The sequence below is a fragment of the Taishania pollutisoli genome (assembly GCF_014518315.1).
GTDB classification, from domain to species: Bacteria; Bacteroidota; Bacteroidia; order Flavobacteriales_D; family Crocinitomicaceae; genus Taishania; species Taishania pollutisoli.
Genome location: NZ_JACVEL010000013.1, coordinates 1 through 57,671, shown reverse-complemented (window position 1 = coordinate 57,671; position 57,671 = coordinate 1). Strand labels below are relative to the sequence as shown.

At 41.4% G+C, this 57,671-nt stretch carries 44 protein-coding genes (1 of these 44 running past the window's edge); 32 read left to right on the top strand and 12 right to left on the bottom strand.

Annotated elements, in window-relative coordinates; translation table 11 throughout:
• Window positions 1-1,182, top strand: partial view of a cystathionine gamma-synthase family protein gene (locus H9Y05_RS14550; protein ID WP_216714702.1) — the 3' portion only. The gene continues 75 nt to the left of window position 1, outside the view; 1,182 of the gene's 1,257 nt are visible here — the last part of the coding sequence; its start codon lies off the left edge, out of view; the stop codon is at window positions 1,180-1,182.
• A 15-nt stretch (window positions 1,183-1,197) separates the two neighbouring features.
• Here the strand turns inward: H9Y05_RS14550 and H9Y05_RS14545 are convergent, their stop codons facing one another.
• The gene (locus H9Y05_RS14545; protein WP_216714701.1) at window positions 1,198-2,178 is read right to left on the bottom strand and encodes a glycosyltransferase family 9 protein; all 981 of its coding nucleotides are present in this window, start codon (window positions 2,176-2,178) and stop codon (window positions 1,198-1,200) included.
• Window positions 2,179-2,396: 218 nt separating this feature from the next.
• Here H9Y05_RS14545 and H9Y05_RS14540 point away from each other — a divergent pair, with 218 nt between their 5' ends.
• The 10 genes from H9Y05_RS14540 to murD all read left to right on the top strand — a co-directional run bounded on the left by H9Y05_RS14540 (window position 2,397) and on the right by murD (window position 14,817).
• Complete coding sequence (locus tag H9Y05_RS14540) at window positions 2,397-3,371, top strand: hypothetical protein (protein WP_216714700.1); 975 nt, start codon at window positions 2,397-2,399, stop codon at window positions 3,369-3,371.
• Between the two features lie 43 nt (window positions 3,372-3,414).
• On the top strand, window positions 3,415-5,571 hold the full coding sequence (locus tag H9Y05_RS14535; RefSeq protein WP_216714699.1) for a 3-coathanger stack domain-containing protein: 2,157 nt from the start codon (window positions 3,415-3,417) through the stop codon (window positions 5,569-5,571).
• Window positions 5,572-6,235: 664 nt separating this feature from the next.
• Complete coding sequence (gene mraZ, locus H9Y05_RS14530) at window positions 6,236-6,697, top strand: division/cell wall cluster transcriptional repressor MraZ (RefSeq protein WP_163489974.1); 462 nt, start codon at window positions 6,236-6,238, stop codon at window positions 6,695-6,697.
• Window positions 6,681-7,613: a 16S rRNA (cytosine(1402)-N(4))-methyltransferase RsmH gene (gene rsmH, locus H9Y05_RS14525; protein ID WP_216714698.1), complete on the top strand. Its 933-nt coding sequence runs from the start codon at window positions 6,681-6,683 to the stop codon at window positions 7,611-7,613. Before mraZ ends, rsmH begins: the two co-directional genes overlap by 17 nt.
• Window positions 7,614-7,680: 67 nt before the next feature.
• Window positions 7,681-8,028: a hypothetical protein gene (locus H9Y05_RS14520; RefSeq protein ID WP_163489976.1), complete on the top strand. Its 348-nt coding sequence runs from the start codon at window positions 7,681-7,683 to the stop codon at window positions 8,026-8,028.
• A gap of 12 nt (window positions 8,029-8,040) precedes the next feature.
• Window positions 8,041-8,460, top strand: a complete 420-nt coding sequence (locus H9Y05_RS14515; protein ID WP_163489977.1) for an FtsL-like putative cell division protein — start codon at window positions 8,041-8,043, stop codon at window positions 8,458-8,460.
• Between the two features lie 78 nt (window positions 8,461-8,538).
• Entirely contained in the window at window positions 8,539-10,680 is a 2,142-nt protein-coding gene (locus H9Y05_RS14510) for a penicillin-binding protein (protein WP_216714697.1), read from the top strand.
• On the top strand, window positions 10,680-12,140 hold the full coding sequence (locus H9Y05_RS14505) for a UDP-N-acetylmuramoyl-L-alanyl-D-glutamate--2,6-diaminopimelate ligase (protein ID WP_216714696.1): 1,461 nt from the start codon (window positions 10,680-10,682) through the stop codon (window positions 12,138-12,140). The genes H9Y05_RS14510 and H9Y05_RS14505 overlap by 1 nt, the downstream gene beginning before the upstream one ends.
• A gap of 78 nt (window positions 12,141-12,218) precedes the next feature.
• Complete coding sequence (gene mraY / locus H9Y05_RS14500) at window positions 12,219-13,463, top strand: phospho-N-acetylmuramoyl-pentapeptide-transferase (protein WP_216714695.1); 1,245 nt, start codon at window positions 12,219-12,221, stop codon at window positions 13,461-13,463.
• A gap of 1 nt (window position 13,464) precedes the next feature.
• Window positions 13,465-14,817, top strand: a complete 1,353-nt coding sequence (murD, locus tag H9Y05_RS14495) for a UDP-N-acetylmuramoyl-L-alanine--D-glutamate ligase (protein ID WP_216714694.1) — start codon at window positions 13,465-13,467, stop codon at window positions 14,815-14,817.
• A 264-nt stretch (window positions 14,818-15,081) separates the two neighbouring features.
• Here murD and H9Y05_RS14490 read toward each other — a convergent pair whose 3' ends face one another.
• The 5 genes from H9Y05_RS14490 to H9Y05_RS14470 all read right to left on the bottom strand — a co-directional run bounded on the left by H9Y05_RS14490 (window position 15,082) and on the right by H9Y05_RS14470 (window position 19,053).
• On the bottom strand, window positions 15,082-15,870 hold the full coding sequence (locus tag H9Y05_RS14490) for a YoaK family protein (RefSeq protein ID WP_163489981.1): 789 nt from the start codon (window positions 15,868-15,870) through the stop codon (window positions 15,082-15,084).
• Between the two features lie 48 nt (window positions 15,871-15,918).
• Window positions 15,919-16,320, bottom strand: a complete 402-nt coding sequence (locus H9Y05_RS14485) for a hypothetical protein (RefSeq protein WP_216714693.1) — start codon at window positions 16,318-16,320, stop codon at window positions 15,919-15,921.
• A gap of 71 nt (window positions 16,321-16,391) precedes the next feature.
• Complete coding sequence (locus H9Y05_RS14480) at window positions 16,392-16,889, bottom strand: hypothetical protein (protein ID WP_163489983.1); 498 nt, start codon at window positions 16,887-16,889, stop codon at window positions 16,392-16,394.
• Between the two features lie 108 nt (window positions 16,890-16,997).
• A complete protein-coding gene (locus H9Y05_RS14475; RefSeq protein WP_163489984.1) occupies window positions 16,998-18,353 on the bottom strand; it encodes a sensor histidine kinase in 1,356 nt (451 codons plus the stop codon).
• A 1-nt stretch (window position 18,354) separates the two neighbouring features.
• Window positions 18,355-19,053 (bottom strand): response regulator transcription factor, encoded by a 699-nt coding sequence (locus H9Y05_RS14470; RefSeq protein WP_163489985.1) that lies wholly within the window; start codon window positions 19,051-19,053, stop codon window positions 18,355-18,357.
• A gap of 214 nt (window positions 19,054-19,267) precedes the next feature.
• Between H9Y05_RS14470 and H9Y05_RS14465 the strand changes: the two genes are divergently transcribed.
• The 11 genes from H9Y05_RS14465 to H9Y05_RS14415 all read left to right on the top strand — a co-directional run bounded on the left by H9Y05_RS14465 (window position 19,268) and on the right by H9Y05_RS14415 (window position 30,695).
• A complete protein-coding gene (locus tag H9Y05_RS14465) occupies window positions 19,268-21,082 on the top strand; it encodes a lysophospholipid acyltransferase family protein (protein ID WP_216714711.1) in 1,815 nt (604 codons plus the stop codon).
• A gap of 132 nt (window positions 21,083-21,214) precedes the next feature.
• Window positions 21,215-21,670, top strand: coding sequence for a hypothetical protein (locus H9Y05_RS14460; protein WP_216714692.1), 456 nt, complete (start codon window positions 21,215-21,217; stop codon window positions 21,668-21,670).
• Window positions 21,671-21,675: 5 nt separating this feature from the next.
• Complete coding sequence (locus H9Y05_RS14455) at window positions 21,676-22,932, top strand: FtsW/RodA/SpoVE family cell cycle protein (RefSeq protein WP_216714691.1); 1,257 nt, start codon at window positions 21,676-21,678, stop codon at window positions 22,930-22,932.
• Window positions 22,929-24,020, top strand: a complete 1,092-nt coding sequence (gene murG, locus H9Y05_RS14450; RefSeq protein ID WP_216714690.1) for an undecaprenyldiphospho-muramoylpentapeptide beta-N-acetylglucosaminyltransferase — start codon at window positions 22,929-22,931, stop codon at window positions 24,018-24,020. The genes H9Y05_RS14455 and murG overlap by 4 nt, the downstream gene beginning before the upstream one ends.
• An 8-nt stretch (window positions 24,021-24,028) precedes the next feature.
• Window positions 24,029-24,502: a hypothetical protein gene (locus H9Y05_RS14445; RefSeq protein ID WP_163489989.1), complete on the top strand. Its 474-nt coding sequence runs from the start codon at window positions 24,029-24,031 to the stop codon at window positions 24,500-24,502.
• Window positions 24,499-24,942, top strand: coding sequence for a hypothetical protein (locus H9Y05_RS14440; RefSeq protein WP_216714689.1), 444 nt, complete (start codon window positions 24,499-24,501; stop codon window positions 24,940-24,942). The genes H9Y05_RS14445 and H9Y05_RS14440 overlap by 4 nt, the downstream gene beginning before the upstream one ends.
• Window positions 24,943-24,973: 31 nt before the next feature.
• A complete protein-coding gene (gene murC / locus H9Y05_RS14435) occupies window positions 24,974-26,359 on the top strand; it encodes a UDP-N-acetylmuramate--L-alanine ligase (RefSeq protein WP_317170309.1) in 1,386 nt (461 codons plus the stop codon).
• Entirely contained in the window at window positions 26,352-27,149 is a 798-nt protein-coding gene (locus H9Y05_RS14430; RefSeq protein WP_163489992.1) for a cell division protein FtsQ/DivIB, read from the top strand. The genes murC and H9Y05_RS14430 overlap by 8 nt, the downstream gene beginning before the upstream one ends.
• A gap of 8 nt (window positions 27,150-27,157) precedes the next feature.
• Window positions 27,158-28,456 carry a cell division protein FtsA gene (gene ftsA, locus H9Y05_RS14425; RefSeq protein ID WP_216714688.1) on the top strand — a complete coding sequence of 433 codons (1,299 nt, stop codon included), beginning with the start codon at window positions 27,158-27,160 and terminating at the stop codon, window positions 28,454-28,456.
• 58 nt (window positions 28,457-28,514) lie between these two features.
• Window positions 28,515-30,182, top strand: coding sequence for a cell division protein FtsZ (ftsZ, locus tag H9Y05_RS14420; RefSeq protein ID WP_163489994.1), 1,668 nt, complete (start codon window positions 28,515-28,517; stop codon window positions 30,180-30,182).
• Window positions 30,183-30,197: 15 nt separating this feature from the next.
• Window positions 30,198-30,695 (top strand): GatB/YqeY domain-containing protein, encoded by a 498-nt coding sequence (locus H9Y05_RS14415; protein WP_235992221.1) that lies wholly within the window; start codon window positions 30,198-30,200, stop codon window positions 30,693-30,695.
• Between the two features lie 538 nt (window positions 30,696-31,233).
• Here H9Y05_RS14415 and H9Y05_RS14410 read toward each other — a convergent pair.
• The 6 genes from H9Y05_RS14410 to H9Y05_RS14385 form a co-directional block, all read right to left on the bottom strand.
• Window positions 31,234-31,872, bottom strand: a complete 639-nt coding sequence (locus tag H9Y05_RS14410; protein ID WP_163489995.1) for an OmpA family protein — start codon at window positions 31,870-31,872, stop codon at window positions 31,234-31,236.
• A gap of 64 nt (window positions 31,873-31,936) precedes the next feature.
• Window positions 31,937-32,854 carry a hypothetical protein gene (locus H9Y05_RS14405; protein WP_163489996.1) on the bottom strand — a complete coding sequence of 306 codons (918 nt, stop codon included), beginning with the start codon at window positions 32,852-32,854 and terminating at the stop codon, window positions 31,937-31,939.
• A gap of 16 nt (window positions 32,855-32,870) precedes the next feature.
• Window positions 32,871-33,734 carry a ChaN family lipoprotein gene (locus tag H9Y05_RS14400; protein ID WP_163489997.1) on the bottom strand — a complete coding sequence of 288 codons (864 nt, stop codon included), beginning with the start codon at window positions 33,732-33,734 and terminating at the stop codon, window positions 32,871-32,873.
• A gap of 258 nt (window positions 33,735-33,992) precedes the next feature.
• Complete coding sequence (locus tag H9Y05_RS14395) at window positions 33,993-34,502, bottom strand: DUF2867 domain-containing protein (RefSeq protein ID WP_216714687.1); 510 nt, start codon at window positions 34,500-34,502, stop codon at window positions 33,993-33,995.
• A gap of 6 nt (window positions 34,503-34,508) precedes the next feature.
• Window positions 34,509-35,078, bottom strand: coding sequence for a DUF4256 domain-containing protein (locus H9Y05_RS14390; protein ID WP_216714686.1), 570 nt, complete (start codon window positions 35,076-35,078; stop codon window positions 34,509-34,511).
• Window positions 35,079-35,091: 13 nt separating this feature from the next.
• A complete protein-coding gene (locus tag H9Y05_RS14385) occupies window positions 35,092-35,625 on the bottom strand; it encodes a YcxB family protein (protein WP_163490000.1) in 534 nt (177 codons plus the stop codon).
• Window positions 35,626-35,823: 198 nt separating this feature from the next.
• Here H9Y05_RS14385 and H9Y05_RS14380 point away from each other — a divergent pair, with 198 nt between their 5' ends.
• From H9Y05_RS14380 to H9Y05_RS14335, 10 genes are all read left to right on the top strand, one after another.
• Window positions 35,824-37,014 (top strand): M20 metallopeptidase family protein, encoded by a 1,191-nt coding sequence (locus H9Y05_RS14380; RefSeq protein ID WP_235992220.1) that lies wholly within the window; start codon window positions 35,824-35,826, stop codon window positions 37,012-37,014.
• Window positions 37,015-37,018: 4 nt separating this feature from the next.
• Window positions 37,019-37,585 (top strand): DUF4230 domain-containing protein, encoded by a 567-nt coding sequence (locus H9Y05_RS14375; RefSeq protein ID WP_216714685.1) that lies wholly within the window; start codon window positions 37,019-37,021, stop codon window positions 37,583-37,585.
• Complete coding sequence (locus H9Y05_RS14370) at window positions 37,572-38,225, top strand: DUF4230 domain-containing protein (RefSeq protein ID WP_163490003.1); 654 nt, start codon at window positions 37,572-37,574, stop codon at window positions 38,223-38,225. Before H9Y05_RS14375 ends, H9Y05_RS14370 begins: the two co-directional genes overlap by 14 nt.
• Complete coding sequence (locus H9Y05_RS14365; RefSeq protein ID WP_216714684.1) at window positions 38,222-38,632, top strand: hypothetical protein; 411 nt, start codon at window positions 38,222-38,224, stop codon at window positions 38,630-38,632. Before H9Y05_RS14370 ends, H9Y05_RS14365 begins: the two co-directional genes overlap by 4 nt.
• A 225-nt stretch (window positions 38,633-38,857) precedes the next feature.
• Window positions 38,858-39,268 carry a hypothetical protein gene (locus H9Y05_RS14360; protein WP_163490005.1) on the top strand — a complete coding sequence of 137 codons (411 nt, stop codon included), beginning with the start codon at window positions 38,858-38,860 and terminating at the stop codon, window positions 39,266-39,268.
• Window positions 39,269-39,277: 9 nt separating this feature from the next.
• Window positions 39,278-41,092, top strand: coding sequence for a DNRLRE domain-containing protein (locus tag H9Y05_RS14355; protein WP_163490006.1), 1,815 nt, complete (start codon window positions 39,278-39,280; stop codon window positions 41,090-41,092).
• Between the two features lie 49 nt (window positions 41,093-41,141).
• Complete coding sequence (locus H9Y05_RS14350; RefSeq protein ID WP_163490007.1) at window positions 41,142-47,498, top strand: hypothetical protein; 6,357 nt, start codon at window positions 41,142-41,144, stop codon at window positions 47,496-47,498.
• A 29-nt stretch (window positions 47,499-47,527) separates the two neighbouring features.
• Window positions 47,528-56,173: a LamG-like jellyroll fold domain-containing protein gene (locus tag H9Y05_RS14345; RefSeq protein ID WP_216714683.1), complete on the top strand. Its 8,646-nt coding sequence runs from the start codon at window positions 47,528-47,530 to the stop codon at window positions 56,171-56,173.
• Window positions 56,173-56,532, top strand: a complete 360-nt coding sequence (locus H9Y05_RS14340) for a hypothetical protein (RefSeq protein WP_216714682.1) — start codon at window positions 56,173-56,175, stop codon at window positions 56,530-56,532. The genes H9Y05_RS14345 and H9Y05_RS14340 overlap by 1 nt, the downstream gene beginning before the upstream one ends.
• Window positions 56,533-57,318: 786 nt before the next feature.
• A partial coding sequence (locus H9Y05_RS14335; protein WP_216714681.1) for a PKD domain-containing protein occupies window positions 57,319-57,671 on the top strand: 353 nt, incomplete at its 3' end.

The following is a 57,671-nucleotide window of genomic DNA, read 5'->3' as shown; positions in this document are numbered from 1 at the left end:
TTAAAATGTCCGATTTTCCAAACGTCCACATTCGTGTTCAATTCGGCAATGGAAGGCAAGCGTTTCTTTGAAGTGGCTTACGGATTGAGTGAGGCGAGACAGGGAGAAGAGTTGGGGTTGATCTACAGCCGGTTGAATAATCCCGACCTGGAAATTTTAGAAAACCGCTTGTGTTTGTGGGATAAAGCAGAAGATTGTGCCATTTTTGAAAGTGGAATGTCTGCCATTGCAACAGCAATGATGGAATTCATGCAGCCGGGTGATTTATTGCTGTATTCCCGCCCTGTTTATGGAGGAACAGATCACTTTATCAACAACTTTTTGAAGAAGCTCAACATCGAATCAGTCGGGTTTAGTCCGGAGGATTCCAGGGAAGAGATCATTGAAAAAATCAATCAATCGGGGAGGGCAGACCGGTTGGCAATGATCCATATTGAAACACCAGCCAACCCAACGAATGCGCTGATCGATATTGAAATGTGTGCTGAAATCAAACGCACATTTTCTACTGCTGATAAAGAAGTGATTCTTTCCGTTGACAATACCTACATGGGGCCGATCTGGCAACATCCGTTGAAACACGGAGCTGATTTGGTATTGTATTCCGCGACGAAATACATCGGTGGTCATTCGGATGTGATTGCCGGAGCATGTTTGGGGAGCAAGGCACACATTGCGCGTGTAAAAGGGCTGCGTACATTCATGGGGAATATGGCGGCACCATTCACCGGGTGGATGCTGATGCGAAGCCTCGAAACATTGAAGGTGCGAATGGAACAACAGGCGCGAAATGCGGTTGAAGTAGCCCGCTACCTGAGAAATCACCCGAAAGTGGAAAAAGTATATTTCCTTGGTTTTATCGGAGAAACAGGAACCGAACGGGAAAAAGAAATTTACAGAAAACAATACCTTTCCAGCGGAGCAATGATTGCTTTTGACGTAAAAGGAGGGGAAAAAGAAGCATTCGCGTTCCTGGACAACCTGCAGTTGATCAAACTGGCGGTAAGCCTGGGAGGAACGGAAAGCCTGGCAGAACATCCGTACTCAATGACACATGCAGATGTTCCGCAGGACATTAAAAACGCCATGTCCATAACCGAAAAATTAATCCGGGTTTCAGTTGGAGTGGAATACTACGAAGATATTATCTCCGATATGCGACAGGCATTGGATAAATTATAACAATTACTATACGGCTTATGAAAGATGCGGGGAAATGGTGGCTAAATCAATTTCCCCGCATTTAAAATGTCCTTGCGGGCATGCCCTGTGTCCGTGTAAGCCACACGGGCGACAATCCAGTCCCTGAACTTCAAGAATTACACGATCTTCAGACAACGGACCGAAACCAAATTCAGGTACAGTTGAACAAAAGAATGCAGTTACAGGAGCATTCATTGCGGAAGCAATGTGCAACGGCCCCGAATCATTGACAAAATTGCGGATAGCATCTCTCATCAGTGCTGCAGAATCGAGGAGGCTTAACTGACCTGCCAGATTCACCACATTGTATTGCTGTGATGCTTCTTTGATGCGTTCGCATAATGCATGGTCTCCGGGCGCACCAATCAGGTAAATCGTGTGTGTTGCCCCCAGTCGATGAATCAATTCAATCCATTTGTGTTCGGGCAATTGTTTGGTAAACCAGACCGAAGCGGGTGCAAGGCAGTAATACTGGTTTGATTTGAAAGGACGGGTCTTTTTCCATGCACTGTCAGAAGGGTGTAACTCAGGGCGGACAAGTGATCGTGCGCCGAATTCTTTTAATAATTGAAGGTTGCGGGCTACTTCGTGTGTTCCGTTCCCGATTTCATGCTCAAACCGTTTGGTAAAGGCAAATGAAAAGGGATTTTTCCGGAACCCGTATTTCTTTTTGGCTCCCGACAGCAGCGTTAAAATTCCTGAACTTCCAAACCGGTGGAAATTAAAAACAATGTCGTAATGGCGTGTGCTGAAGATCTTTCTCAACCGAAAAATTTCTTTGAACTTTCCATTTGCTTTGTCAAAGACAATTACCTGGTTGATCTTCGGATTGTTTTCCAGCAGTGATTCATTTCCTTTCTTCACTACCACATCTATTTCTGAATCGGAAAATAAACGCTTTGCTTCCGCAATAGCTGCGGTTGCCAGGATCACATCCCCTAAAAATGCGGTTTGAATAAACAGAATGCGTTTCACCAATGATTGTATCTGCCACAAATATACAGGAAATAAAATTCGGGCGGAATTTCTCCTGAAAAACAAAAACAGGAAGCAGTATGTGTTTTCACGGCTATACAGAAAACTGGTGCACTTATATAGTTAAACGAATTACATATACAAACCAGCTTGTACATGAAAGTAGATGACACGACTTTTGAATGAAAAATGAATTACTATTTAAAATTACAACCTTTATGCGATTTCAGTTAACGTTTGGTTTGCTGTTGCTATGTGCGACAGAAGCCACTTCTCAAACCCTTTATGTACCAGGATCTACTTCAGGTATTGGAGTATCATCTAATGCCAATGTCGGAATTGGTGTATCTTCTCCCGCTGAAAAATTACATATCAACGGAGCCGTCCGTGGAAATGCCGGCGGAGGTGCATTGCGAATCAATTCCGGAAACGGATACATAGATGTCGGTGCTCAAAATACTCTGTGGGGACACATCTATACGGACAGACCTGGTTTTGTATTTAACAAGCCGGTACAAGTAATCGGAGGTGTCTTTGCAGGATTTGGGTCTTCTGATTTATCACTTCAGACAGGAGGAGTAAACAGAATTACAATTAGTGGAAGTACCGGTGTGATCACTACCTTCAGTGATGTCGTAACTGAAGGTGCGATTAAAGTAAAAAAAGGAAATAACCGTTGGATTTCATTAGGGGATGGAAGTACCGTCAGTAACTTCAGAATAAGTGCCAATGAAGACATTGGTAATGTATATGCAGATTTTAGAAGTAATCTTTATTTTAGAAATTGGGATAATGTAAGTTGGTCACCACTCGTTATTGAATCAAGTGGAAATGTTGGAATCGGATTTTATACAGGCTACACTTCTGGTAAGCAGCATACACAAGGGTACCGACTGGCAGTAAACGGAGGAATATTGTGTGAAGAAGTGAAAGTAATCGTAGATGTACCGAACAGTGATTTTGTATTTGAAGAAGATTACGAATTGATGTCACTCGATGCGGTAGAAAACTATGTAAAAACACACAAGCACCTTCCGGAAGTTCCAAGTGCACAGGAATTTAAAGAGAACGGATACACCATTGGTCAGATGGATGATCTCTTATTGCGTAAAGTAGAGCAATTGACACTGTATGTGATTGAGCAGAACAAAAAAATAGCTGCTCTTGAACAGCAGTTGAGAGAAAAAGAATAGATGTAAAACGAGATTTGGTTTTCACTTTTTAATTTTTACGATTATGATACAACATACATATAGAAAAATACTCGCTTTGTTCCTGCTTTGTTTATATCTGGGAGTAGAAGCCCATGCCCAACTGAATATTCCACCGGATTATTATTACCAACAAAAATATTGGATGACCAGAAAACGTCTCAAAGAGAATTTTTTGCATGTGGGAAATGAACCCGGAGATATGATTCCGGCAGGAGAATATAATAAATATCACCCGGAAGCCCGTTATCTGTATCATGGCGATGGGCTTATAAAGCTAGGCTGGTATATGGCGGTGCTGGCAACAGAATATCACTTGTTGGTTGCCAATAATCAGCCAACAGAAGGAACATTGGAAGAGATTTATTATGCCTTACAAACGGTAGATCGATTAGATGCAGTAAGTGGTCCCATGTTTTCCTGGTACAATTACCCCAATGGTTATTTGCCGAAGGATATTAAACGTTGGGAGGATACGGAGACCAGTAATGATCCTTATACGCTAGGTTATCAACAAATCACAGAGCTATTGTATGACCCGGTCAACAAAAAATACTTACCTGCCAGTAATACGTTGGATGGTTTTCTGGTGCGGGATGATGTCCCATGCGAATATTTCAGTAAATTGAAAGATGTTGATTGCATTCGTAGTTCTTCAGGTTGTTACTCAACATTATATGACGATCCGGCCGGCTGGACACGTAGAGAGTATTATGGTGCAGAAGAAAGTCAGGATCAATTGGTTTTCTTATTTATGGGCCTTAAATGCATTCATCATTTTATCCCGGCCTCTGTTACCTACAATGGTTTAAATCTTAACAATCGTGCGCAAACACAATTGAGCAGGATTCTCGGATATGCCGCATCCGGCTCAAATGGGACTCAACTTCCCTATACCATTGCCAACCCTCATTTGAGTGGGGCCCCGAAAGTGGCCAGAGGGGCCGATATGAGTATATATGCCTATCCATTTGCTGTGTTGGGAAACACAGTCGTACACGGTAAAAATTTCCATGGAGATCCTATTGTCCAACCAATCCACAATACAGCCGCCCCTACATTTTTCACCTTACCGGAAGGGGGAGCTTATCAGGCATTTAATGCCAGCTTTTTTCTGGTTTCAAATTTCACTGCACCCAATAAAAACTATCAGGATAATGACACAAAAGAAGCTGCATTGGTTGCAATCAGTAATATGTACGCCCGAACCTTAACAGGGAAAAACAATTCGTTGTTAGAACTTTCGACCTTATGCCATAACTCTAATGTACGCTGGCCTATATACACACTTTTAAATAATGCTCTTTTTCCGGATAATTCAGCGTTTAATACCTTTCTTGTAGGACAAAAAGACGATGTTGAAAGCATGTTGAACTCATACCCCTGTGAAGGAAGCTATAATTATGGAGTATCAAATTATGCAGTCAATTGGAATGGGTGGAATCGTTTTTTTGTCTATGCTAATCATGTGAATAGTCCTGATATGAATGATGCTTTCGATAAATTTCATGGTCACAGAGCAGGGCTGGATTATATGCTACTTTACAATTTGTATAAAATCAACTTTATGCAGGATGGAAATCAGGTTTCCTATCAGTCTATTGAGAATTTGAATATTCCGCAAGGAAGTTACTATCCTTTTTTGGGATTGGGAAGCGTAGCGAACCCGTTAAGGCAGTTTGCGGAAAAAATCGAGTCTTCAGCGGTTTTAAATAACGTAAGTGGAAATACCACTACCGCAAATGTAAGCTACCATGCATTGAGTGAAATAAACCTTAAACCCGATTTTCATGTGAAGCCAGGTGCATTATTTCATGCAAAAATGACGACAGGTAGTGAATGTGATCAATACGGATATAAAAGTACAGTAATTTCATTAGAAGATGAAGTGCAGACGGGTTCGACGTCAATAGAAACAGTAGAAATAGATGAGGATTTACAGATTTTCCCGAATCCGTCAAAAGAACAAGTGTATCTAAAACTGAATCAATCGGTTGAAAATGCCACACTGCAAGTGTATTCATATACCGGACAGTTAATGGAGACACATCTCAATATCACAATCCGAAAAGGCGAAAATTATGCTTTTGAAATAGGTCATCTGTCACCGGGAACGTATACTTGCCGGCTGATACTAACAAACTCACAAATTTCCTATTATGGAAAACTTGCGAAAATGTAATTGAGGTATACCAGACTGCTTCTGAAAACAAACCCCGGGAATTTGTTTATTAATTCCCGGGGTTTTATTGCTATTTTTCTCATTAAATAGCGCTTATTAGATCTCTTTAGTCACAGAATAATCGGTTGTTTGAAGGAGTGGCTGATAAACACCTGCGGGAAGTTTGGAACAATTGATCCGGATAAAATCAGTGGCTGAATAGTTGCGGGAAATCTACCACTCCCAGGGATACAATTACCTCTATGAACTCTGGTTGGAGGAAGTCAAAAATGGTGTTGGGAAGCGATTGTTCATTTAGTGAAATTACTTCTTGTTGCGGGTATGAATTTGTTCAACGTTTCATACAAGCATTCAAACGGAAATTTGGTGTGCCTTCTGTGATATTTCGAAATAAAACCAGGGTGTTACAGTGGTGTAATGAAATAATTATCCGGCAAGCGGTCCTATAAATGGCCGCTTTTTTTGTGTGTAAAAAGAAATCGTTTTTCAACAATTACCACTTTTTACCACTAATTTAAAAACTTACTAAATCCTTTATTTTTCAATATTTTTTTGATAATTCAATGAAACTTTTATTCCATTGTTACGTTAATAGTTATCAACAATTACTATTTTGGTGGTAAAAAGTGGTAAATAGTCATTATTTTTACCCATTATTTGCATCATGGCAGGATTAGTAGGAGAATATGAAGTGAAGTTGGACGCCAAAGGGCGTTTCTTGTTTCCGGCAGGTTTACGGAAGCAGCTTCCTCCTGTATCCCCAAATGATTTCATGCTGAACAAAGGATTTGAAGACTGTCTTACGTTGTATCCGCTCGTGGAGTGGGAGAGAATCAGTGAGAAGCTGTCGAAAATGAACTTGTTTAAGCCGAAAAACCGAATGTTTTACCGTTTGTTTCACCAGGGAGCAAAACAAGTTTCTCTGGACAATGCTGGAAGGGTGTTAATTCCTTCAACGCATGTGGAACGGGTGGGAATCAAACAGGACGTTATGCTCATTGCATACAATGACCGCATTGAAATCTGGGATAAAGCTAAATACTTCGCTCTTATTGAAGAGAACATGGTGGACTTCGCTGATTTGGCGGATGAAGTAATGGGAGATTTAAATGACGGAATCGAATAAAATATACCATGTCCCGGTAATGCTTGCCGAATGTTTGGAGGGGTTGAATATCAATCCTGACGGAGTGTACGTTGATGTGACATTTGGCGGTGGAGGACATTCCCGTGCTATTTTTGAGCAATTGAGTCCCAAAGGAAAATTGGTCGTGTTTGACCAGGATCCGGATGCGAAAAACAATGCATGGGAAGCCCCTAATTTTCATTTCGTAGCGGCTAATTTCGCATTTCTTCAAAATCATTTACGCCTGTTAGGAATCAAAGAGGTGGATGGTATTCTTGCTGATCTGGGGGTTTCGTCTCACCAGTTTGACGAGGAAGACCGTGGTTTTTCCATTCGTGGAAATGCACCGTTGGATATGCGGATGAACCAAAATGGGGAGTTGACGGCAGAGAGGATTGTAAACGAATACGAAGAAGGGGAGTTGATTCGTATTTTTCGCAATTACGGCGAATTGAAAAACGCCCGTAACGTTGCGCAGACAATTGTCTCCAAAAGAGAGTCAAATTCTATCAAGACGACACAGGATTTGATGACAGCCCTTGAGAAGTGTGCGCCGAAATTCAAAGACCATAAGTTTTTTGCACAGGTATTCCAGGCGATTCGTATTGAGGTGAACCAGGAAATGGATGTGCTGGAACGTTTTTTAACACAAACGGCAAATGTATTGAAGCCAGGAGGAAGACTGGTGGTGATGTCTTATCATTCTTTGGAAGACCGGTTGGTGAAAAATTACATGAAACGCGGAAACCTGGAAGGAGAGATTGAAAAGGATTTCTTCGGAAATGTGCTTAAACCGTTTGATGAGGTCGTGCGCCACCCGATTGTTCCGACGGAAGAAGAGTGTGAACGAAACTCACGTGCACGAAGTGCAAAGTTGAGAATCGCACTTCGGAAAGAGCAGCACGTAAAAAAGTGAGCGGCCTCGTGTGGCTGAACGAAAGGAAAGCGACAAAAGACAGAAGAAACAACTAAAAACAAGAACAATGAAAAACGTACAACTATTAGTGCTTACAGCCATTGCAATGATAGCAATCGGTTTTTCAGATGTGAAAGCTCAGAATACGGAACCGAACACGGTTATTATACAGGTGTTTGGGGAGATGAAAAACACAGATGTAGCCTTCTCACTGCTGGTGACTCCTCCGGATGGAAGCAATACCTACGAGGTGCCGATGGAAACACGGACCTTGAAAAACAGGAAAGAAGTAGCAATCGCGAATACGAAAATCGTTCAGTTGGAAATCAATAAATGGAAAAAAGAAGGGTTTGTGATTGACGGAATTTCAACCATCGGCGGACCGGACTTTTTATACGTTGTGCTGTCAAAGTAGTTATTGCGGGAAATGGACAATGAATTTGTAAAAAAGCCGGAACCGGAAGTGGTGAAAGAAAAACCACGGAAAGCCACGAAGAAAAAGGCAACAGCCGAACGTGGAAAAACCTCCCGTGCTCTGACGCAAATTCTGAACGGGGATTTTTTAACAAAAGAATTTGTACTGAACAACCTCAATTTTATCTTCTTTCTGATCTTCCTCTTGTTGCTGATTGTGGGAAAAGGATATTACGGAAAGCAGTTGTCAAAAGATGTGGAGACGACGCAAAAAGAACTGGATGAAGTGATGGCGGAATATGTGGAAGCAAAAGCAAAACTGGAAGAAGATACACGCCGCCAGGTGCTGGTGGAAAAATTAGAAAGCAGAGGGTTGAAGGAAACGGTAAACCCGACAAAAGTGATACGAATTAAAGAGAAAAAACAAAGATAGATAGGAATTTTTCCTATCGATAAAGATAAAGTAAGTAAAACAAAAAAACAAAGTCCCGGGACGACCGATAAAACAAGGGTGGAATTCATTTCTACCCGTAAAAAGAAAAAAGTGAAAGACAACAAATCCATATATCTGCGTGCTTACCTGATTTATTTCAGTTTTGTCATCATCATGATTGTTGTCGTGGTTAAAACCATTATGCTTCAGTTTGAAGGACGTTCGGAGGTGTTCACTACCAATGACGGCGTACAGGAAAAAATGCCGACGCGGACCGTAAAGCGCATTCCGAGAAGAGGAGAAATTCTGGATGCGAATTACAACCCGATGATTACTTCGGTTTCGTTCTACGACATTCACATGGATCCTACCGTGATTGATCAAAAACTGTTTGATGAAGGAATCAATGAGTTGTCACAAGGATTGTCGGAAATGTACCCGACGCGTTCTGCAAGTGAATGGGAACGTTACATCCGCTCTGCACGGTCATCAAAAAAGAGGTACCTGCTGATCAAGCGAAAAGCAACCATCGAAGAGAAAAAAGAACTGGCCAACCTGCCGATTTTCAATAAAGGACGGCTGAAAGGTGGTTTGATTGACTCGGAAGAAACCATTGTCCGTAAACGTCCGCACGGGGAATTACTCAAAAGAACACTGGGATATTACCGCGCACCGGATCGAAAAGCGGGAGAATTACGGGTAGGAATTGAAGGGGCATTCAACGATTACCTGGCAGGAGAATACGGAGAAGAGATTGAGCAGAAATATGGTAACGGATGGAAGAAAACCGGTCAGATCATCCGTGAATCGGTTGAAGGGGCAAATGTAGTAACGTCCATAGACCTGGAAATTCAGGAAGTGGCGCACACGGAATTGGAACGACAGCTGCGCAACCAGGATGCCAAGCATGGATCTGTGATTGTGATGGATGTAAAAACCGGTTTTGTGAAAGCAATTGCTTCTCTGACAAAAGCATCGGATGGTAATTATTACGAAACATTCAACCATGCAATCGGAACAAAAGAAGTACCGGGCTCTACGTTCAAACTTGCTTCATTGATGGCATTGCTCGAAGATGGAAAAGTGAACATCACGGATGAGGTGAATGCGTCCGGAGAATACCATTTCTACAACAATGTGATGACAGACCACGACGGAGGGTATGGGAAAATTACGATCAAGCAGGCATTTGAAAAATCGTCGAATGTGTTTACCAAGATCGTACACAATGCTTACAAAGGAAACAAGGAATCGTTTGTCAACCGGCTGAGAAGCTTCGGATTGGCAGATTCATTGGGATTGGATATCAAAGGAGAAGTAAAACCGACCATGTATTATCCGAGCCACCCCAACTGGTCTGGGATTTCCCTTCCGTGGATGGCAGTTGGGTATGAAGTGCAGCAAACGCCATTGCAGACACTGGCGTTTTACAATGCCGTTGCAAACAACGGGAAATTTGTGAAGCCGCAATTTGTGCAGGAAATCCGGCGCGGACAGGAAGTGATTAAGAAGTTTGAACCGATTGTATTGCGTGAACGCATTTGCAAGGAATCAACAATCCGAACCTTGAAATCGTGTTTGGAAGGAGTAATGATCAACGGAACGGGGCGGGCGTTGAAATCTTCCTATTTCTCTATTGCCGGGAAAACAGGTACAGCGCGGATTCTGAATGCAGACAATACGTACGGAGACAAAGGAAGTTATAAATACCAGGCGTCGTTTGTCGGTTATTTCCCGGCAGATGAACCGATGTATTCCTGTATCGTGGTTATTTCAGAACCGAAATCAGACATCTACGGTGCGCGGGTATCCGGAACGGTATTCTCCGCGATTGCCAATAAAGTGTATGCTTCAACCTTGAAGTACCACGAAGCAATCAACGAAAAGAAACAACGCTTGGAAGAAGCGCCTGTTTCAAAAGACGGAAACCGAACAGATTTGGAAAAAGTACTCCGAACATTTAAAGTGCCGCATACAATCCACAATGACGGTGAATGGCTGAGCACGACGAAGCAGGAAAAAAGCATCGATCTGGAACCGCGCTACATCGGTGATAAAACGGTGCCGAATGTGGTGGGAATGAGTGCGAAAGATGCCGTGTTCCTCATCGAAAAAACAGGAATGCGGGCGAAAGTAATCGGATACGGAGCAGTGGTAACACAATCCATTCCCGCAGGAACAAAAGTGAGTAACAATACAGTGGTGTTAACCTTAAAATAATGGAAAAAGTAGTCAGAGATATCGTTTACGGCATTTCCTTGCAAAAGGTCATTGGTTCCACAGAGGTGACTGTTGAAGCATTGACACTTGACTCCCGGAATGCGGGAGCGGGAAGCCTGTTTTTTGCCGTTGCAGGAACCCGTTTCGACGGACATGATTTCATCGCGAAGGTCATCGAACAGGGATGTAGGGTCATCATTGCAGAAAAAGAAGTGGCTGTTCCGGAAGGTGTTACATTGATTGTGACGGAAAATTCCCACAAAGCAACAGGAATCGTTGCAAGCAATTTTTACGGAGAACCTTCCCGCCAGTTGAAATTGGTTGGAATTACCGGAACAAACGGAAAAACCACGACTACCACGTTATTGTACAACCTGTTCATGCAATTGGGATACAAAACAGGACTGTTATCTACTGTAGTAAATAAAATCGGAGCGGAAACCATTCCGTCGACACATACAACACCGGACCCGATCGCATTGAATGCACTGCTGGCGCAAATGGTAGATGCAAATTGCGAGTACTGTTTCATGGAAGTGAGTTCACACGCGATCCACCAATACCGCATTGCGGGACTGGAGTTCGCAGGAGGCGTGTTTACCAATATTACACACGATCACCTGGACTATCACAACACATTCAAAGAGTACCTGGATGTGAAAAAACGCTTCTTCGATGAATTGCCGGTGACGGCTTTCGCATTGACGAATATAGACGATAAAAACGGGCGTGTAATGATACAAAATACGCGAGCGAAGGTGGTGACTTATGCGATGAAATCTCCCGCGGATTATAAAGTGAAAGTGTTGGAAAATCAATTTTCCGGACTGGTGCTGAATATCAATGGAAAAGAAGTATGGTCGCGACTGGTAGGTGACTTCAACGCGTACAACTTGTTGACAGCTTATGCCGTGAGCATCTTGTTGGGGGAAGAAGAGGAAGAAGTGTTACGTGTGTTAAGCTCGTTGGAATCGGTGGAAGGCCGCTTCCAATATTTTATATCCGAAAGTGGAGTAGTAGCGATCATTGATTATGCACACACACCGGACGCGTTGGAAAATGTACTGAAGACCATTGCGAATATCCGTACAAAGAACGAAACACTTTACACGATTGTAGGTTGCGGCGGAGACCGTGACAAAGCAAAACGTCCGGAAATGGCGCGCATTGCATGTGAATTGAGCGACAAGGTGATCCTGACATCGGATAATCCGCGTTCGGAAGATCCAAACCAAATCATTGAAGAAATGAATGCAGGAGTTCCGGGATACCACTTCAAGAAAACCATTTCGGTGGTAGACAGAAAACAGGCTATAAAAACAGCAATTTCCATGGCAGAAAAAGGAGATATCATCCTGATTGCCGGGAAAGGACATGAAAAATACCAGGAGATCAACGGAATTAAATACGACTTTGACGACCGGCAGATCGCACTGGAATTGTTTGAACAAATGATGTGAAATTAAATACTGAATGATGAATACTGAATTTTGTACCATTCAAAATTCAAAATCCAAAATTCATAATTATAAAAAAGTATGTTGTACTATTTATTTAATTATTTAGACGAGTTGAACTTCCCGGGAGCAGGGTTGTTTGATTACATTTCATTCAGAGCAGCGATGGCGTTGATCACATCGTTGATCGTTTCTGTGTTCTTCGGAAAGCGTATCATTAACCTGTTGCGCAAACAGCAAATCGGAGAAACGGTACGCGACCTGGGATTGCAGGGACAGATGGAAAAATCAGGAACGCCGACAATGGGTGGAATTATCATCCTGAGTGCGATTTTCATCCCGACGCTTTTGTTTGCGAAGCTGGACAACATTTATGTGATCACAATGCTTGTGGCGACAATCTGGCTGGGAACAATCGGATTCCTGGATGACTATATCAAAGTGTTCAGAAAGAACAAAGAAGGATTAGCCGGACGCTTTAAAATTGTCGGACAGGTCGGAGTCGGAATCATCATCGGTTGCATGCTATACTTTTCCGATGACGTGAAAGTGCACAAAAAAGTAACGGCAGATTACGAGATTCAGGATGATGAGCGTGTTGTTTCGCACATGCACTCAGATACAGACGATGGAACAATGTGGATTGAAGCGGATCACATGACGACAACCATTCCGTTCATCAAAGGAAATGAATTCAACTACAACTGGCTGTTGGGTGAAAACGGAAGTTCTCCGTACGGGTGGCTGATCTTCATCCCGATTGTGATTTTCATTGTAACAGCTGTTTCCAACGGAGCAAATATGACCGACGGATTGGATGGTTTGGCGACAGGAACATCGGCAATTATCGGTATTGCGCTGGCGGTACTGGCCTATGTGAGCTCCCACGTCAAATTTGCCGACTACCTCAATGTGATGTACATTCCGCATGCGGAAGAAATGGTAATTTTCATTTCCGCATTTGTCGGAGCGTGTATCGGCTTTTTGTGGTACAATTCCTACCCGGCACAGGTTTTCATGGGAGATACGGGAAGCTTGGCGTTGGGTGGTATTATTGCTGTTTTTGCGATTGCCATCCGAAAAGAATTGTTGATCCCGGTATTGTGTGGAGTATTCTTAATTGAAAACCTGTCCGTGATGCTGCAGGTCGGTTATTTCAAATACACCAAACGGAAATTCGGAGAGGGCAGGCGGATCTTTAAAATGGCACCGCTGCACCACCATTACCAGAAATTGGGACTGCACGAAGCAAAGATTGTATCGCGTTTCTGGATTGTAGCCGTATTGCTGGCAGTTGTTTCCATCGTAACCCTGAAATTGAGATAAATTGAAACCGCACGGAACAAAAAATATCGTTGTACTGGGCGCCGGAGAATCCGGAGTCGGAGCGGCTATTCTTGCCAAAAAACAAGGATGGAACGTCTTTGTATCCGATTTCGGAAAAATTAAAAACTCGTTCAAACAGGAGTTAGACGAAAACGGATTGGAGTGGGAAGAAGGGAAACATACGGAAGCACGCATCCTGGCTGCTGCAATTGTTGTGAAATCTCCCGGAATTCCGGACAAAGCACCAATCGTAAAGCAATTGCACGAAAAGAACATTCCGGTGATCTCCGAAATTGAGTTTGCAGGGTATTACAACACCGCAAAAACGATTTGCATCACGGGAAGCAACGGGAAAACCACAACTACCATGCTGACGTATCACATTCTCAAAAAAGCGGGGATCCATGTCGGCCTGGCGGGAAATGTGGGACAAAGCTTTGCGAAACAGGTAGCGGAAGAAACCTTCGACTGGTATGTACTGGAGTTGAGTTCCTTTCAGTTGGATGGGATGTTTGATTTCAAAGCCGATATTGCTGTTCTGACCAACATTACACCGGATCACCTGGATCGCTACGAGTACCAATTGCAAAACTATGTGGACAGCAAGTTCCGCATTTTGCAAAACATGACGGCAAACGACTGGTTCATTTACAACGCGGATGACAAAATCATCGAGGCGGAACTGGCAAAACGAACGATTGCTGCACAACTTGCGCCCTTCTCTCTGACCAAAGAACTTGCGCAGGGAGGCTATGTAAACAACGAACAACAAATAACAATAACAACAAATAAAGAACAATTCACTATGTCAATTCATGAATTAGCCCTGAAAGGGAAGCACAACACACAAAACTCATTGGCTTCCGGAATCGCATCTCGTCTACTGGAGATTCGAAAAGAAACTGTACGCGAAAGTCTTACAGACTTCGTGAATGTTGAACACCGATTGGAATTCGTTGCTAAAGTGCACGGAATCGAATTCATCAACGACTCAAAAGCTACGAATGTCAATTCTACCTGGTTTGCGCTGGAAAGCATGGACAAACCGACGGTATGGATCGTGGGAGGAGTTGACAAAGGAAATGATTACTCGGAGTTGACCGAATTGGTGCGCGACCGTGTAAAAGCGATCATTTGCCTGGGAGTGGACAACTCAAAGATCATTGAAGCATTCACAGGAGTAGTGGATACGATTGTAGAAGCACGTTCGGCAATGGAAGCAGTGGCGTATGGTTACCGCCTGGCGAAAAAAGACGAAACGGTATTGTTGTCACCTGCCTGCGCTTCGTTCGACCTGTTTGAAAACTACGAAGAACGCGGAAATTTATTCAAAGAAGCGGTAAGAGCACTTTGATCAATCACCTGAATTGACGTTAGATAATTTTGTAGGTGTAATCCTGCATGAATAAAATCGGCTGCCCTTGTAAATTGAGAAAGGGCAGCCAATGACTACCACCCCGATAACTGAGCGTCAGAAGAATGTCGGATGTTATCAAAATAAGTACCTTAAATAAAAGACAGAAACCAAAAATCCCCCATCATTCCGATGAGGGATATCCCTTTGTTAACGCAGATTTAGAAGAAAAGATAAGGTGGGTTAGTACGTTAACAACGCGATCTAATTATTCTTGATCAACTGCGGTTCTTTTTCTTTCGTACTTCGGTTTGCATCCCGCTCCTGGCGTTGCCTGCGAATCAAAAACTTGAAGTAGCGGATTTTGGAGAAGTCATACAAAAGTACAACCACCAGTACCAGGCAGGCCACATAAAAGATTTTGAACCGGATAATGCCGAAAAAATAACTTGCTACAATCGCTCCCGTCACATACGAAATGAAAATGGAGAAAATCAACTTGGCTTTGTCGGTAATGGCACGGTTGTTCCGGAAATGTTTTTTCGTGAGCATGGAAAACAAGATTCCCAGGTCGGTCGTTGCCCCCGTAAGGTGAGTGGTTTTGACGGAGAAATTCGAAATACTTGCCGTCAGACCATTCTGAAGCCCCATTGCAAAGAGCATGATGGCCACCATGATTTCTGTTTCACGGAGGGTCTCTTCGTAGAAAAAATCACCGTAAACCCCAACTGCAACCAAACAGACAATTTCCAGTACAATGGGAAGTGAATGTGCGATGTATGTATTTTTATTGTTGAGGGAAATCACGATCAGGTTGGAAACAAAACCTCCGAAGAAGAACAGGAAAATCCACGAAAGAACAATCAATACCTGGTAAAAATTCCCCTTTACGATTTCAGCTGCAAGAATCGCATAATAACCGGTTACGTTCGAGGTAAAGGAAAAAAAGATAATGAGTGAGGATACGTTGATCATTCCCGCAACGAAAGCGGTGAGTACCCCCAGTTTTAAATTGTCATTGAGTGACCTGTGTTGACTATATTTTCTAAGCATGTCGAAAAACTAAAATGTGTGTTGTGGTGTCGATCTGTTGACAGTGTATTAATGTGTACATTTCTTAAAAGTCATGCTGGCAAGTCCTTTTACCTGTATGTCCAGTTCAAAATTCAGAGACAGCGTGTCCTTGTCGATGTATGTTACTTTGTAATGTTCCAGCGGAACCTTGTTTTCATCTTTAATCACCAGCATGTCCCCCTTTCCTTTCAATCGCCAGTAAAGTACCCGCGTTTCATTGGAAGGAGAAGAAATGTGTAACTCCCCGTTCGGACGAAATGTCCAGGTTTCATTTTGATGTAACAATAAATCCTTTCCCAGGTGTTCTTTCAGTGCAACAGACAACGAATCGGTACATGCATCTTTTTTCTGCTTTGGTGTAGCCACACGCTCGTATTTCCAGGAATGCTCACTCCAGTCACCGATGATCAGATCTTCGGGACTGTTCATGTTAATTCTGATGAATGAATACCCGATGATACTAACCGCTAACAAAATAAATATGTACCTCAGTCGCATGATTATGATATTTTAATGGTGTTTAAGAACAATTCTGAGAAGTTCTCCATGCTTTCCTCGTGCTTTTCCTGGAATTGTACATGGGAAACATCGTCACAACAGTCGTTGATATACGGAGTGATGTCAAAGCTCCGCTTCGTTGCTTTTTTCTGGTTGATTCCTGCCGGAATGTATACTTTGTCGATCTGGTTGTTCGTGACGTACGATTTAAACGCCCGTTTGTTCAACCCGTGAAACAAATCAATTTTGATATGAGTCAACTGTGAAGCGTATTTATTTTTCAATAATTCACAGCCTTCAAAAAAGACAGGAGGAACAATTTCTTTTAAAATATCCTTCCTGGAATTGAAGAGCAAATCTGTGATACTGTCATTTAAAAAATAACCATGCAGTAAGGTAACCGCCACAGTATCTTCGTCATTCATATCATGGATCACTTTCTTGATTGTATTCAGTGAATCCATTTGAAAATCTGTTGGAATTAAAACATGTTTATGCATCGCAATACGTTTTTTGTTTACGATACAAAAATGAAACAACGGGATTAGAAGGAACTAAGAATGGAATTAGAATTCACTTAAAAAGAGATTAGAATTTGATTAGAAAAACTATTCCTTCGTGCAAATAGGTAAATTAATCTGAACAATTGTTCCTTGATTTTCAGCTGATTTCACAAGAATTTCACCTTTGTGGAGATCAATGATGTTCTTGGTGAGCGGCAACCCGATTCCGAATCCTTCATAGCTTGTTGTGTTCGACGCGCGGAAAAACGGGTCGTAAATGAATTTCAGTTCCTGCGTCGGAATCCCGATTCCCGAATCGTTGATCAGCAGGTATACGGATTTGTCGGATGCACCGATAGAAACAGTTACTTCCTGGTAATTGGAATACTTACTGGCATTGGTAATGATATTCGACAGTGCAAGTTGCAGTAACTGATAATTTCCTTTTACTTTCAGCTTTTTCGGATTCTCCGGCAACAAAGACACATTAACGGTGATCGAATGCCGTTTGTCCAGTTTTTCTACGATCTCTTTGGTGTCCCATACCAATTGGTCGATGCGCAGCACATCTTCTTTTTGAGCGGTTCCGTTGAACCCGGTTTGCGCCAGTGAAAGCAATGCCCGTGTTTTACTGTCGAGGTTCTCTGCTGCTTCCAGGATCACCCGGATCGTTTCCTGGTATTCTTCTACTGTCCGCTCTTTCGTCAGGGCCAGGTCCGCTTCTCCGATAATCGTTGTCAACGGAGTCCGCAATTCGTGCGATGCGTTACTCACGAAATTGTTCTGGATTTCAAAGGCCGTTTCAATCCGGTTCAGCATCTGGTTGAAGGTATTGGCAAGCTCATTAACCTCGTCATTGACAATTTTTGTCGGCAAGCGCAAATGCAGGTTTTCCGAGCTGATTTGCTTGGCGCGTTCCGTGATTTTGACAATCGGGCTGAACAGGTATTTTGACAGGACGAAGGAAAAACACAACGCGAGCAGTAAGGCAATCACAAAGGTGTAAATCAACAATTGAAAAAGAAAAATATTCAGGTTTCCTTCCAGGTAATTCTCAGCACCGGCCACAATGATATAGGATTGTTTGTTTTGCTGCGACTGATGCAGGATAGCAATGTATTTGATTCCTCCTTTTGAATAATAAGCAATTTTTTTTTGTGCAGCTTCTTCCAGGAACCGGACATCAACGTGAATGGAATCAGCAATGACCTGCATGTTCTGGTTGGTAGAAAAATAAAAATCCTGCTCGTGAAATAACTTATCGGATGCATTGTCCGGTTCAATCTTCTTTCCCTGGTCAATGTTCCAGTTGGCAATGGATTTGGCGCGCAATTCCAATAAGTGATTAAAATCTTTTTCGAGGTAGCGGGAAACGGAAATATAAACGATCATTGAAATCAGGAGAATCAACAACACGAAGACACTCATCAGCAATAAAATCGATTTACTTTTGTTTTTCATCTTATTTCTCCTTCATAATATAGCCCATACCAATTACCGTATGAATTAACTTCGGTTCGAAACTCTGATCAATCTTTTTGCGCAGGTAGTTGACATACACATCCACAACATTGGTGCCGAGGTTGAAATTCAATCCCCAGACATTTTCCAGGATATCCATCCGGGATAAAACAATGTTTTTATTGTTCAGAAAATAGAGCAACAGGCGGTATTCCGTACTTGTCAGGTTGATCTCAATCCCATCGCGGGTCACTGTTTTTGAATTGTCATCCACCGTGAGATTCATAAAGGAATATACATTGGAATTAGTCGCAGGAACCGGTTCGGAGCTAAAAACATCCGTACGCCGCAACAATGTTTTGATCCGCGCCAAAAACTCAATGAACTTAAATGGTTTCACAATGTAATCATCCGCTCCTTTATTCAATCCCAATACAATGTTTTCCGATGTTCCCAATGCCGTTAGAAATAACACGGGAACAGTTGTGTTGACTTCCCGGATCAGCGTGCAGACCTCAATGCCGTTTTTGCCGGGAAGCATAATGTCCAGGATAATCAGGTCAAACTGATTTTGCTGAAACAATTCCCAACCGATGTTGCCATCAAAAGCAACAGTCACATCATAGCCTTCCTCTGTCAACCCTTTCTTAATAAAAGAGGCAACGTGTGCTTCATCTTCAACCAGCAAAATTTTTCTCATCCCGACCATTTTCGAATGGATACAAAAATAAGCATTAGAACTTAAGTTTACAAGTCCGTCAGCAGCAGTCTGTTGGTTAAAATTAAGCCTGTTTTAAATCTGTTTTAAGAATGTGCTTAACACCAATCAGGGACGAGGAAACTACATACATTTGCAGAGATCAAACAAGACGTTTGAAATGTGTTTCAACTAAATACATGCTTGTATGAGTAAAATGCAATTAGTGAAAACCAGGGATATTTACCAGGTTTCAGGCCTGAACAAATTGGGATTGTTCGGCATTCCGATCGCGTGGAGCGTGAAAAATATCAGTGGACTGACAAAAGCCAATAAAATTTATTCAAAGGGATTCGGAAAGAATACACCCGATTTTCTTCAGTTTGTGCTGGATGATCTCAACATCGATTTCGAGTTGTACGAGGAAGATGTAAAACGAATCCCGAAAGAAGGCCCGTTTGTCATTGTAGCAAACCACCCGCTTGGTGCAATGGACGGAATACTGATGATGCACATCATCGCAAAAGTACGCCCCGATTTTAAAATTATGGGAAATTTCCTGTTACACAAAATCAAACCGTTGGAACCGATGGTAATTGCGGTCAACCCGTTTGAAACACGCAAAGAAGCATTCAACAGCAGTAAAGGAATGCGCGATGCAATCCAACATGTAAATGACGGAGGCTGTCTGGGGATTTTTCCGGCAGGAGAAGTGTCGGGGAAAGAAAAAGACGGAAAAATCAACGACCGTGACTGGCAGAAATCCGCCATCAAACTCATCCGGAAATTGAATGTTCCCGTGATTCCCATGTATTTTCACTCAAAGAACAGCCCGTTTTTTTACCGGATGGCCAAATTACACCCGACCCTGCAAACAGCATTACTGCCAAAAGAAGCGGTTCGCACGCGTCCTAAGCCGATTTATATCCGTATCGGGAAACCAATTTCAGCGAAGCATCAGCAGGAGTTTAAAGAAGTAGAGGAACTGGCGGCCTTTTTAAGAAATAAAACGTATTCACTTTCCACTTTTTATTCCGACAAGAAAGTACGGTTGATGAAATCGCTGAAGATTCCGGTAACAATTCACACGGACAGTAACTCAATTCAACCCAAACCGATTATTTGCGAAACACCGGTCGATTTGTTAGTGACCGATTTGAATGAATTACGCAAAGAAGAAAAGAAACTGTTGTTCAAAAGCAACAACTACGAATGCTATTTTACCAAAGCGAAAGAAATCCCGAATGTGTTGCGTGAAATCGGACGTTTGCGCGAAATTACATTCCGTGAAATCGGGGAGGGAACCAATCAGGAAACAGACCTGGATCGCTATGATGTCCATTACCAGCACTTGTTTTTATGGGATACGGAAACGGAACGGATTGTAGGAGCCTACCGGATCGCATTGGGGAAAAAAGTATATGAAAAATATGGTGTCGACGGATTCTACCTGAATGAATTGTTCCATTTTGAAGCGGAATTCCGTCCGTTTTTTCCTCAATGCATTGAAATGGGGCGTGCGTTTGTCGTGCCGGATTATCAGCAGAAACCAATGCCGCTTTTTTTGCTCTGGCGGGGAGTCGTACATGTGATGCTACGCAATCCCTCACACAAATTTATCATCGGTAGTGTCAGCATCAGCAACCGGTTTTCGGATTTTTCAAAATCACTGATGATTGAGTTCGTGAAATCACATTATTACGATCCGTACATTGCCCAGTTTATCCGTGCAAAACACGAATTTAAGATCAAATTAAAGGAAGAAGACAAGCATTTCTTTTTCAGTGAAGCAGAAGCCGATCTCAATAAATTTGATAAGTTAATCGATGAGTTGGAGCCAAATGTATTGCGATTGCCGGTGCTGGTTAAAAAATACATCAAACAGAATGCACGTGTGATCGGGTTTAACGTCGACCCGAAATTCAATGATGCGATTGACGGATTGATGTACATCCGCATCAGCGATTTACCGGAAAGTACTGTGAAACCTGTGTTGGAAGAATTACAGGCAGCGTTGAATCAACAACAGTAGACAGGTGAATCGTTTCCTGTTTGTCAACTTTATTATCATTGATCTGTTCATAACCAAATAATGATGTTCATCATCAAAAAGCGGAAAACCCTAATTTTGTTTGTCACTCCTGGTGAATGAAAAAAAGGGATTATGAAAGAGATTAAAACAAGACATAATTTACTGGAAGCGAGAAAGAAGGCGTTGGAACAAGTTACTCATGGTTCTATTCGTCCGCACGGGAAATTGTGGGGGATGGATGTCTTTTCGTGGATGAATCCGGATGTTGAAGCATTGGCGTTGACCATTCACGCGTTTCCGTTTCCGATTCTGTGGTTGTCACCTTCAGGACTTTTAATGGCTGTGGCAGAATGTGATGCCGCAATTGCGACCAACATTCATACAGTGATTACTTACGACCAAAGCAGTGCAGCTGAAAAATCGGGGGAGATTCTTCACCTGATCACAACAAATGACATTCATCAGGCGTTTCAGAAAATGAATGCCCTTCAGTTTAAACCGGGAATTATCCTGTTCTGTTCAGAAGGAGCTGACAGTGAAATGTATCAGAAAGCGTTCAGTAATTACCTGGAGCTTCACCAAATTTAACGGCTATGTCCAACAGTGAAACAGTTGTAACATCAGACAGCGAAACAATGCTGAAACCCGGATCGCTATCCGTTAAGCGCTTTTTGAATTACCTTAAGGGCGACCGGGTGATCTGGATCATCACCCTGCTCATGCTCGCATTCTCACTGGTTACCGTTTTTAGCTTTGTTCCCGTACTGGTAAAGGTAGAAGGGGGTACACCTTTCAAATACCTGTTCAAGCATTTTATTTACATTCTGATCAGTTTCGCCGCGATGTTCTGGGTACACCGGCAGGATCCGAAATATTTTTCACAGGTCTCCAAATTTGCATTAATCCTGGGAATAGGACTCTTATTGCTTACCTTACTGTTGCCCAACGAAGTCAACAATGCCAAACGGTGGATTCGCGTTCCGTTTATCGGCTTGACATTCCAGGCTTCCGACTTTGCGAAATTGGCGTTGATCATTTACTTGTCCAGGCAACTGGTAAAACGAAAAGACCAGTTCAAGGACTGGAAAGAAGGTTTTGTTCCGATCGTTCTCCCGATTGTCCTTGTATGCGGTTTGATTGTCAAAGATAACTTTTCCACTGCCGGAATTGTCTTCATGCTGGCCATCGGATTGTTATTCCTGGGACGATTTCCCTTTTCCCGGATCCTGGCGATTTTCGGAATGGCAATTGGCGGATTATTCCTGATTGTGTTGCTTCACAAAGCAGTTCCTGATTTGAACCTGTTGCCACGTTATACCACATGGGAAAACCGGATTCTGAACCGGATGGATACGGAGAGTAATGTGGTGGACAATGCCCAGGCTGTCAATGCTCAACTGGCGATCTACAACGGAAAAATCTTCGGACAGGGAGTGGGGGACGGAAAGCTAAAGGAATACCTCCCGGAGGCATATGCCGATTTTTATTACTCCTCTTTTGTAGAAGAATTCGGTTCTCTTTCTGCCATTGTGCTGACCATGGCTTATTTGATTCTTTTGTTCCGGATTTTCCGGATTGGCCTGAAAGCAGAAAACTTGTTTGAAACGTATTTCTGTATTGGTATCGGAATGTTGCTCATTACACAGGCATCGGTAAACATGCTTGTGTGTACGGGGGTTTTTCCTGTGACGGGACAAAACATGCCGCTGTTGGCAATGGGAGGTTCCGCAATGATCATGACGTGTATGGCAATCGGAATGGTACAGAGCATTGCCGCAAAGCAGGAGAAGGGAACAAAGAAGACGAAAGAAGAAAGCGGTGACAACCAATTAATAAATGAAGACGAATGAAACGTATAATCATTTCCGGTGGGGGTACCGGAGGACATATCTTTCCTGCTGTTGCCATTGCAGATGAGCTGAAACGTCAATTTCCGGAGGTGGAGATTTTATTTGTGGGCGCGGAAGGAAAAATGGAAATGGAAAAAGTACCGCAAGCCGGATATAAGATCATCGGGTTACCGATTGCGGGATTGCAACGCAAATTGACATTGAAAAACCTGGCATTACCGTTTAAGATTGTAAAAAGCATTGTACGTGCACGAAAAATAGTAAAGGAGTTTCAGCCACAGGTGGTGATCGGGGTAGGAGGATATGCTTCCGGTCCGACCCTGAAAGCGGCATCCATGCTGGGAATTCCTACGCTGGTACAGGAGCAGAATTCATTTGCCGGAAAAACAAATATGCTGCTGGCTAAAAAAGCGACGACTTTGTGTGTGGCATACGAAGGAATGGAGAAGTTCTTTCCGAAAGAAAAAATTGTAATGACCGGAAATCCCGTTCGGCTGGAAGTAACACAAATAGAAGGAAAGCGGAGTGAGGCGTTTGCCTTTTATGGCTTAGATGCATCCCGTCCGACCTTGTTGGTTATCGGCGGATCGTTGGGAGCGCGTACACTCAATGAGTCATTGATTGCGGGGATTGAACAATTACAGCAGGCAGGCATCCAGGTGTTGTGGCAGTGTGGAAAATTGTATTACGAAGAATTGATCAGCCGACTGAAAGGAAAGGACCTGACAGGAATTCACCTGACCCAGTTTATTGCCCGGATGGACCTGGCATACGCACTTGCGGATGTAATTGTTTCACGTGCCGGAGCAATTTCTGTTTCAGAGTTATGCCTGATTCAAAAACCGGCAATCCTTGTTCCTTCTCCGAATGTGGCGGAAGACCATCAAACACACAACGCAATGGCACTGGTGAACAAACAGGCAGCTGTGCTGGTGAAAGACGCTGATGCACGGACAACATTAATCAATGAAGTCATTCAGTTGATGAACAATAAGGAAGTACAAACGACATTGGCGGCAAACATCGCTCAGCTGGGAAAACCGGGTGCAACAAAAGCTATTGTGAGCGAAATAACGAAAATCGGGTAACCATAGCAATGGCAAAGAAGCTGGAAATAATACATGGATTGATATGGCTGGCATTCCTGGTCTATATGTTCAACCTGTTTGTGCCGGATTACAAGCACACCTATTATTACATAGATGCAAACGGTGTTTACCAGTACACATACGGAACACAGAATTTTCACCTGAAATTTATTTTGCTTGTCACAACTGCAATTCCTCTGTTGATTATGACATTTGTTAAACATACACAATTTTCCAGGTTTGCATCGCTTGTGTTTCCTGTGTTAATGTGTACATTTATTTACCTGAACGGATTTGCCACCTCGGAAGACAGTTATTTTTTTTATGAACGGAATGATTTTGCAGGCTACACACCTTATGCGGGATATTACATTGGGTGTTCGTGCGCCTTGTTGTTTCTGGTGACCGCTATTCTGAAGTCGACGGTTCCTGTAACAAAAAAATACAGTGTAAGTAAGGAGATAATAGACGATTTTAAATGAATAAGAAACTCATCATAACACGTGTGATACTGATTCTGGCATTTGTGATGTACCTGGTCAGTCTGCTGATGCCGTATAAAATATACCAGGACGTGAATCCATTAGCCCCGCAAGATACCTATAGACCTTACTCGGGAGGACCAGGTTACGATACGGAATATATTTTGTTTTTCATCTTCTTTATTCCTGCGCTTGTATTTGGTTTAGTCCGACATACGATTACGATGAAAGCATTGCTGCTGGTTTTTAGCGTATTGTTGTTCGGATTTGCATGTTTTGTATACAGCGAAGATTTTTCTCCGGATTATTCCAGACCGCATATGGGATTTTTCTTATTTTTTATCAGTACCGTTTTATTTTTAGCAGTGGCGATCTATAAAATACGTATTCCTGTTCCGAAGCGGAAAGAAAAACACCTGGATTTATTAGATGACTTTTAACCAACAGAAAAACACACAAACGAACGAAATAGTGGACATACGAATAGTAAATATCAGTTTGGACAACTTTGAAAATGCTTATTTTCTGGGAATAGGTGGAATCGGGATGTCTGCGCTTGCACGTTATTTTAAATCGCTGGGATGGAATGTGGCAGGTTACGACAAAACACCTTCGCCATTGACAGAATCACTGCAACAGGAAGGAATTGATGTGCACTACGAAGACCGGAATTCGAGTATTTCATCACCATATGGCGATAAGGCGAAAACACTGGTGATTGTGACGCCTGCCGTACCGAAAAATTTAGGAGAATTACTACATTTTCAGTTCAACGAATTTGAAATCGTGAAGCGTTCCGAAGTACTGGGATTGATTACGAAAACCTCCAAAGGATTAGGTGTAGCGGGAACGCATGGAAAGACTACGACCAGTACTATGCTGGCGCACCTGCTGGATCAATCAGAAGTGAAATGTACTGCATTTCTGGGAGGGATTTCATCCAATTTCAATTCCAATCTGGTACTGAATCCGTCGGCAGCTTATACCGTAATCGAAGCCGATGAATTTGACCGTTCGTTTCTGCGTTTGTCGCCGTTTGCAAGCATCATTACATCTGCCGATCCGGATCACCTGGATATCTACGGCGATGCAGCTCATTTCCGGGAAGGATTTGAATTGTATGCCGGGTTGCATCCTGAAAACGGCGTTGTTGTTCAAAAATACGGATTGAATTTGCCGACAGCGGCGAAAACGATCACCTATGGAATCAATGAACCTGATTCGGAGTATTGTGGTCTGAATGTACGTGTGGAAAACGAGAAATATCTGTTCGATGTTCAGACACCTTCCGGGAAATGGGAAGCTGTTGAATTGGGAATTCCCGGCATTCACAATGCTGAAAATGCGATTGCCTGCATTGCCTTGTGTCAATTTTTAGGAGTAGACGAAGCAACCATCCGGTCCGGGTTGAAGACATTCCTGGGGGTAAAAAGAAGGTTTGAAAGCATTGTTAAATCGCAGAATTTAATCTATATTGACGATTATGCGCACCATCCGACCGAATTAAAGGCATTGATTGATTCCATTCGCCTGATCTACCACGATCGGAAAGTAACCGGAGTTTTTCAACCGCATTTGTTCACACGAACCCGTGATTTCTTTGAAGGATTTGTAGCACAACTATCCCGGTTGGATGAGGTCATTTTGCTCCCGATTTACCCCGCAAGGGAGGAGCCGATTCCGGGTGTAACAAGTGACGCGTTACTGGAAAAAATTACTGCGCCGGATAAAAAACTGATGCTTCCCGGTGAAGTCGTCAATTACCTGTCTGCTCATACCGAAGGTGTATTTCTAACCATCGGAGCCGGTGATATTGACCGGATTGTCAATCCGTTAAAAAAAGAATGGAGTGAGTAAATGGCTGAAAATAACAGGATGGTCGGTCTTTGGCGTTTCAGTCATCGTGCTGCTGGTAATGACACAAAAAGTGTTGAAGGAATTACCATTGCAAAAACCTGCCATCCAGATCAGCGTGGAAGGTGAAAATTCCTTTCTTACCGAAAACGAATTATTGTCCCGCCTGGAACGGAATAACCTGGTGTTTGTCAACCAACGCGTTCGTGATCTCAACCCGGAAAAAATAGAGCGGTTTATCCGGAAAATGGAGGAAGTGAAAAACGTTACGGTTTATAGCTCTCTGAGTGGTAACTGGAACATTGAAATAGAACTGCGCAGACCTATTGCGCACATCTTCAACCTGTCAGGACAAAGTTATTTCCTGGATGCGGACGGACACACAATCAGTAGTTCTTCCGAACACACCGCACGGGTATTGGTTGTGACGGGAGAGATTCCGGACAGATATGGTTCGGAAAGTGTTTCTGACATTATTAACAATGACTCTTTGAAAACTATTCGAAAATTAGATGATGTGTATCGAATTTCGAATTATGTTTGCAATGATCCACTAATGCGGTCATTAATAGGGCAAATTCACAGAGAAAGCAACGGTGATTTTGTACTGATCCCGTTAGTTGGTGGACAGAAAATTGTCTTTGGCTCAGCGTTTACTGAACAGGACGTTGCAGAAAAATTTGAAAAACTAAAGATATTTTACAAAGAAGCAATTCCGTTTGAAGGGTGGAATAAGTACAGCGAAATCTCCCTCAAATACGATAAGCAGATTGTTTGTAAGAAAAAAGAATAAGAAAAGATATGTCAAAAGTTGTTGTTGGACTTGATATCGGAACTACGAAGATTGCTTGTTTTGTGGGAACACGAAATGAACATGGCAAAATCGAAATTCTGGCGATGGGGCAGGCTGAGTCACTCGGTGTTGCCCGTGGTATTGTTGAAAACATCGAGAAAACCATTCAGTCGATCAGATCTGCTGTTGAACAAACGCAGGAAAGCATTAACGGAGAGTATGAATTACTGATCCGCAGTGCTTATGTGGGTGTGGCAGGCCAACACATCAAAAGCATGCAGCATCGGGGAATGCTGACGCGTAGCAACCTGGAGAATGAAATTTCTCAGCTGGACCTGGATGCCCTGGAAGATGACATGTACAAAATGCTGATGCCTCCGGGAGAACAAATCATTAAAGTGATTCCGAAGCAATACATTATCGACAACCAACAGGGAATAAAAGAACCGATTGGTCACGCCGGAGTTCGACTGGAAGCAAATTTCCACATCATTACCGGAAATGTAGGTGCCTGTACGAATATTATGCGATGCGTTTCCCGCGCAGGATTGGAAGTAAAAGACCTGGTGCTGGAACCGATGGCGTCTGCAGAAGCGGTATTGTCTTCTGAAGAAAAAGAAGCAGGAGTGGTGTTGGTGGATATTGGTGGTGGTACAACAGACATCGCAGTGTTCCACGACGGAATTATCCAGCATACGGCAATTATTCCGTTCGGAGGAAACTCCATTACGGAAGATATTAAAGAAGGATGCATGATCATGCGCAACCAGGCGGAGCGACTGAAAGTGAAATTCGGCTCGGCATTGCCAAGCGAAAGTCAGGAAAATGAAATCGTTTGTATTCCGGGACTTCGCGGACGGGAGCCGAAAGAAATCTCTGTCAGAAACCTGGCGAGTATCATCAGCGCTCGTATGACGGAAATCATCGAATTGGTGGATTATGAAATCATCAATTCCGGATTGAAAAAGAAACTGATCGGTGGTATTGTAGTAACTGGTGGAGGTGCGCAGCTGAAGCATGTGAAGCAATTGTTTGAATATGTAACAGGTCTGGATACACGTATCGGATTGCCGACGGAGCACCTGGCAAACACAAATGAACTGGACAAACTGGCTAGCCCGATGTATTCAACGGGAATCGGTCTGGTGTTGAACGGATTCAACGATCTGGACAGAAAAGGAAAAATCGGGGAATCTGCAACGACAACCGGAACAGAAAAAATTGCCCGGCAAACAGATAAACGAAGAACAGGTTTCTTCGAATCACTGGTAGAAAAAGGGAAAAGCTGGTTCATCGAGGAAGATTAATTATTCCTTTCTGAACCCTGAAAATTAAAAACAACGACAACTAATAAAAACGAAGAAAATGGAATTTGATTTGCCAAAAGAAAACTCATCAATCATCAAAGTAATTGGTGTTGGTGGTGGAGGGAGCAACGCTGTGAATCACATGTATAATCAGGGGATTATAGGCGTGGATTTCATTGTCTGCAATACAGATAAACAAGCCTTGGATATTTCTCCTGTACCCTACAAGATTCAGTTGGGCCCGTCTTTAACGGAAGGTAGAGGCGCTGGTTCAATTCCTGAAATCGGTAAAAATGCGGCAGTAGAAAATATTGATGAAATTCGTGACTTGTTGTCCAACAATACAAAGATGGTATTTGTTACAGCAGGAATGGGAGGAGGAACCGGTACCGGAGCTGCTCCTGTAATTGCTGGTGTTGCGAAAGAAATGGGAATTCTTACTGTTGGGATTGTGACAGTGCCGTTCAGCTTCGAAGGAAGAAAACGTCGCCAGCAAGCAGAAGACGGTCTGGATGCCATGAGAAGAAACGTAGATGCCTTGTTGATCATCAACAACGAGCGTTTGCGTGAAGTAACAGGAAACCTGACAATCGGAAACGCATTTGCACAGGCGGATGACGTACTGACAGTTGCAGCAAAAGGAATCGCGGAAGTAATTTCCGTGACAGGAATCATCAACACGGACTTGAACGATGTCAATACGGTTATGCGCAATTCGGGTGTTGCCATTATGGGTAGCGCGAAGGCAGAAGGTGAGAACAGATCTATGAGTGCTGTTCAACAAGCCTTGTCTTCTCCGTTGTTGAATGATAATGACATCAAAGGTGCAAACTACGTATTATTGAACATTACCTACGGTGATGCTGAAATTACGATGGACGAAATGGCTGAGATCACGGATTACATCCAGGATGAGGCAGGCTCAACAGCTGAAATCATCTTCGGACACGGATACGATGCGTCATTAGGAAATAAATTGAGCGTAACGGTAATTGCTACAGGATTTGCTTCTACGCCGATCACGGGTTTTGAAAAAGCTCCTGAAAAACAACGTACTGTTCTGGAAGATGAGCCAAAGGCAGAAATTAAAGCTCCTTTGACTTCCCCGACAGAAACGAATGTTTGGAATGGAGCAAAAGAAATTACCAATGAGCAGGCAGAACCGTTTATTAAAAAAGCGGAAGCGCCTGTTGTGACACCACCAACAGTCAATGATCCCGTTTCGTATTATACAACGAACACACCTCCGGCAGAACCGGAAGTGAAGAAGGTGAACCTGGATGATGAAGTGACTGAGCAGGGAGCGATCAATTTTGACTGGGATGTGGCTGCTGAAACGCCGGCTGTGACTGAAAGCAAAGTAGAAGAACCGGTTGTACCGACTCCGGTAGCGGAAGTTAAACGCTATACCTTGGAAGATGAAGTAGAGCAACAGGTTGAAGCTTCTTCAGAAGAGTCCAAGCAAGTCCTTTCTCCGGAAGAACAACAACGTAAACAGCAAGAGCGAATGAACCGCATCCACGAGTTTACTTCCCGTTTGAAAAAAGCGGATGGAATCATCCAGTTTGAAAAAGAACCGGCGTACACACGCAGAAGTATCAACCTGGATAATAACGGTGGGTACAGTTCCGATTCAAATGCGTCACGCTTCTCAGTGGACAAAGATGCCAACGGAGATGTGAAGCTGAGAGGAGGAAATTCATTCCTGCACGATAACGTAGATTAATAACAGAAGATTACAATGAACGATCGGTGCAAGCTGGTCGTTTATTACAGGAAATACATCAACATGAGTTTTACAGATAAAATAAATGCAGATATCAAAGCAGCAATGCTGGCGAAAGAAAAAGAAAAGCTGGCTGCATTGAGAGACATCAAATCAAAATTATTGCTGGAAGCAACTTCAGGAGGTTCAGGTGAAGTGACAGAAGAAGCTGCTGCAAAAATTGTTTTGAAACTGTACAAACAACGCATTGATACATACAATTTGTATGTGGAGCAGGGGAGACAGGATTTGGCAGATGAAGAGTTATTTCAGGCCAAAGTAATTGAAGAATACATGCCAAAACAGCTGACGGAGGATGAAATCAGGTCAGAAGTGAAGGCAGCAATCCAGTCTGTTGGTGCTTCGGCTCCATCTGATATGGGAAAAGTAATGGGGGTTCTTACCGGAAAACTGGCAGGAAAAGCAGACGGAAAAGTCATTTCTGCTATCGTGAAGGAAGAATTATCCAATTAATCAGCATTCTACAAACACAACGTATATTCGTTGAAAAGCCGTTCCAACTACAGGGGAACGGCTTTTTTTATTCTTCACTATTTTTTGAACCACATGAGGCATAGAGAAAAAAGTTACTATACATATTATAACTGCATTTCCAATAACCATATGTAATCAACCCAGCTGACGAAGTTGGCTGCTATGTGCTACCATAATCCACGAAAACCTTACATGTACTTTATGGCTTTACGTCGTTTTTGAACCACATAGGACACATAGAGAAAAAAGTTGACAGATACACCATAGCTACATTTCCAAAAACTATATGTATTAAATCAGCTGACGAAGTTAGCTGCTATGTGTCACTATAATCTATGACAAATATTTCCCATGTCTCTATGTGTCCTATGTGGTTTATAAATCATTTTTTCTTTCAACGAGATCTTATTTCAAGAAAATGATCTCCACTCTTCTGTTCAATGGATTATTTTCCCAGGGCTCTTCGTGGTAGAGTTTCTGTGTATTATCAAACCCTTTACAAGTAATCCGGTTTCCATCAATTCCTCGTTCCACCATATAGGGTCTTAACAGCAATCGTTCTGTTCAGCGACAATTCGTAATCCCCGCTGTGTCCGCTCACATGCCCATGCAATTTGATTGTTAATGTAGGATGCTCTTCCAGAACGGCAATCATTTTATCAATCACCAGCTTCGCTTCCGGACGTAAAACATGCAGGTTGGCATCAAAATTAATCGGCAGCGGATATGGTTTCCCGTATTCAATGTCCAGTTGTTTTTCATACACCAGGATATCCGCCCTACGGTATAACGTGTCATTGATTCTCAACGGTTGATTGTTCCTGCCTTCATGGTAATTGTTTGCTGTGACCGGAATCACAGGATGTGCATATTGTTTAACCGTTTCCAGTGCAAAGACCAGCCGTTTTGCTCCCAATTCCGTATTGTATTCAATCGTTCCTACAGAATCCGTATACGCATTCACAACAATATTCCCGTCACGGATTACTTGTAGTCGTTCCAATTGATGATGAATCGTATTTGCATTGACAATTATATCTGTTGCGTACCGGAAATGAACAGGAATGGAATCAACTTGTTTCAGGATGTACACGTCCTGCAGATAACAGGTATGTGCTGCGAACAGCAACAGGAGAGAAAGTAGTGTTTGTTTCATAACAGATTGAACTAAAGGAGATGTCTCTATAACTCGCTTGATTTGATTTTGTTACAGGGAAAATTTATCGGATAGATTCTGAAAAGTCAAAGCTGGTATGCAGGCGATACAAGTATTCCTGTTCCGTTTGCCCCGGAGTAGGAATCAGTTCACCTTTACAACCGAGTTGCTTCAGATCCATCAACGTAGAATAACCGCAATAACTGTGAATCGTTTTCGCTGAGCAGAACAATTCATCTGTTTCTTTCCAGGTCGCCGGATGTACAATGCGTGGATCATTACCCGGAATGGATGAAATAATCGCATCCAGTTCTTTGTTTCCCATCAGCCGTTCCAGCAATTGCCGGTTGTATGGATCCGGTCCGTTGCACACACCCAGTTTGATTGTTTTTTTAGTTTCTTTTTTCTCAAACCGGCTAAAGTGACCAATGTAAGCCGCATTTTTCAAATTTCCTTTCCGGCTGAGTTTTCCGGCTAACGGATGTTTTTCCTCATCCATAATCCAAATAGAAGAGAACCGTTTCATCCATTTCCGGTGTAGCCATTGTGCAGGTTGTTGCCACCACTTAATAGCCAGATTGACCTGATGTGTAATAAATACAGAAGGAACCGTTTGACTGAAAAAACCGTACCGATGGTCCGAAATAACAAGTGTAACTTGATGCTGTGTGATCAGTTGCTCCACCTCTGTTTGTTCCCATTTCATAAAATCAGAAAGTAATTTCCTGCTTTTCCAGAGATCACCTGCAAAATCACCCGTCCCTTGAAAAGTAAACGGATATCCGGGAAACGGAAGGTATTTCAGGGGAGTGACATAGCTGCTTAAAACAGCAAAGTCTTCTTCTTCGCAAGCAATCAGGAGTGTGTTTCCTTGTCGTTCAAGCTTTCTGCAAACGTCAATGCAACGCGATAGATGCCCTTTTCCCCAATTGAGAAAAGAGAGTAATATCCGTTGATTCTTTATGTTGTCGAATGAATGCAAACGTTCATACTTGTTTTTAATGCGTTTTTGTCATTGCCGGAGCGACACAGATAATAAACTTTGCTCTTCCGATGTGTTCTTCGTCCAGTTTCTTGAAATCTTCCTGTTCGATTGTGGAGATTGTTGTGTAAGTTACATTAGGACGCAGACGTTTCAGGTACCAGATAATTCCCTGGTCAAAATCTGTATGAAATGCACCGTTGTAGTGAATGAATTGTGTGTTTACTGTCCAGTATTTATCAATAAAATGTGCCATTGTCGCATCTTTGATCGCTTGTGCGTTGATAAAATTCAATCCTTTTGCATGATCACTTGACATTTGCAACATCATTTGGTATTGTGAAAGCGATGTGTCGACCGGAAAGTTTTTATCACACATAAATGCATACTCATCTGCATCGAGGGAATCCAACGCAGCTCTTCCTTTTTTAAAGGTCGTACTTGCAATTCTTCTCGGAATGTTAGAAGCAACACAAACAATTCCCTTTTCTTTTGCAAAACGCACCAACGGGCGGTAATCCGTTTTATAATTTGTCCACAAGCGCATACTGTCTTCAAATTGTTTTTCTTCCGTTTTACCAGCCAGGAAATCCGTTATCAGTTGCTGTTGGTCGGCTTCAAACATTTCAAAACCGAGCGTTAATTTATTTCCGTTCTGAGCAGCCAGATCGTTGGTCAGCTCATATTGCAACCAGTGAGCGATTGGATTGTTGTGGTATTCCCCGAAAAATGTAATTTCTGATTCAGAAGCAGCTTTCAACAGGTGTTTGTAACTTACTTTTTTTCCTTTTTCGTTGAAAATAACGTACGCTTGTTTATCCTGACTGAATAGAGACAAAGTACATCCCAATGTGAGCAGGAGAAGTGCTAATTTGTTCATGAATTAAATTTTTTCAAAAATACATGCAATTTGGGAGATGGGCAATACCGTTATTGGGTTGTTTTATTCATTCTCTATAAAGTAGGTACAGTAAGGTTGTAATGGGATTTTTTCACCCACATATTTTCGGGGATTTTCCCGCAGATGGGGGTATAAGAATTAATCAGTGCAATCCGCGGGCATTTTTATGCGATTACTTTACACAATATGTATAGTTGAATTGTTATTAATTCTATTTGTGTAATCAGCGGGTACTTTTCACACCTGTAATTCCCGAATAATCCCTTTTACCATGGAACGTACAACAGCTGTATGAAACGGTTTGATCAGGGCAAAATAAATGCGTCCGAACCGATTGTTAAACTGAACGATGGTCGTGATAATCAATTCTTTTTTCAACGCATTGGGATCGTGTAGTAAAAGCGAAACTCTGAAATTCAAATGTTTGTCGTCCTCTCCGATAATTACTTCTTTTTCATTTTTATCAAAGACCCTGAACAGCCCCAATTGTTCTCCCGGTTTACATTGAAAGTGTTTTAATTGTTCATCCCGGGTTTTCATATCTCCTGAAGTTTTTAAACCAAACACCTTTACGACCCGGTTGCGTAGCGTAAATAACCGCTCCATCCATTTCGGACCACTTGAAAAAAACAACTTCCCGACTGTGGTCGAATTGAGATCCGTTCGATTGCTTACAAATACCTGTTTATAGGAATCTGCATGATTGTACCGATAGGACTGCAACAAAGAATTTTCGGGAGTCACCATGTTTGATTAAACGATGAGAATTCCCCGGAACCCTCTGGCAGCATAATACGATTCCGCCCCGTTGTGGTAGGTGAAAACCGTTCCGTAGCGCCAGTCTCCGAAAATAGCGCCTCCCATTTCTCTGATTCCGGCAGGAGTTTTCAGCCAGCTGGATGTTTTTGCATCAAACTTCCCGATCTCTTGCAATTTCCGGTACTGTGCCTCTGTTAAAACTTCAATCCCCATTTCTGCAGCCATTCCCAGTGCGCTGTGCTTCGGTTTATGTTCTTTACGTGATTCGAGCGCTTCGGGATCATAACAGATGCTTCTGCGTCCTTTCGGACTTTCTGCCGAGCAATCAACAAAACAATATTCGTCTGTTGCAGGATTATAAGAAATAACATCCGGTTCACCCTCTGTTTCTTCCATTTCATTCAACGACCAGAGTTTTTCAGGATTTGCCTCTAATTTTGCCTGTATGGCAGCCCATTTAAGACCTTCGTGACGGGTTTTATGTTGCTCGAAACGTGTCTTCAAAACTGCAAGAAGCTGAATTGTTTGCTCCGCAGTAAGCTGATTGGATGTGTTTTTGTTCATAATAATTTTGTAGTTATACAGTTCTTCTTTCCACATGTTGTACTTTGTCCATCAGGATGGCATCTAACGCCTGAAACTCATCTTCCGTGATTGATTTTTTAGGAATCAAAAATGTATCAGGTGATTTTTCAAACGAAATAAAGCGATCGGTAATCGTGGCTTGTGTAATCATGGACCAATTCAGTTTGATTGTAATTTCGTCCTGCTGATGAATGATGAATTCATCGGTATACATGATTTTAAGTGTAGTTGTTTTTTCTGCATCAGTTAAAAAATCAGTGACAGACTTTTTCCATGCAATGATTGGTCGGGCAACGTCAATGAACCGATATACCAATAATGTGAAGAAGACCGTACCACTCACAAACCAGGTATAATCTTCCAGACGGATGGAGTACCACGCAAAAAAAGGATATACCAGTACCGCAACTATTAACCATGCGGACTCTTTCTTTGTTGTGGGGCCGAAAAAATAACGTTGGTAGCCATTCCCCCAATATATATTGCGGAGTTCTTCCATGTCAATTCTTACAGTTATTTCGGTCATCTTGTTTTTGTACATATTCCTTTCCAAAGATAGAAAATATTGAATTGGCATACACGAAAACCGTAACATACCTCACACGTTAATTTTCATTCGTTTGGCAAAGCATTGTTGTTAAAAAATAAGACCATAGGAAAATGTATTCTATTTTTCCGGGCTGGTTTTTCAGATGAAAATTCAGATACTTGTATTAACTTTACAATGATGAATGAGTTAAAACAACAAATCGTTAAACGCTCGGAAGAATTGTTCGACAAAATCCGTGGATACAGAGAACACCTGCACCGTTATCCGGAGCTGTCCTATCAGGAATTTGAGACCATGAAATTTGTTTCCGGCCGTCTGACAGAACTGGGAATTGAACACCAGACAGGAATCGGAGGAACAGGAGTGGTCGGAATCATTCGTGCCACACACCATACCCCGGAAATGGAAGTTGTTGCCCTGCGCGCAGATATGGATGCCTTACCGATTGGGGAGGAGAATGACGTTCCCTACAAATCTACAATCGATGGTGTGATGCATGCATGTGGGCATGATGTACACACTTCGGTTTTATTGGGGGCAGCAGAAATCCTGAATGAACTTAAAGACCAATTACCGCAACCGGTGAAACTCATTTTCCAACCCGGAGAAGAAAAAAATCCGGGCGGAGCTTCATTGATGATTGAAGATAACGTATTGAAAAATCCAACAGTAAAATCCATATATGCTCTGCATGTATTTCCTGATATGCCTGTCGGTAAAACAGGTTTTAAAGGAGGGCTGTACATGGCAAGTTGTGATGAAATTTACATCACCATTCATGGTAAAGGCGGACATGGAGCCACACCACATCAATGCATTGACCCGATTGTTATTGGTGCGGAACTGATTTTGAATCTACAGACCATTGTGAGCCGGAAATGTGACCCGAAAGTACCATGTGTTTTATCGTTCGGGCATTTTGAAGCATTGGGAGCTACGAACGTGATTCCTTCCAAAGCGATCCTGAAAGGAACATTCCGGACGATGAACGAAACCTGGAGAGCAGAAGCACTGGCACTGATTGAACGACATGCGCGTGCGATTGTTGAAGGAAATGGCGGACAGTTGGAAATTGAAATCAGCAAGGGCTATCCGTTCCTGGAAAACGATGAAGCACTCACACAGACGTTGAAAGCAAAAGCAATTGATCTGTTGGGAGAAGAACACGTAGAAGACCTGCCAATTCGGCTGACGGCGGAAGATTTTTCATTTTACGCACAGGAAATCCCGGCTTGTTTTTTTCGCATTGGTGTCCGGAATGAAGAAAAAGGCATAGTTGTTGGGGTTCACAATCCCCGGTTCGATATTGATGCAAACGCCCTGAAAACAGGAATGCAGATGATGAGCCTGGCTGTATTTGACTAAGAAGATGAAAAAAATTCTGATTATAGCAACCGTTTTGTTCTTTTTTTCGTGTTCGGAAAAAACGCAATCACCTGTACAAAAAGTACACGACATCAAGGAATTGGGAACACTGGCGACGACGGAATATACGTACGGGAAAATTCTGCAGTTGAATGACGATAAAGAATGGTACAAGATCGGAGACAGGAAAATTCTGATCAGTGTAAGAGCGAAAGTAAAAGCCGGAGTTGACCTGACAAAGATGAATGAGCAAGATGTTGTTGAAAAAGACGATCAAACAATTCAGCTGACACTACCGGCACCGGAAATCGTATCTTTTGATATGAATCCGAATGATATTCGTACGGAAATGCAGGATATAAACGGATTTCGTGCAAATTTTTCCCAGGATGAAAAAGTGAAAATTCTCCAACTGGGTGAAACCAGTATTCGTGAAGAGCTTAAAGAAAGCAATATCCTGTCCGATGCGCGAAAAAACGCCCGGGTATTCCTGACGGATTTTTACAAGGATATGGGGTATGAAACAGTGATTATTGACTTTAAACCTTCTGAAGAACGTGGCACGAAATAGCAAAACAGAACTGGTTCGCTTGGTGATCAATATGAGCATCATTGCCGGATTGGTTGTACTGGCATTGTTCCTCATCCGCAGATGTACAGCTGATGAAGACGGTGAATGGGAATTGGAAAACCATCCGTTGCGTGTTGAAAATATTCGTAAAATAGCCGAGTTGAGCACCGTAAGTTACACGGATGAAGTGGTATCGGACTCTATTGAATACTACGAAGACTTCGGAGAACAGTTTGCCGGAAATGTTTCAAAATTAGCTGATCTGGAAAGCTGGAAATATGCCGTTCGCGGCTCAGCCATTAAACGCCGGCTGACATTGATCGTAGGAGGAGAAGTTCGCTATGGGTTTGACTTAAAAGACACAACCTTTCGTGTCACCTATTCCGGAGATACGGTTTTTGTGCAGACAGCAGCTCCGAAAATACTGGATGTAATTGTCGTTCCTTCCAAAACAACTATTTTCCAGGAGCACGGTCAATGGCAGGACAATGCCCGAATCCAATTACAACAAAAAGCACGGCTTATTTTAGCGGTTCGTTCAGGAAAGATGGAGTTGGAACAAAAATCAAAACAACAGCTGGAGTCGTTGCTTAAAAAACTACTGGCTGACAAACGAAAATTAATTGTCACGTACCGATGAGCAGATTCCTTTTTTTGATCATCGGCTTATTGCTCTTCGGTTGCTCCAAAGAAGTAAACAACAATAAAGCTCTGGGCGGCAAATGGGCACCTGTCGATTTTTCATTATTCGATTATAATGGATTAAAAACCAAGCCCCCGTGTTCCGGTACCGTTCAGTTTACAAGCGACGGAAAAAAATCAACAACAGGGACCTACGACATCAACCTCTTGTTCGATTACAATGGCTCTCCTCACAATTTCATTGAAAAAGGAACCTATCGCATTGAAAATGTGAATAAAATTCAATTACTTTCTGAAACTGCAGAACAAACGGAAGCCACATTGGTTTATTCCACAAAAGACGACCTGATACTGGATGTACCGAATAAAAATTACTTCGGTTACTACATCGTATTGAAGAAGTAAATGATTCATACGATGACCCGTAGCCAGAACCATCTGTTTACTATAAAACGCTGATGAATGTTGTTTTTCAATGTTTCCTGTCTGAAAATTATCTGTTAAATTTATAACATTTTATAGGGTGTTTTTGTAAAATCTCTTGTTTTAATCTTTTTTTTGGGGTAGGTTTGCAGCTCGAAACAAAAACACTCACTTAAATTAATACAAAGAACTGTTACATCAATATTTATGAAAAAACCACTTTATTACTGCTTGCTCTTGCTGGCCTTAGTTCCTTTTTGTTCTGCTGCTCAATTAGATAGCGCTTCCGTTAATGCGTATTTTGATATGACCGAAGCCCAGGTAGAGGGGTTGGATTCTACTGTAAATCTGAAAGTCATTAAAACCGAAACATGGATCAACGATTTTGATTTTTTCGGAGAAATTGTGATTGAGTTTACGGAAATCAGTACCGGTTATACCGTTTACATTGCTAAAAAAACAAAAGCGCAAATTCTGGCAGAAAACTTAATTTCTGACAATACGATTCGTATTCCGGGATATCACATCGAAGAACAACGATCGTATAAAATGCGATTTATCATCCGGGATTATCAGGGGAATAACGTTCTCGAGCCTGAATTTACATTAATACATTAATACAATATTATGCGTAATACACTGATTTTGTGTGGATTTATTAAGAGATCTGCAGGGTTCGCTTTTATGGTGCTGATCATTACCTCAGAAGCATTGAAAGCACAGACACCACCGCCATCACCACTTACACTTTATTCAAATAAAGTAACATACCTTTCCAGTAATACCCCTACTACTCCTATTGGTGGTACTGGTACTACTTTTTTTGTAGGAAGGGAAAGCACATTTGTGTTCGGGGGCCCCTCAATTAATTTTAATTACAGATCACTGCTTCAGTTTAATCTGGCCGATATCCATCCTAGTGCTATTATTACTTCGGCTACGCTTACGTTGACTCGTTCAGGAGGTGTAAATCCCATGCAAATTATTTTTGCAAGAGCTGCAACTGCATGGGCAGAGAGTACAGCTACCTGGAATAATCAACCAGCTTATCAAAGTACTGACGAAATTAGTATTACAGCTCCAACAACCAGCATTTTAACAGTTGACGTGAAGAGTCACATTCAGAAAATGGTATCGGGTGTTTATATAAACAATGGATGGGTTTTGAGAGGTAGTACAGAGTCTGGTACAACGGGTGTAAACAGACATTACTATTCAGATCATTATTCCGTTGCTGCTTCTCGTCCTCGTTTAGATATTACTTATTATATTCCGATGTCTGTTGCGAGTGCAGCAATTACACATTCAAGCGGCTCATCAATTAGTGATGGTTCAATTAGTCCTATATTAGCAAATGGCCCCGGAGGTACGTATACGTATCGATGGTATAATTCTGCAGGGACATTACTAAGTACCAGTGCAAGTACACCAAATTTATCAAACGTTTCTTCTGGATGGTATGGTCTGCAGGTAACTAGCTCTGTAGCCGGAACAGATCCATTTTATTACGCTTTTTTGATAGGTGCAAATTGCTCAGAAGTACCTATTGAGTTCAATCCTGGTCCGAATTATATTGATGATGCAGTTTTAAGTGGCCCATCTTTCTCAACTCAGGCATATGATAACTATGGAACAGAGTCATCAGAATCAGCACTTGACATGGTTTTCTTTGGATCACCTACTGAGAATAGAACACTAATAAGATTTAGGCTTTGGGTAGATCCTTTACTGGATATAACAGAGTCCGAATTTGTACTGAAAGGGTTCGATAATAGTAATAGCCGCTCTAATGTTGCTCGCTTAAAAAGAGTCACAACAAATTGGCATGAAAATATTGTTACACATAGTAGTATGCCGGGCTCTTCTTCAGATATTTTGGTGAATATTCCTGAAATGACATCTATGACGGAAACCAAAAGTATTAATATTATAGATTTCTGGGAATATTGGAAGCAGAATAATACATCAAATTATGGATTTTTGTTCGAATTACAGTTGTATAATGGTATTCATGCAGCACAACGATATCATTCCTCAGATGTAGCAGCAGGAAATCGTCCAAAAATCAATTTTAAGGTAGGTATATATAGTTCGGAGTGTTTTTCATCTTATTCTGCGGCAAAGCGAAAATTAGATGGAGGATATTCTGTTGTTGTAGATGGTAAATTGAAATTCACAATGAATGAAGAATATCAATTAAGTGCTTCCAAGTATTTGCCATTTAAGATTTATGATAAAAATCAGGTAATTATGGAAGGGTCTGATATTAGTGGTGTAATGTTAAACGGATCAATACCTCCTCTTCCATTACGTTTTAATGATAATCGTTGGGAAATAAATATCTCTTCGATTCCTGGGATGATAGTAGGTGAGTATTATACATTAGAATTATTGAATAGTAAAGGAGAGAAACGCTACCTGAGATTTTTATATAACAGTTAGACATCCTTTATTAGTAAGTACAAAATAACAGATTATAAATTATAAAAACATGAAGTTCAGTAGAGCAATTAACATCTTTTTAATCTATGTAATTCTTCTGGATTATATGATTCCATGCGCCCACGCGATTGATACTCTTCAGATAGTTAAGATTCGTGAGGACATTTTTCCGGGAAATTGGTCACCAACAAATACTTCTAATATAGTTGATGCATCAAAAAGTAATCCAGATCAGGTTGATACCAAACATGACATAGGAAAGAAAAACAGTAGTGTAAAACAATACATACTGAAAAGCAGTGCGTCATCCCCCATCCAAGGTGCAGAGTCAACAGTTGGGTTTTCTGGAAACGTTGGAAATGGAATTGTAGATGAATTTACCGGGGATTTGAATTATTCTATCCCGTTAATGGATGTTGAAGGGTTTCCTTTAATTCTTGCATATAATCCTAACATTGGAATGAACGATGAAGCAAGTTGGGTTGGACTGGGTTGGAATCTTTCCTTGGGTTCAATTAATAGAGAGATGAGAGGTGTTCCTGATGACTTTCAGGGAGATCCGGTTGTTCGAACGATGAAATTAACAGATCATACGAAAGAAGGATCTTCTTTTGGAATGAATTTTTTTGCCGGCGTCGGATTGTATTTGTTAGGTAGCCAAACTATTGATTTGTCTGGTGGTTTTCGCTTTGCAAATGGAAGCTATTTTGATAATTATTCAGGTGAGGGGAAGACATTTGAATTCGGACTATTTACAAATGCAAGTTTTATTGGAATCGGAAACAATGCCTCTGTTGGTATTTCAACAGATACCCAGAATGGTGTTGGCTATACACGTAGTTTTGGCTTCAATGGAGTTCCTAGCGCTTTCGGAATCAGTTTTGGAGGATTTCAAGAGCAAAGATCAGTAACAGAGACATCCCGATCGGGGATTAAAACAAAATCAAATACATCCGGTTGGACTTACGGAGCAAAGGTCTTTATCACAGGAGCAACATTCCGGAATATGGCTGGATCTTACAGGCATTTCGGTACTCAGACGTTTGTTCCCAGATTTGCAAACCATATGGCCGGTAAAAAAGTAATGAATGTGAATAGTGGCTTAGGAATTGGAGGGATAGGCATATTTGCGGGTGGAATGGGAATGGCAAAAACAAAGTATTCAACAGTTGAAAAAATTGATAATTATGCTGGTCATATAAGAGAATACAAGGCATTTGGATTTAATCACATGACAAAAGGACAGCGGACAGGACAAGCGATTATGGACTTTAACAGAGGAAGTAGTCAGGAAGTCAATATAGAAACTAAAACATTAGGATTTTCTGCTCCCACATACGATATTTTTCATTGCTCTGCACCGGGCTTTATGTCCAACTACAGAAGTTATAGATATGATGTTTATGCACTTAGAGATGCAGTTGTTAATCAACAGACAAACATAACAGGAGAAGGAAAACACAATGCAGGAATTGTTGTTTTGCCAACATTCGGTTACCAAAACGAACAAACAGACTGGAACGGAACGGAACGAAAGTATTTTGGTCCTACTACACATTGGCAAGGTAATTTTAAAGGAATGGAAGAAACTTTATCCGAAGACGATAAAGAATATTATTATAGAACCATAGGTGAATTAACTCCTGTAGATAACTCCCTGTTGACACAATTTCAGGGAGCACAACCATCGATGGTACCGTTTCAGATTGCGTTTGAATCATCCAATAAAAAATTATCATTTATTCCATCTACCCTTCTTATAAGCTCAAGTGGAGATCTTGCAAATGTTCCAACAACAAACTATAATTTAAATAAACCGGTGAATGCTGTTAATTACAAAGAATTGACGATCGCCGATTTAAAAACAAGAAGTTTGAAAAATTATACCCCTTTTGAGTGTAGTTCATTGAATCAAGGGGAATTGATTCGCGTTGAATTACCTGGAGTAGATTTAGGTTTGTCTACATCAGCTGTGAAAAAAGATCACCATACAGGAGGAATTGAAGTGACCAATACAAATGGTTTTCGGTATGTTTTTGGTCTTCCTTCTTATAGTTATCAACAGTCAGAAATCTCTTTCTCAGCAGCGCTTCTCATCAATGAGCAGAAATATAATGAAACAGCATTGGTACAGTATGCTCCTGGTGACAATTCAACAGCGAATACAAGGGGACGTCATGCAATGTATGATAGAATGCTTACACCCGCATATTCAAGTACATTTCTATTAACAGAAATGTATTCTGATGATTACCTTGACCGCACAGAAAACGGACCTTCTGAAGATGATCATGGGAATTATTATAAAGTTAATTATGCAAATATCTATGGAGAGGATAATCCCTATAACTGGAGAATCCCGATATGTTCTGATGATGATAATCAGCCGTTTGAATATAAGAGTAGATTGGCTTATTTAAACAAAAATTATCATACAGATCCATGGGATGATGTAGCGAACTATTTTTATGGAAAGAAAGACCTTTATTATGTCGCTTCCCTCGAAAGTAAGAACTTAATTGCTTATTTCTGTTTAGAAGATCGATTGGACCAATTCTCAATGAAAGGAGAAGATGGTGGTTTAGATACAGACAAACCGGGAAAATTACTAAAAAAGATTTTATTGTTTGCCAAAAATGACATTGAAACATCAGAAGGTAATCCTGTTCCGCTGCAAGTGATCGAGTTTGAATATGACTATTCGTTGTGTCAGGATTATGTGGGGAACATTAATACCTATTCCGGTAGTGCTAATTCAGGAAAATTAACCTTGAAAGCAGTATATACCTATACGGGGAATTCTACTGAAAATAAAACAGCACCTATTGAGTTTGTCTATTCAGACACTAACCCTGATTTTAAGTGGAATTCTTCTGACAGATGGGGAGAATACCAACCCAATAATCCTTCAAAACCCAATCACGAGTTTCCCTTTACCGATGAGCAAAATGCAAGCGCAAATATAAAAGCATGGAAATTGGCTAAAGTTAAGCAAACATCCGGAGGAGAACTTTCCATTCAATATGAAAGGGATTCCTATCACATGGTACAGAACAGGCGGGCAATGAAAATGTTCAATGTACTGGCAATGTCCACAGAAGAGTCGTTAGAAAATATGACTGAATATGATATTCAGACTGTCGCAAATTTAGAAACACATCATGCATCAACGACGTTTAGAAATCCGTCTGAACATAAAGAATACTTTAATGTTATTTATTTTAAACTGGATGAACCTATTAATGACAGTCCGCAAAATGCCAGAGTAAAAATAATTAAAGATTATCTGACAGATGAAAACGGAAACATTCCTGATGAATTATTCTTTGATATGTATGCGAAGATGGCAGACAGGGATGTGGACAAATTTGAGCACGTACCATCTTCTGTTAAACTACACAAGTTAATGGGGGGTAATTTCTTCGCGGGAGCGGTTGGAAATGGGTCTAACTCGTATAAAATAGGTTATGTAGTCATTGAACCGGAGCAAATTGCAAAACTTGCTGATGACCCACCAATTAAGTTGGTGAATTTCTTAATAGAGAACAGTTCAAAGTTCCCGTTTATGCCGTTCTCTATTGATCCGATTTTCAGTTACAAGGTAAATCCACTGGCTGTAGCAAACTGGCAATACGCACGAATCAATACGCCTTGTACAGTCTATGGAACAATTGACTACAATGCAACACAGGCAACTGATTTTTGTGATTACAATTTAAGTAATGACTGGAATATAATTGGTGTCAATCTACTCAAACGATTCAACAAGAAAAACTATGGTTTATACTTTGATCCGAATAGAAGTTTAATGAAATTATATGATCCGGATCGTATCAAATATGGTGGGGATTCCAGAGTGTCAACCATTACTGTCTCGGATGGATGGGATGATTTGTCAGGTGAGGCAGAAGCAAGCTATATCTGGCAATATGAATATGGGAAAACCCGAGTAAATACCGAGGGAATTGCAAGTTATGAGCCTGCTGTCGGAAACATAGAAAACCCATTTTACGAATTGGATGGATACAGTTATGAAAGACATCTTCTACCAGATGAAAAAACGTATCAGATTCTTCCTTGGGGTGAAATGGTATACCCTGGAGCGATTGTTGGATATGCGAAAGTAAAAGCAGATGTCCTTACAATTGGTTCATCCGTTGGATCTTCTATAACAGATTTCTATACTCTGAGAGATAAACCTACAATTGCAGGTAAAACAGCTATGAGCAAATTGGAATTTTCAGGTGAAACGGCCATAAAAATAGACAAGGTATATAATGAAGCATTTGGTTTCTCTCAAGGATTTTATGTGGAAACTTCTGATTATCACGGAAAACCTAAGAAAATAACGTTAAAAGACCGAACAGGTAATGAAATTGCAACAACCGCATTTAATTATTATGGAAAAGGTGATAAAATAAAGTATGCCGACAGAAGTGGGAATATCTCGTTGGCAGATTTACCGAGGGATATTGACATGTATGCAGATTCATGGGTGGTCGAAGAGCACAACAAATTGCAAGAATCCTCTACAACAACAAGTGCTGGGATTACGGCAATCATTCCTTATTTCTTTATGAATGATGATGAAGAAATAACGGAATATAGAAAATCAGCTTCTGCATTTACTTTCTCAAAAGTGATACACCATGCTGCGGTGATTAAATCTGTTGAAACAACATATCTCGGGTCAAACAATAAGTCAGAGGATCTTGTTTATGACGCACGGTCAGGAAATGTTCTGTTATCTTCTGTGAAGGATGAGTTCAATGACAATTTCTACAACCTGTCATATCCGGCACATTGGAAGTATGATAATTTCAGAAATATATCGCTCAATGAAGGGAGAATTATTAACCAAGGAGATCTAACAGGAATTGACAACGAAATTAATTTTTCTACATTGACCGTTACTCCATTTAGTGTGGGAGATGTTATTGAGTATTCCATTGCAGGTATTTCAGGAAAGAAAGGATGGATTGTTGAAATAAATCATGCAGCGAAAAAAGCATATGTTATTGATGAGGACGGAAAAGCTACTTATGGTGTTGACTGGTCAGCGACAATTGTCACGATTGTAAAGTCAGGTAGAAAAAATAGAGTAGATGCTCAAATGATGGGAATTACGACAAAAAATTCTCCTTTGGCTGCCAATCAAATTGTGTTTCCAACTACTGGTGTAATTAATGTAGAAGCAGTTCGATACAAAGAGAACAATAATCTACCCTGTCTGAGACCTGAAGATTGGGCAGATAAACCATCGATTATTGATATGTACGAAGACCGGCAATACGTTGCTGGAGCAATTATTAACCCGTTCAGAAAAGGAGTAATGGGGAATTACCGCTTGTTTACATCCTATGCTTTCCAAAATGAACGGACATCAGGTCATTTATTGGGTATCAGACAGGATGGAACACTAACGGGATATGTGCCATTTTATAAGCTCGGATCCGATAATGAATGGCATGCAATTGATGAATCGGGACACACGGCCTATAATAATGGTGATTTGGGAGACTGGAGACAATTGGATAAAATCACCAAGTTTGATGAATTCGGGAAGCCGTTGGAGTCGGAGAGTCCAACAAAAAATCGAACAACTCAGTTATATGGAATGAACAAAGATTTGAAATTGTTTCCAAAAGCTTTAATTGCTAATGCAAAAACAAATGAAGTGGCATTCGATGGATTAGAAGATTATTATTACCGGGAGAATAATACGATTGATTACTTAGGCTATGGGTTTTCACTTTATCCTGGAACAAATGGTAAAATAGATCCGGATGAAAAACATACAGGTGATTATTCGTTGAGAATTAATGGACTATATGTAAACCAGATTCCGGTTACTTATGCACCTGACCCAATTGAAACAACACATATAAATGGGGAAAAAGAGTACGAAGTACAAGAATGTGATTGTATCAGAAGCTTTTCTCCGATTGTTAATAACAGATATGTTTTCAGTGTGTGGATAAAAGAAAATACCAGAGTACTACCCTATCAAGAAACACGTTTTGTAATCAGATTTCTCGATGCGGCACAAAACCCACTATATTCTGATTTGATATTCACTCCATCAGGAAGTGTGGTGGACGGATGGCAAAAAATTGAAGGCGAATACATGCCGCCACCTCAAGCCAGATGGATGCGAATTTCTATCTATACAGAGGATGAGTCTGTGTTATATATTGATGATTTCAGAAGCCACCCGTATAATGCAGCGATGTCTTCTGTCGTGTATGATCAGAAGAAAACATTTCCTCTGGCAGAACATGATGCATACAACTACTCTATTTTCTACAACTATGATGAAAACAATAGTCTAGTAAGAACGAGAGTAGAGACAGTAGAAGGAATTCAGACCGTAAGTGAAAAAGAAAGCGCCTTGCGTCGAAAGTAGAATCTAATTGAAATAAGAATATGTTTAGTATGATAAGTCGTTTGTTTCTTTTTCTGTTGACACTACTGATCTCCCTTAGAGGATTTGCTGCACAGGAGGAATTTTCAGATTATTCAGAATCCTTGAATGTAGGGGATGAGGTACAGGTATATGATGATAAATATACCGTAATGCAGGTTGGTTCCGGCTGGACAAACCTGTTTACAAACTATAAAGTCTCCAATCGTGTTACCATCGGTTTTGTACCGGATGCAACCATGACAACATCGTCCAGTGTAAGTGTTACATTAAAGGTTACGATGTGGAAATACATAGGTGGTACATTTGTTTCGAATGTAGAAAACAGAGTATTGACATTGAGTTATGATGCCAATATCTATAATACTGTGACAGACCAAAATAGTTTTCTTTTTGAGAATGCACATGGTGTAAAAGTTGAAGTTACTGCAACCTCCGGGAATGTTTCGCAGGTTTTTTTGGAAAATGTGATCAATGTAGAACGCTATTATAAAATGAGCGATTATTTAATTGATGACTATCAGGTGGCATTTTCAGGGGTAAATAATCAGACAGTTGTAATGTCCTGGGATTATCATACGGGAGCAGAAGAATATGAATTAGAATGGACATTCATAAGTGATTATGATTACTCGATTGAAAATGCGCAGACGACAGCTGTTCCTGCTACAAGTATTCCATTCAACTTTTATAAAAATTCAACACGTGTAAAAACAACAACCAATTTCTATGAAATTCCTGCTGTTTTTAACCGGGGATATCTTTTATTCAGAGTCCGACCTATTGGAAGACAAGGAGCATTATTTAATTACCCGCTTGTAGGAGATTGGACACAACCGGAATCCGGAAATGTCGGAGGGTTTCCTGCTGCTGCCAAGTTATATATATCAAACGACTTTGACCCGGGGAAAAATTGGATGCAGAATGTTGCATATTCAGAGGATGGTAAACGCTTGTCCTCCCTTTCATTCGCAGATGGATTGGGAAGAGTGCGTCAGACATCTTTTCACAATACAGCAACAGATCAGTTGGTGATCAGAAACCTCTATTTTGATTTTTCAGGAAGACCTGTCGTAACAGACCTTCCTACCCCTGTTGAAGCAACATCTTTTGCATTTCGTCAGCATTTTAATATGCTAGACAATAACGGTGTAGAAACAACAATTGATGCGGGAACAATCGAAGCGCTGTTAGCTACACAAAGTACATGCGGTGCAATTGCCCGTCGTTTTTCCAAAAATTACGGGACAGGACGTTATTATTCAACCAATCATATAAATCCTGAAGGAACAAATAATTACATTCCCGATGCGGATGGATTTGTGTATACAATGGTAAAATACATGAACGATCCAACCGGAAGAATATCCGAAGTCGGGAAGTATGGATTTGAGCATCAACAGGGAAAACACACGGATAAATTTTACTACAGTACAGTAGAACAAATAGAACTTTCGTCCCTTTTCGGATCAGAAGTAGGATACAGCCAACATTATCAGAAAAATTATGGTATTGACCCGAACGGTCAAGCAGTAACACAGTATTACGATATGTCAGGAAGGTTGATTGCCAGCGCATTGTCCTCAGGCGCACCTGCAAACCTGATGCCGTTGGATGATAACGTCGCTGTCACAGCAACAAACCAAGTGATTTTTAACGGAGCTTTACCAATAAACGGCGATAGTGATCCTGCGCCTGAAATCTCTACCTATACACACTATAAAGTAATTCTGGAAGAGCAGGAATATGGACTTTCACATTCTTTTGATCCATCTGTATTCACGGATGAATGCCTTCCTGCAGGATTCTGTTTTGATTGTATGTATGAGTTTGAAATCACAATTAACAGTGTTGATTGCCCAAGCGAAAACCCAATATATCACCACCAGGAATTCATTAACGGAGTAACAATTAATACGATTTGTGACGGTGCCGGATACGATGGTCATGATGTCTCTATTCCTCTTGGTGTAGGACAGTATGCAATTTCCAAGACCCTTAGGGTAAAAGAAACTGCAGCAGCAGATTATTGGTGTACTTACATTGACAACACTACATGTATAGATGATTATAGTACATATTATGATGCATTGTATAATACGGTTAATTTCGGATGTAGCACCGTCACTGTTGAACCCGCAGAATATAATTACTGTGATTATAAACGTTCAATCATGGCAACACACATGTCAGTGGGTGGGCAATATGGAACTCTTGATGCAGTAAATCAACCAAATGCCTACGCATTGTCTGTTTACAATGAAAGCAATCAACTTACCTCTGGAGGAACGTGGAGAAACCCACCAATCCCTTATACCAATGAAGACGGCTCTCCGGCAATTATATACCTGAATGTTATAGGAGGAGGATATGCACCGGAGATTGCTGCCGGAGCAACTATTTTATACGATACAGAAGGAGCACCTTATATTTTACCGGAAGACTTGGCTCATCTGAGTGATTTCGTCAACTATGCACAGCCGGCATGGGGCGATGCACTGGTTGAATACCATCCTGAATATTGCTATTTGGTGTTTTGTGAACAATCTTCAGATTATCATGATTATACGCAGTTAATTGAGGAAACTACGAGTTACGATGTGGCTTGTTCATTGGGGCTATTTAACCCATTGGGAGCAACAGGAGGACCATCTTCTATTCCGACTGTCGGACCCCTAGATGCTTTTTCCAGTTGTAATTTTTCGAATTCCAATGGAATCCGGGATGATTATTTTGTAAGTGGTTACTATTCAACCATTCAACCATGGATTATTGCTAATTATAGCTGTTTATTACCAATTACAAATAACGTTGGAGGTGCATTACTTAATTATTATCCACTTCCGGACGCATCAGGTACATTGAGTATCTGGCAGTACGCAGCATGGAAAGCAACTTGTAGTGGACTAACCAACTACACGGCAATTGTCAACTGTATCAATAATGCCCAAATGCAGGAATGTGACAAAGCTGCTATCTGGAATCACTTTAAAGGCGCTTACACGTCTTTGAGAAAAAAATACTTTCAGATGGCACAGGGAGCATATGTTTCCTTCCCTGAGAACTTACCGGGAGGAGGATGTGGTCCTACAAATAATGAATGCATCGGAAACCCGTTTTTTAACAGGTTTTCTATGATTCAATGCATGGACGTATACAAACATTCAGATTTAACAGACCTTAATAACGATTCACAAACAACTGTAGGAATTCCCGCAGATGATGTGGGGCCATGTGCAAAATATACGGAATTCCTGTATGAAACAATGGTTCCTGTTTTCTTCAATGGATTGCCTCCTGTTGATGCACCGGATGATATGAATGCGTATTTGGATGCACAAGTATTGTCAAGCTGTCAGTCCATTTGTGAAGCACAAGCAGATGATTGGATGAGCGTGCTTGCCGGATGTGGAATTACTCCGGGAACACAACAGTACAATGATATACGGGCAGGATTGATTGAAGTATGTGTGGGAGGGTGTGATCTGCAGAATATGGGAGGTGCATCAACTGTTGCAACACCAGGTGTCGGGAATTATGATTCATTTGAAGAAGTATTGCAATCCGTATTGGGAAGCAACTACCAAAATTATAATTGTTCCCAGTACCTGATTGGAGACATTCGCCCTTACGGACAAGGTGTTCAACACCAATTGACAAATAGTTTGGATGAATGTGGATGTGATCTGATTCTGCAGGCCGAGTATGACCTGATAAACAACCCGGTTGCAGGGATTACAACAGTAGAACAAATGCTGGCACATACCACAGGAATACAATATACCGTAAATGATCTTGCTTGTTTGTGTAATGCCGCTTATGCACTGACGGGAACGTGGTCTCCTGCTGCCGTGTGGTCTTCTGCATCTGCCAACTATTTAGCTGATGGGGCACTACCGGTTCCGAATTCACTGACATGTAACGGTACTCATTGTACAGACTGCGTCGATATGAATGCAACTTACGCAGACTTCATCGCCGAATTCGGAGTGGGGGTAGAAGTGCATGCAAATTATGAATTACTGCTTGCCAACTATGTTAATATTCACGGAGGAACTTATTACTCAGCTGATCAGATTATCGGCTTTATGACCGCTTGTAATTCTACATCGGGAGAACCAAATTGTGCGCTTACGAATGTTGCTCCGGTATTCCAGGATCTGATCGATGTTATTGCCCGAAGAGGACAACTGATGAGAGAATCTGCAAATGCGGTAGACCTGAGTACAGAGAATATTGTGTATGAATACAGTAATATTAATCAACTATTGGATGGACGCTATTATTGGTCGTGTGGAGCAAATTGTAATCCATCTGATGAACTTACCCTATATTTCGGAGCAACACCGGGTACAGCAACTGCAACAACATTTACCATGATTCTCCCGGATGCTGCTGATTTTGGATTCGGTGATATCATCGGAATTCCGGAGTTACTTCCTGAGACAAACTGTACAGGACCGAATTTATTACTGACTGTTCATATCCTGAAATGCGGAAAAGTAGAAGAGCGGGAACTATTGGCGCAGACATCCGATATTGAGTTGATCGACTGTTATTGTGGAAATAATACTACGCTCACGTTATGTAGTGAAGGAACGGGATTCAATCCCGGAAATCTCTGTTATCAGGACATCCTTTACCAAATTGGCGTGGAAGCAGAAGAAGGATTGGAAGGAGTCATTGCTGATGAACGTGTGGAGTTTATCAATAATTACAACCTCAAATGTGCTGCAGGATTCTCAACGGAGTTATTGGAAGAATCAAGCATGGAAAATGCGTATCACAAGACCCTTTTCTATTATGATCAAGCTGGAAATCTGGTAAAAACCATAGCACCGAAAGGAGTGGATAACAGTTTTGACGGAGCACTGGGATACGGTGGTATGTCGAATAGCCAGAGTCAGGTGCCTGCACACAAATACGAAACAAAGTATCAATACAACTCATACAATCAGTTGGTGAGTACAACCAATCCCGATCAGCAGGGGCCAACACGATTCTGGTACGATAAGTTAGGTAGAATTGCCGCTTCGCAGAACCCGCAGCAAGCGTTGGAAAATAAGTACAGCTACACATTGTATGATCAGTTGGGAAGAATTAGTAGTACGGGGCAAACGGTGACAACAGTTCCGCTGACGACTACCATCTTGAGAAGCGTACTCTGGGAAAGCTTGTTTGGTCAATGGGTAGGTAACGGAACTCAAACAGAAATAACCATTATACGCTACGATGAAGATTCTCCTCCTGTTGCAGCATTGTTCTACAATGGGAAACAGGAAAATACACGCCTTCGGATTGCCAGTCTTTATTACTATGACGTAGAGGGACCTGTAGGTGATTATGCATCAGCGATTTACTATTCATATGACGAGCACGGAAACGTGAAAGAGCAGATTCAGGATGTGCCTGCATTGACACCAGTGCAACAGGACAAGAAAAGTACACAGTATGCGTACGAACTGATCAGTGGTAACATGAAAGAAGTCGCATACCAGAAAGGAAAACGGGATGCATTGACACACCGGTACCATTACGATGAGTTGAACCGATTGACAGAAGTAGAAGCGAGTATCAGCAACAAAGGAATCTATTTCGACCGGCAAGCTCGTTACCACTATTATGATTATGGTCCGCTTGCACGTATTGAATACGGACAAAAGCAAGTTCAGGGGCAGGATTTTGCTTACACAATCAACGGATGGTTGAAAGGAATGAATGCATCTGTTTTGCAGAGAGACAGAGATATGGGGAAAGACGGAACAACCGGGTACCTGACTTCCAATCCTTCTGCACATACCTTGTTCGCAAGAGATGTAACAGCCTACACACTGGGCTATTTCGACGGTGATTATGCGTCGGTGAGCGGGAATCGGTTTGAATTGAATGGTACAGGAAGCACTTTGAACACGCAGGCAAGAAACTTGTACAACGGAAATATCCGGAGTTTAGTTACTTCCATCACAGGAATGACAACCGAAACAATGGGTAAAGTATTCCGCTACGATCAGTTGAACAGGTTGAAAGAAATGACAGCCTATTACTACGATGGAAATACCAATTACAGCTGGAACGGTATTAACTCTACCCTGGAGTATTATAACAGTTATAGTTATGATAAGAATGGAAATATCACTAAATTGCAACGAAATGGAATCAATGTACTTGGCTTGACAATGGACAACCTGGACTACAAATACATCGAAACAACAGTAAATGGTGGCTTTAATAACAGACTGTCGTGGGTAGATGATCTGGAAGGAGCAAGTACACATGGAAATCTGGACATTGACCATACCATGAATGCGGGGAATTATGGATATAATAGATTGGGACAACTAACGAAAGACGTAGACGAAGGCATTGCAACAATTGAATGGTTTTCGGGAAATAAAAAAGTGAAGAAGATCACCCGAAACGATGCCAACAGTTCTCAGGTAGAATTTATGTACAACCCGATGGGAGAGCGGATTGTGAAACTGGAAAAACCGCGAAGCGGAGGAAGTCTGCGCCCGAAGGAAGAATGGAAATACACCTATTACAGTTACGATGCTAACGGGCAGGTAATGGCTGTTTATGACATTCAACTAGGTTCTGCAAACAACCGTGCTTATCTGGCGGAACAGCATGTGTACGGTTCAACACGTTTGGGAATGATCCGTCAAAGCAAAGCACTGTATGTGAACGGAGCAATCCTGGACCCGGCAACAGATGTATTCCCACACACGGAAGGTCAAACCTATTACGAGTTGTCCAACTACCTCGGAAACGTAGAGGCAGTGATTACCGACCGAAAAATTCCGGAAATGGAACAACAGTATTTTGGACGATTTGATGGCGTGAATGATATTGCAAGAACTTCTTCCTTTTCGGCTGATTTGGGAACAACGGTCAGCATGGAGGCATGGGTTCGCTGTGGTACAATAGTCAGTAACAGTGTGGTTGCTGCTCAGTATTTAGCAGGAAGCACCAATAAAGGAACCCACATAGTTGTGTTTCCGAACGGAAGAGTTGCTTTTGAAGGAAGAACTGGTACTACGACCTATCATAGTTCCGGCCCAAGTACGACGCTGGTAAATGATGGCGAATGGCACCATGTAGCAGGAACCTGTGATGGCACCGTTTGGAAAGTGTATGTGGATGGCGTGTTAGAAAGCACTTATACCGCTTCGACAGCGGGCTCGTTTTCAGGATTAACATACGTTTTCTCTGTTGGGGGAAATGCGTATGGAACTTATTTCAAAGGAGATGTAAAAGAAGTGAGTTATTGGAATACCCTGAGAACGGCTACAGAAATAGCTGCGGATATGTATACAACTTTTAGTGGTGCTGAAACAGGATTAAAGGGGTATTGGCGTTTTGCCGACAATACCAATCCGAGTGATGATGCCAGCACAGGGAATCACACTATTAATCTACAAAACGGTGCTGTTTTTGGAAGTGAATCAGTTCTGTCATTTTACCAGGCCGTAGTGATCCGCACAGCGGATTATTATCCCTATGGTATGCTGATGCCGGGTCGTCACAAAGACCATGCACCAAACAATTACCGCTTCGGTTACAACGGCATGGAGCTGGATAATGCAATTAAAAACAACGGCAACAGTTACACCACTGAGTTCCGTTTGTACGACCCACGTTTGGGGCGTTGGTTGAGTTTGGATCCGTTGATGGCAAAATACCCGTGGATGAGTCCGTATACGGCATTTAACAACAATCCTATCTTCTTTATTGATCCATTGGGGCTAGAAGGAGTTGAGCCTGGAGAGGCAGACAAGCAAAAAGGTAGCTGGGTGGGGCCAAGCGGGGTGACATATAAATACGATAAAGAAGCTGATTCATGGAGCTCGGTTGAATTTACCGTTACAGCATCTAAAATGTCTTCTGTTAGTCAGGCATTATGGTCAATCGGGAAATTTATAGGAATTGGTTACACAACAGCGGGTCAGTACCGTCCGAAAGGTCCTTCGTGGTTGAGTAATATGACGTTGGCTAATCATTTTGGAGATGGTACAGGATGGCAAGGTGCGATACCTGAAGGACATTCTATTTATTATGACCCACTTATAGATAACCCAGATCATCCGATGGCTGCGTCTTGGGGCAAGACAAGAGCACAGGCAGATGCGGTCCGGAATGTTGTTGTTGGTACATTGGTGGTTGGTGCAGCAGCACCTTTAGTTGCCGGAGTTGCGATTAATACTGCTCCTGTTTGGATGCCATATATGATTAGCGGAGCAAACTATGCATGGCAAGGTGCAAGGTTGGCAGGACAATACTCCTGGCAGGGAGCTAAGATCTATCACAATACGTTTGGTAAAACGGGAGGATATGTAAATATGTTTCTTGATGCAGGATTACAAAATGTAGCTGCCCCAAATGAAGACTTTAATTATTACTCTTTTATTGGATCGGGGTTCTTACCAGGAAATAGTTTCAAAACTATAACAGCGTTTGAAGTCTCAACGGTTTTAATAAGTGTTAATAATAAAGGAGTTAATATGTCGTTACCTAATTCACAAACCTCATTTGATAAATCTACAAGTATAATGTGGAACTATTATGGAACCTCTAAATGGGGAACTCCTATGTTAGGGTTATATTGGGATGCGACTTTCAAAGGAGCAGCAAATAATAATGATAATAATAATAAATAATGACTTTTTTTGGTAGAAATCAAGCCGATCCAAAATCAACAATGGGTAAAAAGGACATATTACACATTGTTTTGTTTACGCTTATTCTTTGCGGAATAATTTTTTTTCTAAACTATAGGAAAACAAAATTATTAGAAGATTCTAATAATACAGCATTTGCAATAGTTAAAGATAAATCTTCTGGGTATTTAAGCAACAACTTGATATATATCGAATATAAAAAAGATGGAAAGATATTTGAATCAGAAGGTATTCAAATGGATAGTTGCTTTAATAAACTTAGGATAGGTGATACTGTTTTAATTAAATATTCTTTGAAAGATCCAAAAGTTGTTGCTATCGTAGATTGTGATAAGTAGATAATAGGTAATGTTATCAATGGGTTGATATAAACAAAAAACCATGAATAAAAGAGAATTAGTAAAAGCGATACGATAGCCGAGAAGTTGGTAGTGTTCCAAACTTGCACCTAAGATATTTTTTTAATTTTAATAAATTGAAATCCAGAGATAATTGATTTCTGGTTTTTTGTTTTTTCGACTATGTATTGTATAACTCTAACTAAAATAATTCAAATCAGGTATGTTAAAAACAGCATTTTCGTATCATGTGTTCCAAACTTGCGCCTGATGATAATGTGTTGATGAAAATTATTATCTTTAGTTCATAAACTCGTTCTTTGAATAACTAGGGCTACCTCCAGCAGCAGCTATACTGTAGCCTTTCCCTTTTTGTAACCTTCCCTCAAATCATACAATTCAAAAACATAAATTTTCAATAAGTTTAGTTCCAAAAGTAGCTGTCAGACCAAATTTTTTTTTAGATTTGCTGAGTATCAATTAGATTGTATTTACTACTAACAAAGAGCTGCTTATCGGATGAGAACTTACTTCTATTTACTTCTTCTATTCACCTTTACGGGGAGCTTCGGCTTTGTTTATTCCCAGTGCAGTGTTTCTGATTACCATTTAACGAGCGTTGAGGATTTGAACGGCGACTATCAGTTTTACTTTGGTTCGAGTGTTGATTTGGATGGCAAGCGAGTGATTATGAAGTCAGGGACCTTACATTTGTATTGGAGCACGGGTCAAGATAGTACCATTTCATACAACAGTTTAGACGTATCGACCTTTCCTTCGGGCGGTATGGGTTTATTAGTTACCCCATTAAATCTACCGAGTGAAGGTTGTGGATTTGTAGAGGCAGTTTTTGAGTTCAGTATTTCGGGTTGTACAACCCCATCCTTCACCTTGAGTGAGACTATTTTTTACGGTACTCCTGTAACTGGTTCTATTACGGCGTCAGCAGGTAGCTGCGGGAGCTATACCTTCAGTGCAAACTTAACATCACTAGGTATTACGAGTCCATTGTGGGGCTTTGGAGACGGCGTTCATTCGACGCATCCGTCACCTTTTTATACTTACAGTAGCAACGGCACGTACATTGTGACCTTACAGGATGCGGAAGACCCGACGGTCTGTCCTTCGTACATTGAGGT

What these genes read in the sequence shown, in the direction of transcription:
- H9Y05_RS14350 (WP_163490007.1), top strand. Translation starts at nt 41,142, where the DNA reads ATGAAGTTCAGTAGAGCAATTAACATCTTTTTAATCTATGTAATTCTT.
- H9Y05_RS14520 (WP_163489976.1), top strand. Translation starts at nt 7,681, where the DNA reads ATGAAAAACGTACAACTATTAGTGCTTACAGCCATTGCAATGATAGCA.
- H9Y05_RS14360 (WP_163490005.1), top strand. Translation starts at nt 38,858, where the DNA reads ATGAAAAAACCACTTTATTACTGCTTGCTCTTGCTGGCCTTAGTTCCT.
- murG (WP_216714690.1), top strand. Translation starts at nt 22,929, where the DNA reads ATGAAACGTATAATCATTTCCGGTGGGGGTACCGGAGGACATATCTTT.
- H9Y05_RS14380 (WP_235992220.1), top strand. Translation starts at nt 35,824, where the DNA reads ATGATGAATGAGTTAAAACAACAAATCGTTAAACGCTCGGAAGAATTG.
- rsmH (WP_216714698.1), top strand. Translation starts at nt 6,681, where the DNA reads ATGACGGAATCGAATAAAATATACCATGTCCCGGTAATGCTTGCCGAA.
- H9Y05_RS14485 (WP_216714693.1), bottom strand. Translation starts at nt 16,320, where the DNA reads ATGAACAGTCCCGAAGATCTGATCATCGGTGACTGGAGTGAGCATTCC.
- H9Y05_RS14490 (WP_163489981.1), bottom strand. Translation starts at nt 15,870, where the DNA reads ATGCTTAGAAAATATAGTCAACACAGGTCACTCAATGACAATTTAAAA.
- mraY (WP_216714695.1), top strand. Translation starts at nt 12,219, where the DNA reads ATGTTGTACTATTTATTTAATTATTTAGACGAGTTGAACTTCCCGGGA.
- H9Y05_RS14400 (WP_163489997.1), bottom strand. Translation starts at nt 33,734, where the DNA reads ATGAACAAATTAGCACTTCTCCTGCTCACATTGGGATGTACTTTGTCT.
- H9Y05_RS14365 (WP_216714684.1), top strand. Translation starts at nt 38,222, where the DNA reads ATGAGCAGATTCCTTTTTTTGATCATCGGCTTATTGCTCTTCGGTTGC.
- H9Y05_RS14345 (WP_216714683.1), top strand. Translation starts at nt 47,528, where the DNA reads ATGATAAGTCGTTTGTTTCTTTTTCTGTTGACACTACTGATCTCCCTT.
- ftsA (WP_216714688.1), top strand. Translation starts at nt 27,158, where the DNA reads ATGTCAAAAGTTGTTGTTGGACTTGATATCGGAACTACGAAGATTGCT.
- H9Y05_RS14465 (WP_216714711.1), top strand. Translation starts at nt 19,268, where the DNA reads ATGCAATTAGTGAAAACCAGGGATATTTACCAGGTTTCAGGCCTGAAC.
- ftsZ (WP_163489994.1), top strand. Translation starts at nt 28,515, where the DNA reads ATGGAATTTGATTTGCCAAAAGAAAACTCATCAATCATCAAAGTAATT.
- H9Y05_RS14355 (WP_163490006.1), top strand. Translation starts at nt 39,278, where the DNA reads ATGCGTAATACACTGATTTTGTGTGGATTTATTAAGAGATCTGCAGGG.
- H9Y05_RS14535 (WP_216714699.1), top strand. Translation starts at nt 3,415, where the DNA reads ATGATACAACATACATATAGAAAAATACTCGCTTTGTTCCTGCTTTGT.
- H9Y05_RS14460 (WP_216714692.1), top strand. Translation starts at nt 21,215, where the DNA reads ATGAAAGAGATTAAAACAAGACATAATTTACTGGAAGCGAGAAAGAAG.
- H9Y05_RS14455 (WP_216714691.1), top strand. Translation starts at nt 21,676, where the DNA reads ATGTCCAACAGTGAAACAGTTGTAACATCAGACAGCGAAACAATGCTG.
- H9Y05_RS14395 (WP_216714687.1), bottom strand. Translation starts at nt 34,502, where the DNA reads ATGGTGACTCCCGAAAATTCTTTGTTGCAGTCCTATCGGTACAATCAT.
- H9Y05_RS14475 (WP_163489984.1), bottom strand. Translation starts at nt 18,353, where the DNA reads ATGAAAAACAAAAGTAAATCGATTTTATTGCTGATGAGTGTCTTCGTG.
- H9Y05_RS14470 (WP_163489985.1), bottom strand. Translation starts at nt 19,053, where the DNA reads ATGAGAAAAATTTTGCTGGTTGAAGATGAAGCACACGTTGCCTCTTTT.
- H9Y05_RS14445 (WP_163489989.1), top strand. Translation starts at nt 24,029, where the DNA reads ATGGCAAAGAAGCTGGAAATAATACATGGATTGATATGGCTGGCATTC.
- H9Y05_RS14540 (WP_216714700.1), top strand. Translation starts at nt 2,397, where the DNA reads ATGCGATTTCAGTTAACGTTTGGTTTGCTGTTGCTATGTGCGACAGAA.
- H9Y05_RS14505 (WP_216714696.1), top strand. Translation starts at nt 10,680, where the DNA reads ATGGAAAAAGTAGTCAGAGATATCGTTTACGGCATTTCCTTGCAAAAG.
- mraZ (WP_163489974.1), top strand. Translation starts at nt 6,236, where the DNA reads ATGGCAGGATTAGTAGGAGAATATGAAGTGAAGTTGGACGCCAAAGGG.
- H9Y05_RS14340 (WP_216714682.1), top strand. Translation starts at nt 56,173, where the DNA reads ATGACTTTTTTTGGTAGAAATCAAGCCGATCCAAAATCAACAATGGGT.
- H9Y05_RS14415 (WP_235992221.1), top strand. Translation starts at nt 30,198, where the DNA reads ATGAACGATCGGTGCAAGCTGGTCGTTTATTACAGGAAATACATCAAC.
- H9Y05_RS14410 (WP_163489995.1), bottom strand. Translation starts at nt 31,872, where the DNA reads ATGAAACAAACACTACTTTCTCTCCTGTTGCTGTTCGCAGCACATACC.
- H9Y05_RS14385 (WP_163490000.1), bottom strand. Translation starts at nt 35,625, where the DNA reads ATGACCGAAATAACTGTAAGAATTGACATGGAAGAACTCCGCAATATA.
- H9Y05_RS14480 (WP_163489983.1), bottom strand. Translation starts at nt 16,889, where the DNA reads ATGCATAAACATGTTTTAATTCCAACAGATTTTCAAATGGATTCACTG.
- H9Y05_RS14515 (WP_163489977.1), top strand. Translation starts at nt 8,041, where the DNA reads ATGGACAATGAATTTGTAAAAAAGCCGGAACCGGAAGTGGTGAAAGAA.
- H9Y05_RS14375 (WP_216714685.1), top strand. Translation starts at nt 37,019, where the DNA reads ATGAAAAAAATTCTGATTATAGCAACCGTTTTGTTCTTTTTTTCGTGT.
- H9Y05_RS14440 (WP_216714689.1), top strand. Translation starts at nt 24,499, where the DNA reads ATGAATAAGAAACTCATCATAACACGTGTGATACTGATTCTGGCATTT.
- H9Y05_RS14390 (WP_216714686.1), bottom strand. Translation starts at nt 35,078, where the DNA reads ATGAACAAAAACACATCCAATCAGCTTACTGCGGAGCAAACAATTCAG.